The sequence below is a fragment of the Actinoplanes sp. 13 genome (assembly GCF_056134165.1).
In genome coordinates this window covers 1-56415 of the sequence record NZ_JBVYOQ010000042.1, presented here as the reverse complement: position 1 = coordinate 56415, position 56415 = coordinate 1, and the positions used below count along the sequence as shown (strand labels likewise).

The window sequence follows — 56415 nt, the reverse complement described above, 5'->3', positions numbered from 1 at the left end:
GACTACCTGCACCGGGCCGGTCGTACGGCTCGGGCCGGCGAGTCCGGTGCGGTCGTCACGCTGGTCCTGCCGAAGCAGCGGCGCAGCACGCAGGCGATGATGGCCAAGGCCGGGGTGCACCCGGGCGAGGTCCGCGTCCGTGTGGGCGACGAGAAGCTGGCCGAGGTCACCGGCGCCCGTGAGCCCAGTGGCATCCCGGTCGTCGAAGAGCCGGAGCCGCGCCGTGAGCGCGGGGACCGGTCGCGCCGGTTCGGTGACCGTCCGCAGCGTTCCTACGGTGACCGTCCGCAGCGTTCCTACGGCGACCGCAACAGCAGCGACCGCACCGGTGGCGGCGAGCGCGGCAGCTTCGGCGACCGCCCGCGCCGTCCGTACGGCGACCGGCCGACGGGTGACCGTCAGTTCGGGGACCGGCAGACCGGCGACCGGCCGCGCGGCAGCTTCGGTGACCGTCCGGCCCGGCCCGCCGCCGAGCGGACCGGCGGGGACCGGCACTTCGGTGACCGTCCGGCCGGTGGCGACCGCCACTTCGCCGACCGGCACGTCGGTGACCGCCCGGTGCGCAACGGCGACCGGCCGACCGGTCAGCGCCGGGACAGCCACCGCACGGACCGCCGCGAGGGCCCGTCGGGCCGTTTCGGCGCGGCCCGCCCGGCTCGCACCTACTGATCGAACAGTTCGGTGAAGGTCCCGGCACGTATCGCGTGCCGGGACCTTTCCGTCGGGTGACCACCCACTTCAGCCCGGCGGCCGCGCTGCGGCCGCGAGGTAGCCGACGGGACCGGTCGCCGATCGTACGAAACAAGGATGAAAGGCCGACCCGCGCCGGGGCGGGAGAAAGCCGCTCGCAGCGGGTAGGTTGACGGCATGCCGCTGCCTGACGCGCTGTTCTGGGAGCGCCGTGACGTCCCCGGCGCCGAACACGTCCTGCTGGAGTCCCGCACGGGGCTGTACGCGCAGGGCACCGCCGTGGCCGTCGACCCGGTCGCCTACACGTGTCACTACGAGCTGCAGACCGGGCCGGACTGGGTGACCAGCCGGTTCGACGTGCGGGCCGAGGGTGCAGGCTGGGCGCGGACCGTGCGGCTGGAGCTGGCGGCCGGGCGCTGGCGGATCACGACTTCCGAGCAGGGCGATCTGGACGCGGCGCTGGTGGCCGCCGGTCATGCCCGCGCCGGGCTGCCCGGCAGCGAGGACCCCGACCTGCTGTACGGGGCTTTCGACGTCGACCTGGGCGGCTCCCCGCTGACCAACACGCTGCCGGTCCGCCGGCTGGATCTGCTGAAGGCGGAGACCGGGGTCGCGCACCGCCTGAGCGTCGCGTGGGTGCTGCTGCCGAGCCTTGAGGTGATCCAGGCCGACCAGATCTACACATCGCTGGGCGACAACCAGGTGCGGTTCGCGAGCGAGACGTTCAGCACCGACATGACGCTCGACGACGAGGGTTTCGTGGTGGACTATCCCGGTCTGGCCCGGCGGGTCAGACCCGGCTCCTGATCCAGCTCAAGCACGCCTTGTCGACGGTCTTGAACGGCTTGCCGTAAGCGGCTCGCGAAGCCTCGTCCGGCTTCTTGCCCTGGCGCAGCACCAGGTCGGCGAACTTCATCAGGCCGGATTCGCCGAACTTCGTGGCCATGCAGGCCGAGGCGTAATGGCCCATGGCGTACAGGGTGCTGACCGTGAGGTCGTCGGACTTGGCGGTCAGTGAGGGCACCGCGATGCTCCTGGGCGTGCCGCGCTCACGGTAACGCTCGGCCAGCGCGTACCGGCTGTAGGTGTCCTGCGGCTTCTTCGGGTAGGCGCCGATGTACTCGGCGATGCCCTCCAGCAGCCACTGGTCGTCGTCGGTGTCCCGGTTGCTGATGCCGGCCAGGGTGACCACGTGCGCCAGCTCGTGCTGCACGATGGTCGAGACGTCCTGTTCCTCGAGGACCTTGCTCATCCGCAGCACCACATCGGTCCCAGCGGTGTTGAGCGGCAGCGCGTAACCGATCACCCAGTTCTGGGTGCCGCCGCCGTACCAGGACTTCCAGGCCTTGTCGTCGGCCAGGTAGATCCGGTAACGGGCACCCTGCTTGTTGCCGATCAGGGCGGCGTAACGGTCGACCACCCGGGCGGCCTTCTCGGCGACCGGGAGAAACCGTTTGAGGTGCTTCTTCTGGCTGCCCGAGGCGGCCAGCACGACCCGTTTGCCACGGGCGAAGGAGAGCTGCTGCTTCTCCCACGGCGGCTCGGAGAGGAAGCCGCGCCGGTCGGCCTTCAGCTTGGTGATGAGGTACTCACCGTCGCGCAGCGTGAAGGTGAGTTCCTGATCGAGTTTGGGCGGCCCGGCGTCGGCGGCGTTGCGCCAGGCCGGGCAGGTGCCGCCGGTGAAGCAGTAGCCGAGCGAGGCGTCGACCCGGACGGTCCCGTCGGGGGCTTTCTCGACGTGCGGGGTGGCGTGGTATTCCACGTGGCCGACGTCCAGGGCGCGAAGGTTGCGGTAGATCGTGCGGAAGGCGGCGACGAGCTTGGGCTGCTTCGGGTCCACCGCCGCCAGCCAGCCCTTCTCGTCGCCCTCGGTGAGCGCGGCCGCCTGCGCCTCCAGCCGGGCGAGGGAGGCCTCGAACGGGGTCGGCGGGCGGCTCGGTGCCGGTGCGGAGGTGGCCTCGGCGGCCTCCTCCGGGGCCGGCCAGAAGACGACTGCGCCCGCGCCGCCCGCGGCCAGGACGGCGGTCAGGGCGGCCGCGACGATGCCGGCCCTCGACCTGCGCGGCGCCTCGGCCGGCACACCGGCCCGCACCGCTTCGGCGGCGGCGAGCCGGTCCGCGCCCGAAGGCGAAGGATCTTCCACGATCGTGGATCTAATCACGCGCCGCCGACGGCGGCTATCCCGGCCAGCTCCCGTCGTGCAGGAACTGCTGAACCACCGCCGCGTGCGGCCTCAGGTCGAGTTTCTGGGCCGTCACCCAGTCGTCGGAGTAGTAGGTGTTCACGTAGCGCTCGCCACCGTCACAGATCAGCGTGACCACGGAGCCGGTCCGCCCGGCCGCCAGCATCTCGGCGATCACCCGGAACGCTCCCCACAGGTTCGTGCCGGTCGACCCGCCGAGCCGCCGGCCGAGCACCTCCGAGCCGGCCCGCATGGCGGCCAGCGAGGCGGCGTCCGGCACGTGCATCATCCGGTCCACCACCGAGGGCTGGAACGACGGCTCCACCCGCGGCCGGCCGATCCCTTCGATGCGCGAACCCGTGCCGGTCACGACGTTCCAGTCGCCGGCCAGGTAAGCCTGCCAGAACGCGGACCCCTCGGGGTCGACAACGCAGAGCTTGGTGGGGAAGCGGCAATACCTCGCGTACCGTCCGATGGTGGCGCTGGTGCCACCGGTGCCGGCGCCGACCACGATCCAGGCCGGTACGGGGTGCCGCTCCAGCTCCAGCTGGCTGTAGATCGACTCCGCGATGTTGTTGTTGCCCCGCCAGTCGGTGGCCCGCTCGGCGTACGTGAACTGGTCCATGAAGTGCCCGTCGAGCTCGGTGGCGAGCCGCTGCGCCTCGGCGACCACCTGCGTCGCGTCGGCCACCAGGTGGCACTTGCCGCCCTGGAACTCGATCAGCGAGATCTTCTCCGGGGACGTAGCGGCGGGCATCACCGCGATGAACGGCAGACCGAGCATTCGGGCGAAATAGGCCTCGCTGACCGCTGTCGATCCGGACGAGGCTTCCACGATCGTCGTTCGTGGACCGATCCAGCCATTGCAGAGCCCGTACAGGAATAGCGAACGTGCCAGGCGATGCTTGAGTGAACCGGTGGGGTGTGACGACTCGTCCTTGAGGTACAGATCGATGCCCCAGGACCGCGGCAGCGGGAACGGCAGCAGGTGGGTGTCGGCGGACCGGTTGGCGTCCGCCTCGACCATGCCGATGGCGTCGCGGGCCCAGTCGCGGGCGACGCTGTCGGAGCGGTCGAGCTTGGTGGACTCCATCTCAGCCCAGACCGGGCTGCGGCCGGTGCTCCCACTTCGTGGAGAGGGCGATCGCGGTCCTGGTCGATGCCACCCCGGGCGTCCGATTGATCCGCACGATCAGCTGCTCCAGTTCCGCGATCGTGCCGACCCGCACGATGAGCTGGTAAGACTCGACACCGGCCATGAAATAGCAGCTCTCCACCTCGGGCATGGCGCGCACCGCGGCGAGCACGTCGTCGGTGTCCGCGCCGGAGTCCTCGATGATGCCGATCAACGCGGTGACGCCGAGTCCGATCGCCTCGTGGTCGATGTCGGCCCGGTATCCCCGGATGGTCCCGGCGGTCTCGAGCTTACCGACTCGTTCGTGCACCGCGGGGGCGGAGAGCCCGACCTTGCGGGCAAGTTCGGCGTACGACGAGCGAGCGTTCTCTCGTAGCAGGTCGATCAGCCGGAGGTCGATGGAGTCCATGGTTCAAACCCTAATCGGGTGGCCCTCACCCCTTCACGCCCGGTAGCGGCGAATGGGCGGCAGGATAATGACCACTGTCGCAATCGGGGCTTTTTCCGCATTTCACGGACTTGCTTCAGGGGCGGTGCTCTAATGGCTTTACGTCCCGATCGAGCACGCCGACACTCACCGTGACCACGGCCGCTCCAGAACCAAAACCGAGGAGGGGGTTGTGGACACTGGAGATCGTCTGCTGACGCCGGGTGAGGTGGCCGCGTTGTTCCGCGTCGATCCCAAGACGGTGACGCGTTGGGCGGCCGCCGGGCGCATCGGCAGTATCCGTACTCCCGGTGGACACCGCCGATTCCGCGAATCCGAAGTACGCGCCCTTCTCGAGGGTGACGGCGTGATCGAGGAAATGCGCGAGGACGACGCCGCCAACAAGCCGCGAAACAACGGCCCCTCCAATCCGGGCGCGGGCTACGGTCCGCCGAACGGCCTGCGCTAGGCAAGTCATGAACCGGTGAGGGTCGCGCTAGGCGCGGCCCTCACCGAGTTCGCCGGTCCACCTGCGGAAAAGGCTGTGGGGTACGCCCAGAGCGTCCAGCACCTTGCCGGCCACGAAATCGATCAGCTGCTGCGCGCTCGCGTCCGCCCCGGATCCGTAGAAGCCGGGGCTGGCAGGCAGGACCACCGCCCCGGCGTCGTGCAGGGCGATCAGGTGCTCCAGGTGGCTGCGGGTCACCGGGGTCTCCCGGGGCACGACGACGGTGCGCCGGCGTTCCTTGAGGTTCACCTCGGCCGCCCGCTGCAACAGGTCCTTGGACAGCCCGATGGCGATGCCCGCACACGCCGCCGTGCTCGCCGGCACCACCGCCATGCCGCGCGCCGGGTAGGACCCGCTGCTCGGCCCGGCGGCCAGGTCACCGGCCGGCCAGTACGCCAGGTCCCCCAGGTCGCGGCCGAGCCAGGCCGCCACGTCGTCCTTCCAGTGCGCGTCGCGGATCGTCGCGCCCGTCTCGTCCAGCAGTGTCAGCCGGGCGGCCCGGGAGACGACCAGATCCACCGACTCACCGGCGTCCAGGAGGGTGGTGAGGACCGCCTTGGCGTACGGGGTGCCCGAGGCGCCCGAGACGCCGATGATCCAGGGTTCACGCATGCCTTCCAGTGTGCCCGCACGGTCGCCCGGACATCGCTCGGCCGGGCGTGCCCGCCCCCGTTGTGATCGGACACGACCGGCCGAGGTTCATCGGGTGAACCGCACCGACGGCGGCAGGGCCTGATCCACCGGGAACCAGGTGGCCGGGTCACGCGGGTCGGCCAGGGTGATCGACTCGAAGACCTTCCGGACCTCGGGCGCCGCCGCACCCTGGCTGTGCACCTCCAGCCGGTAGCCGTCCACGACCGCGGACTCACAGGCTGACCCGTCCTCGTCGGCGCACCGCGGCTCCTCGCCCTCCGGCGCGACCCGGATGCTGATCATCTCGACCGGGCCGGGGGCCGGTTGCCCGGCCGGGTCGGCCATCACCGTCGCCGCCGCCGCGACCGGCAGCAGGAGCGCGAGGCTCTCCGCCGGCGTGGCCGGTGCGCTCCGCACGCTGGTCAGGCGGTAGCCGTCCGGCACGTGACCGGCCCGGAAGGCGAGCCGCGCGGGCTGCCCGCCACCGAGGACGAACCGGCCGGCGATCAGGCGTGCGTCGCTCGCACCGGCGGCGGCGTCGAGGACGGCGATCCGGTTCCCGCCGGTCTCCCAGGCCAGTGTGCCGGAGCCGAAATCCCCGTCCACCAGGAAGGCCGGCCGCCCGTTGATCCGCTCGGTCGCGGTGGACCGATCGTAGAGGTCGCCGATCTCGACACCCGGCGGGTACAAGCTCAAGGTCCCCACCTGCCGGCCGTCCCGGGTGACGGCGGCCGTGCTCCGGTCCAGGCGCACCAATGTGTCCGGGTCCGCCACCCGGAAGTCACCGACGGTGTAGCCGCGGAACAGGAAGTCGAGCGGGCGCGGGGTAGGGCTTGCGGACGGCGGGGCCACCGGCAGCACCGGGCGGCCCGCGCCCGGCCGGGCCAGCACCTGCGGGGCCCCGATCACGAGAGCGACCGCTGCCGCGGCGGCGACAGCCCAGCCGGTGGTACGGCGGCGCACCCGGCGGCGGCCCGCGGCGACCATGTCGTCCACGCCGTACCGTGCCGGTGGCGCCCCGCCCTGGGCCTCCCGCAGCAGCTCAGACAGGTGCTTCATCGCGCGCCTCCAGTTCGGTGCCGAGAGTCCGGCGGAGCGCCTCGAGGCCGCGCGAGGTGTAGGCCTTCACCGTGCCCTCGGGGTAGCGCAGCGCGTCCGCGGTCTGCCGCACGCTGAGCCCCTCCAGGAAGCGCAGCACCACCACGGCACGCTGCGGGGCGGGCAGACCGGCCAGCGCCTGCCGGATCCGCAGCCGCTCGTCCACGGCCGGGGTGGCATCGGGCAGCGCCGGCTCCGGCATGGCGTGGCTGTGCGACTGCTCACGGCGCCACCACGGGCGCCGGGTCTCGTCGATCGCCGCCCGGACCACCGCGGTACGCGCGTACGCGTCATGGTTGTCGATGCGGTTCCATCGCGCGTAAAGCCTGGACAGGGCGGCAAGCACCGCGTCCTCGGCCAGCTGCCAGTCGCCGCAGGTGAGGTACGCCAGCCCGCGCAGCGAATCCATCCGGGCGCCGACGAACTCCCGGAACTGGGCCTCTCTGTCGCTCACGCGGGTTGGACGGACGTCGACCGGCGATCGGTTACAGGAGCATGAGATCGGAGAGCGCGAAGAGGAAGAGCGCGATCGCGATGAAACCGTTCGCGGTGAAGAACGCCCGGTTGACCTTGGACAGGTCGTCGGCGGTCACCACGACGTGCTGATAGACCAGCCCGGCCGCGGTGACCAGCAGGCCCAGCCACCACAGCCAGGCGAGACCGGCCAGTTCGCCGAACCAGACGAACAGCGCGAAGGCGGCGACGTGGGTGACGGTCGAGATGTGCAGGGCAGTGCGCACCCCGAAGCGGGCCGGCGTCGAATGCACCCCGATCCGGCGGTCCACCTCCACGTCCTGACAGGCGTAGATGATGTCGAAGCCGCCGATCCAGAGGCCGACCGCGACGCCGAGCACCCAGGCCGGCCCGGAGCCGGCGAAGGTGCCGGTGATGCCGAGCCAGGCGCCGACCGGGGCGACCGCCTGGGCCAGCGCGAGCACGTAGTGCGGGAAGTTGGTGAACCGCTTCGCGTACGGGTAGACCACCAGCGGGATCACCGCGAGCGGCGAGAGCAGCAGGCAGAGCGGGTTGAGCAGGCCGGCCGCCACCACCAGGACGACCAGCGAGACGAGTGCGCCGGTCCAGGCCGTACGCACGCTGACCGCTCCGGTGACCAGCTCCCGGTTCTGGGTGCGCGGGTTCAGCGCGTCTATCCGGCGGTCCAGGATCCGGTTGGCCGCCATCGCGAACGTCCGCCCGGAGACCATCGCGATCGTGATCAGCACCAGGTCGCCCCAGTGCCGGCCGGTCCCGTCCCGGTCGATCGCCACCAGCGCGGAGAGGTACGCGAACGGCAGCGCGAAGATCGAGTGCTCGATCATGACCAGCCGGAGGAAGGACTTGACCTTCCCCGGGCTCTCGGACACCGCTGTCACAGCCCGTATTCCTTCCACCGCTTGTCGACCAGCGACACCACCTCGGGCGACATGGCCATCGCCTCCGGCCAGCCCCGGGTGTAGCCCTCGGTCGGCAGCTTACGGGTGGCGTCGACACCCGCCTTGCCGCCCCAGAACTGCTGGTAGGAGGAGTGGTCGAGGTGATCCACCGGGCCCTCGGTGAGCAGCAGGTCCCGGCCGTAGTCGACGTTGCCGAAGGCCCGGAACGCGACCTCGGAGTAGTCGTGCACGTTGCAGTCCTCGTCGACCACCACGATGAGCTTCACCAGTGACATCAGGTGGGCGCCCCAGAGGGCGCTCATCACCTTCTGCGCGTGCTTCGGGTACCGCTTGCGGATCGACACGATCAGGCAGTTGTGGAAGACGCCCTCGGCCGGCATGTCGTAGTCGACGATGTCCGGGATCAGCATCTTCGCCAGCGGCAGGAAGATCCGCTCGGTGGCCTTGCCCAGGCCGTGATCCTCCTGCGGCGGCTGAGAGGTGATGATCGAGTGGTAGATCGGCTTCTTCCGCATCGTGATGCACTCGATGTGCAGCACCGGGAACGGCTCGACCGGGGTGTAATAGCCGGTGTGGTCGCCGAACGGCCCCTCCGGGTGCCGCTCGCCGGGCTCGAGGTACCCCTCCAGAATGATCTGCGACTCGGCAGGCACCTGCAGCGGCACGGTCAGGCAGTCGACCATTTCGACCCGCTCGCCCCGCAGATAGCCGGCGAACAGGTATTCGTCGATGTCGCCGGGCAGCGGCGCGCTGGCCGCGTAACAGACGACCGGGTCGGCACCGATCGCGATGGCGACCGGTAGCCGCTGGCCGAGCCGCTCGGCGACCGCGTGGTGCGCGGTGGAGTCCTTGTGGATCTGCCAGTGCATGCCGAGCGTGTTCTTCGAGTGCTGCTGCAACCTGTACAACCCGAGGTTGCGCTTGCCTGTCTCGGGGTGTTTGGTGTGGGTCAGCCCGAAGTTGTGGAAGATGCCGCCGTCGCCCGGCCAGACCTGCAGGCCGGGCAGCCGGTTCAGGTCCACCTCGTCGCCCTTCAGCACGACCTCCTGGCAGGGCGCGGTCTTCACCTTCCTCGGCGGCATCGACTTGAGCTGCAGCACCTTGCCGAGACCCTCCCGGATGCCGGACCAGCCGACCGGCAACTCCGGCTTGATCATCGCGCCGATCCGGTCACCGACCTCGTCCAGCGTCTCGACACCGAGCGCCATCGCCATCCGCTTCTCGGTGCCGAACAGGTTGATCGCCACGGGCATCTCGCCGCGGGTCGGGTTCTCGAAGAGCAGCGCCGGGCCACCGGCCCGCACGGTCCGGGTGACCACCTCGCTCATCTCCAGCGTCGGGTCCACCGGCACGGTGATGCGCCGCAGCTCGCCGGCCTTCTCCAAGGCGGCGATGAAGCTCTGCAGATCGGCATAGGGGAATCCACGAGGCGGCATGCCACCCAGTCTGGCACCGGAACGCCGTCCTGCCCCGCGCAGGCCCGTCACTCGTGATCGGTTTCTCGCGTTGGACTGGGATGTGAGACTCCGTAACGTGGCCCGATGGTTCGCCGCGACCGGACTCGCCGCCGGCCTCGCCATCGCCGCGCCCGCGAGCCCGGCCGCCCACGCCGCGCCCACGGGTCCGGCCGCCCACGCCGCGCCCACGGGTCCGGCCGCCCACGCCGCGCCCACGGGTCCGGCCGCCCACGCCGCGCCTGCGGGTCCGGCCGGGGCCGCGCCAGTGAGCGCTGGGACGTCGCGCCTGCCGGAGTGTGCGCCGGGGCCGAAATCCACACGGCCGCCGTCCCGGCCGGCCGGGACGAAGACCCCGGGAGCGTGCCGGGCCGCCGGGCGCATCCTGGAATCGGCCGTACGCGTGAAGCGTCCCGGCGCCTTCACCCCCAGCGGATACCACCACCTCGGTGCCGGCACCAGCGACGAGTGGTCCGGGGTGTCCGGCCGCTTCTCGATCGTGGACGGGTCGGTCCGCCCGCACACCTACGACTTCGTGGCCGGCCGGTTCATGGCCAAACGGGACATGGGCCGCGGGCGGATCTCCTGGCTGGAGGCCGGCTGGGCGGAGACGGGCTGGGCCACGCCGGGCCGGCAGCACATCTACACGTTCAACACCAACACCAACGTCTGGCAGTTCCACGACCAGTACACGATCCGCCCCGGCGACCAGATCTGGCTGGACCTCAACTCGGACGCCGAAGGCTTCTGGCGGGCCTGGCTGTGGTGGAACAACCGGTGGAACCTGCTGACCACGCAGCGCCTGCCGATCGGCGCCAGCGCGCACATCGAGCAGTACGTCGAGGTGCACGTCGACGCGAGCCGGCCGACCCAGATCGGCGTGCCGAAAGTGACCGTGGACAACGTGCGGCTGCGGCCGCCGGGCGGTGGGGCGCCCCGGTTCTGGCGTGAGGACGTGGCCACGCTGACCGGGATGGAGGCCGGCCAGCAGCAGCGCCGGGGCGGGTTCTGCCTGGACTGGGTGACGCGTTACGACACCTGGACGGCCGGCGACTGCTCCGACGGCCGTTAGGCCGGTGACCACCCGCTTCAGCCCGGCGGCCGCGCTGCGGCCCGGAGTTGCAGGTGGTCGCGGGGTAGCCCCGGGACTTTCGTAGGCGTACCAAAAGGGTTCGAGATCAGCCGGGCAGAAAGAGTGCCCTCAGCCGGCGTCGGCGTAGGAGTGCAGGCCCTCGAAGAACAGGTTCACGCCGAACAGGTTCATCAGCATCGTGACGAATCCGATCAGCGCGATCCACGTCGCGGTCGTCCGCTTGACGCTCGGCGTGGCCCGGGCGTGCAGATAGGCGGCGTAGACGATCCAGGAGATGAACGCCCAGACCTCCTTGGGGTCCCACCCCCAGTACCGTCCCCAGGACGCCTCGGCCCACAGCGGGCCGGCGATCAGCGCGCCGAAGGTGAACAGCGGGAAGGCGAAGGCGTGCAGGCGGAAGGTGAGCCGCTCCAGCGTCCCGGCGTCGCCGACCCGCTTGCCCAGCGTGTACGGGAAGGTGCGCCTGCCCTCGGCGTAACCGTTTTTGATCAGGAACATCGCGGCCGGGACCGCGCCGATCAGGAAGATGCCCGACGAGATGATGATCGTCGACACGTGGAAGATGAACCAGTACGAGTTGAGCGCCGGGACCAGCGGGCCGACCGGGGTGTACGCGATCAGGCTGGCCGCGCCGAGCAGCACCACCAGGCTCAGCGAGGCGAACAGGCCCAGGTGCCGGACGGCCGGCATGCGCAGCAGCACACCCACCCAGACCGCGGCGCCGATCAGCGTCGCGGAGAGGATGTACTCGTACATGTTGCCCCAGGGCATCCGGTCGGCGGCGATGCCGCGGGTGACCGTCGCGCCCAGGTGCAGGGCCAGGCCGAGGACCGTGAGCACCACCGCGATGCGGCCGGACAACTCGCCCTTGCCGGGTCTCGGCGGGCCCGGGACCTTGACGACCTGGTCGACCGGGGCGCCCGCTCCCACCAGCTGGCGGGACGCCGCCTTGCCGACGCGGCTGCGCTGACCGAACGCGTACTCCCCGGCGTAGCAGACCATGGCGGCCAGGTAGGCCAGCACGGTCAGCGCCATCAGCTGGTTCGACAACTCCGCCATCAGGGCGTCCCTTCCTCAACGGCTCGGGTCAGCGCCGCGAACTCGTCGCTGAAACCGGGGTAGTCGGTGCGGGGCAGGCCACCGGCTTCGATCACGCTACTCCCCGCGTCCGGGAGCACGCGGAACCACACCCTTCTCCGGTGCACGGAGAGCGACGACATCAGGCCGAGCAGGCCCAGCACCGAGCCGGCCAGCAGCACGCCCTGCGTCGGGTCGTACCGGATCGAGAGGGTGGCGAACTGCCGGGCGCCGACGAACTCCAGCTTGCTGCCGTCGTCCAGGGTCCACGTCTCGCCGGGGCGCAGCACGTACGGCCGCTCGCCGCCGATCTTCTTCAGCGCGCCGGTGGCGATCTGCCCGCGGTCGAGCGCGTAGACCGAACCCGGCAGACCCACGTCGAGCCCCAGGTCACCACGGTAGGCGGCCAGGTAGAGCACCGGGTTGTCGGCGGCCGGGAACGTCGACCGGGCGCTGCCGTCGGTCCCCCCGGTCGGCAGGAAGACGCCCTCGAACCCCATCTGCAGGCTGTTGTCCCGCTCATTGGTCTTCGGATCGATGTTGACGTCCGGGAACTGGACCACGCCCTCGCTGGTCAGCATCCCGTCAGTGGGCAGGAACGGCACCACCTTGGTCTGCTGGACGCCGTACCGGTCGGTGAAGCGCAGTACCGGCGCGTACCCCTGGCCGAGCAGATAGACGTTCGCCCCGTCCAGGCGCAGCGGGTCGTTGACCGTGAACGATCGGATCTGCTCGGGCCCGCCGTCCTCGCTGACCGACACCGTCGCCAGGAACGACTTCGGCTGCCCGGTGCTCTGGTAGGTCGTCTCGAACTCGGTGAGCTTGAAGCAGATGTTCGGCAGGTCGCTGGGCGCCACCCGGGGGCCGAGCGAGGAATCGTCGAACTGCGGGAGCGTGTTGCAGAAACCCTGGTCCTGACCGGTCACCAGCAGGCGGTTCGCGTGCCAGCCGTACCAGTGGCCGAAGCCGACCGCGATCAGCACCGCCAGCATGGCGAAGTGGAAGAGCAGGTTGCCGGTCTCCTTCAGGAAGCCCTTCTCCGCCGAGATGCTCCAGCCGCCGCCGTCGAGTTCCCGTCGCCGGGTCCGGAAACGCCGGCTGCGCAGCATCCGCGCGATGCGATCGGCCGCCACGGCCGGATCTTCGGAACTCGCGGTCGCCGGGGAATGCTGCGGCAGGCGGTCCATCCGCTTGGGTGCTTCCGGGGGTACGGTCCTGAGCGCCCGGACGTGGTCACGGAGCCGGGGCAGCACGCAGCCGACCAGTGATGTGAAGAGCAGCAGATAGATGGCGGCGAACCAGGGTGACGCGTACACGTCGAAGGCACCGAACCGGTCGATCACCGGGGCCAGGTCGGGATGCTCGGCGAAGTACTCCTGCACGTTCTCCCGGTTCACCGACCGCTGCGGGAACACCGAGCCGGGCACCGCGGCCACCGCGAGCAGGAAGAGCAGCACCAGCGCGGTCCGCATGCTGGTGAGCTGTCGCCAGGAGTTGCGCAGCAGCGCCAGCACCGGGTTGGGGCGCCGCGGCGGCGGCGCTGCCGGGGCGGCCGGCCGGTCCTCGACCACGGTCACAGCAGCAGCTCCCCACCGAAGTTGAAGGTGGTCATCAGCCACGCCAGGAAGTAGTTCCACTGCCCGGTGATCAGCGCCAGCCCGATGATGATCAGCAGGGCGCCGCCGGTCCGGGTCACCCACCGGCTGTTCCGGCGGATCGCCTTGATCACGCCGAGCATCCGGCGGAAGAAGAGGCCGAAGATGATGAACGGGACACCGAGCCCGAGACTGAACGCGAGCGCCAGGATCACCGCCCGGTCGGTGCGCCCGCTCGTGGTCGCCAGGGCGGTCACCGCGGCCAGCGTCGGGCCCACGCACGGGATCCAGGAGACCGCGAAGATCGCCCCGAAGACCGGCGCGCCGAGCAGGCCTGCGGCCGGCAGCTTGCTGATCCGGGCCTCCTGCTGGAAGCCCGGGATCCAGCCCAGGTAACCCAGACCGAGCACGATGATCAGGACGCCGAGGACGATGTTGAGGGTGTCCCGGTGGGTCAGCAGGGTGAAGCCGATGTTCGCGACCAGCGTGGTGAGCAGGGTGAAGACGACCGCGAAGCCGAGCACGAACAGGCTGCTGCCGAGCAGCACCCGGCCCTTGAGGGCCAGCGTCCGGGAGCGGGTCATGGTCGCGACCCCGCCGGTGGTCTCGGTGTCCCTACCCATGACGGCTTCCATGTCGGAGCCGGCCAGACCGGTGACGTACGACAGATAGCCGGGCACCAGCGGCAGCACGCACGGCGACAGGATGCTGACCAGGCCGGCGATCACCGCGGCGCCGATCGCCAGCAGCAGCGGCCCGTTCAGTGCGGTGTCCTGAAAGGCGTCGCCCATCAGCTGTTCTCCCTTGCCACCCGTTCCACCAGGGGTTGGAGCTCGCCGGCTGTGGTGGCGCGGCGCAGGGCGTACGCGATCCGGCTCTCCCGGTCCAGGATCAGCGTCGCCGGGGTGCTGGTCTGTGTCACATCGAACTGCAGCGCGACCTTGGCGTCGAAGTCGAAGATGCTCGGGTAGGTGACCCTGCCCCGCTCGAAGTTCTTCGCCGCGTCCCGATCGTCCCTCGAGTTGACCCCGATGAACGAGACGCCCTGCTCCTTGGTGGCCTGATAGGTCTTCTCCAGGTCGTCGGCCTCCGCCCGGCACGGCGCGCACCAGGAGCCCCAGAAGTTGACCACCACCACCTTGCCCTTGTCGGCGGCGAGGTCGTAGCTGCCACCGTCGAGCAGCTCCCCGGTCACGCCGGAGACCTGCGACCGAACCTCGGGCGCGCACTCCACCACCAGGTCCTTGGTGGTCTCGCACTTCTTCGCCCAGTTCTCCTCGCCGTCGGTGCACCCGGTCAGCACACCGGCGGCGGCGACCGCGGCGACGACGATGACCAGGCGGCGCACGGTCAGGCCCCCTTGGCGGTCTTGGCCGTCGCGGAGAGGGCGACCAGGTGCGCGGCGGGCTCGGAGTAGTCGATGCCGACCACCTTGGAGCCCTCGAAGCGGAACGAGGTGAGGCTGGCCAGCCCGCACTCACGGCGCCGCGGGTCGTGCCAGAGGCGCTTGCCCTCCACGTACCGGCGCAGTGTCCAGATCGGAAGCTGGTGCGAGACGCAGACCGCCTCGTGCCCCTCGGCGGCGACCCGGGCGGCCTGCACCGCGGCGAACATCCGCTGGGCGATCACCAGGTAGGCCTCGCCCCAGGACGGGGTGATCGGGTCGCGCAGCACCCACCAGTGGCGCGGGTTGCTGAACGCGCCGTCGCCGACCGAGACCTTCTTGCCCTCGAAGTAGTTCGCGCTCTCGATCAGCCGGACGTCGGTGGCGGTCTCCAGCTTGAACTCCGCGGAGATCGGTGCGGCCGTCTCCTGGGCACGCTCCAGCGGGCTCGCCACCACGTGCGTGATGTCGCGTCCCGCCAGCGTCTCGGCCGCGGCCTTGGCCATCTGGTGGCCCAGCTCGGAGAGGTGGAAGTCGGGCAACCGCCCGTAGAGGATCTGGTCCGGGTTGTAGACCTCACCGTGCCGGAACACGTGCACCGTGGTCTTGGTCGGCTCAGACAATTGTCACTCCCCCGCTGCGGCCCGAGCGGCGTGCGGCGCCGCTGCGGCGATCTGCTCCAGCGCCGCGTCGTCCAACGCGGTCGACACGAACCACGACTCGAAGGCGCTCGGCGGCAGGTACACCCCGTGCGACAGCATCGCGTGGAAGAAGGCCTTGAACGCCGCGGCGTCCTGCCCCTTGGCGGAGTCGTAGTCGACGACCTCCGCATCGGTGAAGAAGATCGAGAACATGTTGCCCGCGGACGACAGCCGATGCGGCACGCCGGCGCCCTTCAGCGCCTCCACGACGATCGAGCTCACTGTGCCGGCCATCTCGTCGAGCCGCTTGTAGACCGCGTCGTCGGCCAGCCGCAGCGAGGCCAGCCCGGCCGCGCAGGCCAGCGGGTTGCCGGAGAGGGTGCCGGCTTGATAGACCGGGCCGGCCGGGGCGAGCCGCGACATGATCTCGCGACGGCCGCCGAACGCCGCCGCGGGCAGGCCGCCGCCCATCACCTTGCCGAAGGTGAACAGGTCCGCGTCGACCGGGTCGAGCCCGGCCCAGCCACCGGCCGAAACCCGGAAACCGGTCATCACCTCGTCGACGATCAGCAGCGCGCCGTGCGCATGGGCGATCTCGGCGAGCTGCTGGTTGAACCCTTCCCGCGGCGCGATCACGCCCATGTTGCCGGGTGCGGCCTCGGTGATGATCGCCGCGATCTCGCCGCCGGCCTCGGCGAAGGCCTGCGCCACCGCGGCCACGTCGTTGTACGGCAGGACGATCGTGTCGGACGCGGCCGCACCCGTCACGCCGGGCGAGTCGGGCAGCCCGAGCGTGGCCACCCCGGACCCGGCCGCGACGAGCAGCGCGTCCACGTGACCGTGGTAACAGCCGGCGAACTTCACCACTTTCGAACGGCCGGTGTAGCCGCGGGCCAGCCGGATCGCCGTCATGGTCGCCTCGGTGCCCGAGTTGACCAGGCGGACCTCGTCGATCGGCGCCCGCCGGACGATCTCTTCGGCCAGGTCCACCTCGCCGGCCGTCGGCGTGCCGAAGCTGGTGCCGAGCGCCGCCGCCCGCTGCACCGCATCGACGATCTCCGGGTGGGCGTGGCCGTGGATCAGCGGGCCCCAGGAGCAGACCAGGTCGACGTAACGCCGCCCGTCCGCGTCGGTCAGCCACGGTCCGCTGCCGGAGGTCATGAATCGCGGCGTGCCGCCGACCGCGCGAAACGCACGCACAGGTGAATTGACCCCGCCGGGAACGATGGCCCGGGCGCGGTCGAACAGAGTCTGGGAGACCGGGGCGTCCTCCGGGTAAGGAAGATGCGCGGTGCGATATGTCGTGGTCACAGCGGTTCCCATTCTGTCAGCGGCCTATGACGAGTATTGCCGGAGGGTTCTTCACATCACCTTCGAGCGTCCGGCGTGACCGCGCCTGACAGGCCGATTCGTCCTGAAGAGGATAGGCTGAGCCGCGTGGAACGACCGGAGCTGTCCATAGCGGTTCAGCGCGCCCCCGACGAGGTCGTGATTCAGCTCGCCGGGGAGATCGACGTGCTCACGGTCACCGAGTTGTCCACGATCGTCAACGAGCTGCTGCCCGAGCCGCCGGCCCGGATCGTGCTGGACATGGCCGGTGTGACCTTCTGCGACTCGCAGGGCCTCGGCACCCTGGTGGTGCTCAGCCGCAAGGCACAGCACGCACAGTCCGTGCTGTCCCTGACCAACGTCGGCGATTTCCTGATGCGGGTGCTGGACATCACCGGCCTGCGCAGCGCGCTGATGATCAGCAGCACCGCCTGAGCGACCTGGCATAGCGCGATGCTGTCACACGCCGGCTGTCGAGTTCCTGTGAGCGGCGTCGGCTGTGGATCCGCACCCGTCCTAGCGGAAACCGCCGCTCGCGGTGAGCGACGCCGCACCGGCTGAGGTCCCCACGACGCGGTAACTGTCGGCGCCCGCGTCGCGCCCGCCCTCGGCGAAGAGGTACCGGGCGGAGAACGTGTAGGTCCCCGGTTCCACGGTGTCGCCCGACGAGAGCACGAACCGGTGGACCAGCGCGTCCGGCTCCTCGGTGACCGTGCTGGTCACGCTCGCGCCGGGTACCTGCTCACTGCCGCCGCGCGAGACCAGCCCGGGCGTGCGCGCGACCCGGATCGTCACTTCGAGCGCGGTCAGTCGCTCGGTGGTCCGGACGGTCACCACACTGCTGCCCTGAGTCCTGCCGTCCGGCACGACGGAGCCGTCCGACCAGATCGGCCCCTGCGCCGTGGCCGTGGGATCCGTGCTCCGCTGCGACCCGGACGCCGATGCCGGGGACGGCGGCACAGCCTTCGACGAGCGCCTGGTGGGTGAAGCCGAGGTGGTGGCCGGGCTCGACGACGGGGTGGTGGGGGTGGCGGACGGCGACGGGGTGGCCGGCGCGGTCACCGTCGGCGCGGGGGGTGCCGGCGGTGCGGGCCGGGGGTCGCCGTCACCGGCCAGCGCCCATTGGGCGAACCCGCCGCCTCCCAGCACCGCGGCCACGGTCACCGCCGCGCCGGCGATCCGGACGCGCGGCGCGGACCGGCCGGGGGCGAACCGGCTGCGCCCCGCGGTGCCGGTGATCCGGTCGAGCATGGCCTCCCGGTCCGGCACGTGCGCCGCTGCCTCCGCACGCAGTGCCGCGCGCAGCTCCGAGCCGAAGAGCGTCATCGCGCCGCCTCCCCACAGTTGACGCGTGCCACCGGGCGGCGTCGCGCAGGCACTTCGTCTTGCTTCGAGAACCGGGGCCGCCGGGTCCCGTCCCGGCGGCCCCGGTCGATCACTTGAAGGTGATGTCCGACTCGGTGTACTTGCAGTACGTGCCGTCCGGGCCGGAACCGACCTTGGTCGGCTCCTTGCCGCTGCTGTTGCCGGTGAACCGGACGCAGACGTCCAGGCTCCTCTTGCCCACCACGGTGATCTTGGACAGCGTGGCGGTGTCGCCGTAGTTCTGGTTGATGCCGACCAGGCTGCCGGCCGGGGCGGTGGCGACCACGTTCTGCACCACGACGGTGCGCTTGTGCTGCGTCGAGCAGTTGCCGCACGAGCGGTAGAGCTTGCCGAAGTCCTGGACCTGGAAGTTCTTGATGGTCAGCGTGCCGCCGCCGTTGTGCTGGAACACCTTGTCGTCCGCGCCCTTGGCACCGCCGCCGTCGACGGTGTAGGTCGCCGAGGCGCCGCCCTTGAAGGTGGCAGCGTCCTCACCGACGTTCTCCCACCACACGTTGATCAGGGTGCAGGAGCCGGAGCAGTGGATGCCGTCCGCGGCCGGGGCGCCGAGGATGACGTTCTTGAGCACCGCACCGTCGGCGAGCTTGAACAGCGGGTCCTGGCCCTCGTCCTGGCCGTCGCCGCCCAGGGCGCCGCTGCCGACGTAGCGGGCGTTGCCACCGTCCAGGGTGCCGGTGACCGGAATGGTCGCGCTGACCGGCTTGGTGCTGGTGGCGGCCGGCCAGGCAGCAGCCGGGGTGGTGGCGGTCGGCGCCGGCGAAGCGGTAGCGGTCTTCGTCGGGGAAGCGGTCGGCGAAGCGGTCGAGGTCTTCGTCGGGGAAGCCGTGGCCGTCTTCGTCGGGGCGGTGGTGGCGGTCGGTGCCGCCGTCGCGGTCTTCGAGACGGTCGGGGACACGGTCGGCGTGGAACCCGCGCCCAGCGCGGCCACCGAGACGTCGTCGAACGCGGCCGACGCATAGCTGGTGACGAGCCCGATCCGCCCGGTGCCGGCCAGCGTCCCGGTCCCGGAGGCGACCTTGGCCCCGTCGACGTAGCCGGTCACCGTGCTGCCGGAGACGTCGACCTTCAGCGTGTGCCACGCGGTGAGGTTGCTCACCGCGACCGACCCGAGCGCCGTGACCGCGCTGCCCTTGACCGTCTGCAGCTCGGCCTTGCCGCCCGCGACCAGGGCGAGCCGGTACATCGTGGAGGAGCCGCCGGCCCGGGCGGCGATCCCGGCCAGACCCGTGCCGAGGCTGAGCGGCTTGACCTTCGCCTCGACCGAGTAGTTCGTCCAGGACGTCTCGCCGGCGAAGACCCGGGCGAGCTCGCTGTCGGCCTTGGACTGCTGAAAGACCTTCGAGCCGTCGGAGACCACGGCCCAGTTCCCACCGGACTTGGACCAGCTGCCCGCGCCGCCCTCGAAGTCGTCGCTGAACAGGGTGCTCGCCGAGGCGGAGGGGACGAGGACGGCGACCAGCGCGGTGACGGCGCCGGCCGCGCCGGCCGCGCCGAAGCCGGTGACCAGGCGACGCCGCCGCCGGTTGGGGGCCGCGTCAGGCATTGCGTGCCGCATGTTGCTCCTACTCAGGGGATGAAGATCGCATGATCAAGCGATCACGCCCCGGTAGTGGCGTAGCTGCACGGCAAGGTTGTTCAGCGTGACCCACGTCACACTGACGGTCTCAGCTCCCCCAGCGGGCTTTCTCCAGCAGGTCCAGCGCCTCGGTGGCGGCGTTCTCGCCACCGGCCCGCAGCACGCGCGCCGCCTCGTCCACCGTCTCGGTGAGCCGCTGCCACTGCGCCTCGCGCTCACGGGACGCCTCGGCCTGCGCCCGCACCTGCTGGTTCTTCGTCCACAACTCGACGAAGATCGACACCTTGGCGCGCAGCACCCAGGGGTCGAACGGCTTGGTCAGGTAATCGACGGCGCCCACCGCGTAGCCCCGCAGGGCCAGCTGAGCATCACGATCGGCCGCGGTGAGGAACAGGATCGGCACGTGCCGGGTCCGTTCCCGCCGCTTGATGTGGCTGGCCGTCTCGAAGCCGTCCATGTTGGGCATGTGCGCGTCCAGCAGGATCACCGCGAAATCGTCGGTCAGCAGCTGCTTGAGCGCCGCCTCCCCGCTCTCCACGGCCACGGCGGTCACCGGCAGGCCCTGGAGGATCGCCTCCAGGGCCAGCAGATTGTCCCGCCGATCGTCGACCAGCAGCGCCTTGGCGCGCTCACCCACGCGTAGTCACCTCACTCACCGGCAGCTCCCTCCGCGTTCACCCAGCGCGCCATGAGCTCGATCAGCTCATCCAGATCGACCGGCTTCGTGATGTAGTCACTCGCACCGGCGGCGAGAGCCGACTCCCGGTCACCGGGCATCGCCTTCGCCGTCAGGAACACTACCGGTAGGTCTTGGAAACGCTGATTGCGACGGATTCCTCGGGTGGTCTCGTACCCGTCCTGGTCCGGCATCATCGCGTCCATCAGCACGATGTCCACCTCCGGATGCTCGGCCAGGATCCGCACGCCGTCCACCCCGTTGTCGGAATAGAGGACGTGCAGCCCGTGCATCTCCAGGGCGCTGGTCAGCGCGAAGACGTTCCGGACGTCGTCATCGATGATCAACACCGTGACGCCTTCCAGCTTCCGGCCGGCCGGTGTGACCGCGGGCTCCTCCGGTCGCGGCGTGACCAGCGGTGACATCTCCATCAACGGCATGTCGAGCGAGGCCGTCGGCCGCACCGACACCGCCTTGGCCGAGCCCGGCGGCAGCACCGGCATCGGGATCGCGTCCGGCGCCAGGGCCTCCGGCATGTAGAGCGTGAAGGTCGAGCCGCCGCCCGGCACCGACGCCACGGTGATCGTGCCGCCGAGCAGCGCGGCGAACTCCCGGCTGATCGACAGGCCCAGGCCGGTGCCGCCGTACTTACGGGTGGTGGTGCCGTCGGCCTGCTGGAACGGCTCGAAGATGATCGCGAGTTTCTCGTCCGAGATGCCGATGCCGGTGTCGGTCACCGCGAACCCGATCACCCGGCGGGCCGTGACCGGCGCCGGCATCTCCAGGTCCGGGTCGGGTGCGGCCGGGAAGATGCTCAGCGTCACCGACCCGCTGTCGGTGAACTTCACCGCGTTCGACAGCAGGTTGCGCAGGATCTGCTGGAGCCGCTGCGGGTCGGTGACGATCGAGTCCGGCAACTCGGGCGCCACGTCCACCCGGAACTCCAGGCCCTTGTCCTCGGCCTGCGGCGCGAACGCCTGCTCGACGTAACTGCGGATCCCGTCGAAGTCGACCACGTCCACCTCGACGTCCATCCGCCCGGCCTCGATCTTCGAAAGGTCCAGGATGTCGTCGATCAGCGAGAGCAGGTCCGAGCCGGCGCTGTGGATCGTACGAGCGAACTCGATCTGTTTTCCGGTCAGGTTCTGCTCGGTGTTGTCCGCCAGCAGCCGCGCCAGCAGAAGCAGCGAGTTGAGCGGGGTCCGCAGCTCGTGGCTCATGTTCGCGAGGAACTCGGACTTGTACGTGTTCGCCCGCGACAGCTGCTGCGCCTTCTCCTCCAGCCCCAGCCGGGCCAGCTCGATCTCCCGGTTCTTCAGCTCGATGTTGGCCTTCTGATCGCTCAGCAGCTTGGCCTTGTCCTCCAGCTCGGCGTTGGTGCGCTGCAGCTCCGCCGACTGGTCCTGCATCTCCCGGGCCAGCCGTTGCGACTGTGCCAGCAGTTCCTCGGTGCGCCGGTTCGCCTGGATGGTGTTGAGCGCGACCCCGATCGTGGCGACCAGCCGCTCCAGGAACGTCAGATGCAGCCCGGAGAAGGCCGCCACCGACGCGAACTCGATCACGCCGAGCATCTCGCCCTCGAACAACACGGGCAGCACGACCAGGTCGTTCGGCGGCATCGCGAGCATGCCGGAACGCATGGTCAGTATCCCGTCGTGGGTGGCCCGGACACGGATCGTCCGGCGCGACACCGCCGCCTGCCCGACCAGGCCCTCGCCCGGGCCGAAGGTGACCTCGAAGTCGCGGGCCACGTACCCGTACGCCGCGGCCAGCCGCAGCCGGGTGACCGCCTCCTCGTTGTCGACCAGGAAGAACGCGCCGAGCTGCGCGTCCACCAGCGGCGTCACCTCGGTCATGATCATGCGGCAGACCTCGCCGACGTCCCGCTGGCCCTGCAGCAGGCCACCGATGCGGGCCAGGTTGGAGTCCAGCCAGCCCTGCTCCGCGTTCGCCTTCGTGGTGTCGCGGAGCGTGACGATCATCCGGTTGATGTTGTCCTTGAGCTCCGCCACCTCGCCCATCGCCTCGACAGCGACGCTCTGCGTCAGGTCACCGCGGGTCACGGCGGTGGACACCTCGGCGATGGCGCGCAGCTGGATGGTCAGCGTCGAGGCGAGCTGGTTCACGTTGTCGGTGAGGTCCCGCCACGTTCCGGACACGCCCTTGACCTGGGCCTGACCGCCCAGCTTGCCTTCCCGGCCCACCTCGCGGGCGACCCGGGTCACCTCGTCGGCGAACGACGACAGCTGGTCGACCATGGTGTTGACGGTGTTCTTCAGCTCCAGGATCTCGCCGCGGGCGTCAACCGTGATCTTCTGCCCCAGATCGCCCTTGGCCACGGCCGTGGTGACCGAGGCGATGTTGCGCACCTGGGCGGTGAGGTTCGACGCCATGTAGTTCACGTTGTCGGTCAGGTCGCGCCAGGTGCCGGCCACCCCGCGCACCTGCGCCTGGCCGCCGAGCTTGCCTTCCGAGCCCACCTCGCGGGCGACCCGGGTCACCTCGTCGGCGAACGACGACAGCTGATCCACCATCGTGTTCACGGTGTTCTTCAGCTCCAGGATCTCGCCCTGCGCGTCAACCGTGATCTTCTGCGACAGGTCACCCTTGGCCACCGCCGTCGAGACCTGGGCGATGTTGCGGACCTGGCTGGTCAGGTTCGACGCCATCGAGTTGACGTTGTCGGTCAGGTCGCGCCAGGTGCCCGCGACACCGCGGACCTGGGCCTGACCGCCGAGCTTGCCCTCGGTGCCCACCTCACGGGCCACCCGGGTCACCTCGTCGGCGAACGACGACAGCTGATCCACCATCGTGTTCACGGTCGACTTCAGCTCCAGGATCTCGCCCCGGGCGTCGACCGTGATCTTCTGCGACAGGTCACCCTTCGCCACCGCGGTCGTGACCGAGGCGATGTTGCGCACCTGACTCGTCAGGTTGGAGGCCATGTAGTTCACGTTGTCGGTGAGGTCCCGCCACGTACCAGAAACGCCCTTGACCTGCGCCTGACCGCCCAGCTTGCCCTCCGAGCCGACCTCGCGGGCCACCCGGGTCACCTCGTCGGCGAACGACGACAGCTGATCCACCATCGTGTTCACGGTGTTCTTCAGCTCCAGGATCTCGCCCCGGGCGTCGACCGTGATCTTCTGCGACAGGTCACCCTTCGCCACTGCCGTCGAGACCTGGGAGATGTTGCGTACCTGGGCGGTGAGGTTCGCGGCGAGCTGGTTCACGTTCTCGGTGAGGTCCCGCCACGTGCCCGACACCCCGCGAACCTGGGCCTGGCCGCCCAGCCGGCCCTCGGTGCCCACTTCACGGGCCACCCGGGTCACCTCGTCGGCGAACGACGACAGCTGATCCACCATCGTGTTCACGGTGTCCTTGAGCTCCAGGATCTCACCCTGCGCGGCCACCGTGATCTTCTGCGACAGGTCACCCTTCGCCACCGCGGTGGAGACCTGGGCGATGTTGCGGACCTGACTGGTCAGGTTCGACGCCATCGAGTTCACCGAGTCGGTGAGGTCCTTCCAGGTGCCGGCCACGTTCGGCACCTCGGCCTGACCGCCCAGCTTGCCCTCGGTGCCCACCTCACGGGCCACCCGGGTCACCTGCTCGGCGAAGAGCCGCAGCGTGTCGGTGAGGCCGTTCATGGTGTCCGCCAGCTCGGCGACCTCGCCGCGTGCCGAGACGGTGATCTTCTGGGACAGGTCGCCGCGGGCCATCGCGGTCGCCACCTGCGAGATCGAGCGAACCTGATGCGTCAGGTTCGACGCCATCGTGTTAACCGAGTCGGTGAGGTCCTTCCAGGTGCCGGCGACGCCCCGCACGTCGGCCTGGCCGCCCAGCTCACCCTCGGTGCCCACCTCACGGGCCACCCGGGTCACCTCGTCGGCGAACGACGACAGCTGATCCACCATCGTGTTCACGGTCCGGCCGATCCGCAGGAATTCACCTCGCAGTGGCCGGCCGTCCATCTCCAGCGCCATGTGCTGCGAAAGATCACCCTCGGCGACCGCATCGAGCACCCGGGAGATCTCCGTGGTCGGCCGGGCCAGGTCGTCGATCAGCGAGTTCACCGATCGGACGCTGTCCGCCCAGGCGCCGTCCAGGCCCTCCTCGTCGAGCCGCTCGGTGAGCCGGCCGTCGCGGCCCACGATCCGGCTGATCCGGCGCAGGTCCAGGTTCTGCCGCTCCTGCAGGGAGATGACCTCGTTGAACGCCTCCGCCACCGCCCCGGCCGTACCGCTCCGCCGAGGCAGCCGGACCTTGAGGTCGCCACGCCGCACACGCCGCAGTGCGTCGGCGAGCTCACCGAGCAGAACCGTCTCGTCGGGCACGCCGACGCTGGCCTCTTTAGCCACTGTCATGCTGTCCTCACTCGCTGTCCAACTGCCGGGGGTTCCCTATCCTCTCTCGCCCGACCGGGTCAATGCGAGAGACGACTTTGTGCATACACCCGTCCACGGGAGAGGATGCATGGGTGCCAGCCGAGGTCGGAACGAGGACGAGCATCCCCAGCGGGGCGCCGTCCGAAGCTCTGGTGCGCCGGACCAGGCTCCCCAACGACCGGCGGACCCCGGCAGCCGCCCGCGCCCTGGTCCGCTCCGTGCTCGAGGAGACCGGCCTGGTCGGCCTGCTCAACGAGGCTCTGCTGCTCACCACCGAGCTCTCCACGAACGCCGTGGTGCACGCCAACACCGACCTGGAGATCGAGGTCACCGCCGACCCCGGCGGGCTCACCGTCACCGTCACCGACTTCGCCCCCGGCCCGGTCGAACAACTCGCCGTCGGGCCGCGCAACGAGAGCGCGGACCTCGGTGAGGTCGCCGAACGCGGCCGCGGCCTGCTGCTGGTCGACCATTTCGCCAGCCGGTGGGGCACCGTGCACGAGGGCGACGGCAAAGGCGTGTGGTTCCGCCTCGACCAGCGCGAGGCCGGGCCCGACGGCACCCCGGTCCGGATGCCCTCACAGGCCGAGACGCCCAGCCTCGGCGCGCTCACCGGCCTGCTGCGCAGCGGCTCCGACCGGCACACCGACGAGGGGCTGGCCGAACTCGCCACCGACCTGCTGTCCCGGCTCGCCCGGCTGACCGGCGCGGCCGGCGGCGTGATCCGGGTCGACCGCGGCGACGGCACGGGCCGGCAACTGCTGGCCCGGTACGGCCGGGCGCCCCGGGACAACGCGGACACCATCCGGGTCCCCCTGACCACCCAGCGCCCCTACGCGGGCGAACTCGAGCTGGACGCGTCCCCCGTCGGTTACGCCCAGGCCCTCGCCACCATGGTCGCCGAACGGTTCTCGCTGCACCTGGAGAACGACCGTCTGCGCCGCGCCGACATCCGCCGGCAGACCTGGATCACCTTCCTCGCCGAAGCCAGCGAACTGCTCGCCCAGTCCCTCGACGTCAACCTGACGATGGCGCTGATCCCGCAGCTGGTGGTGCCCCGGCTCGGCCAGTGGTGCGCGGTGCACACCACCGACGCGTGGGGCCGGCTCCAACTGGCCGCCGCCACCCACGCCGAGGAGTCCTCGCTGGCCCAGCTGCACGGCGCCCTCGCCGAGTCCGGGCCGGAATCGGTCCTGGCCCGGCTGGAGGAGGCGTCCCGGCTCGGCACCCAGGTGATGTTCGGCGCGCCGCTGGAAGGCTATGCGGTGCCGCTGGTCGCCCGCGGCGCCCGGCTCGGCACGCTCGCGGTCGGCCGGCACGCCACACACCGGCACGACGCCGACGAGGTGGCCGTGCTGGAGGACGTCGCCCGCCGGGCCGCGCTCGCCATCGACAACGCCCGCATCCACGACGAGCGGCACCGGGTCGCACGCACCCTCCAGGCCTCCCTGCTCCCGCCGGCCCTGCCGCACGTCGACGGCATCGGCTTCGCCGCCGAATACGTCCCGACCGGTTCCGAGGTGGGCGGCGACTTCTACGACGTCGTCCCGTTCGGCGAGGACCAGTGGCTCGTCGTGGTCGGCGACGTCTCCGGCAAAGGCGTCCAGGCCGCCACCGTGACCGGCCTGGTCCGCGACGTGATCCGCATCCTCGTCGACGACGGCAAGGCGCTCAGCGAGATCCTCTGGCGGGTCAACCGCACACTCGTCCAGCGCGGCGGCGGCAGGTACTGCACGCTCGCCATGGCCTCGGTCACCCGCAAGGGCAACAACCAGCTCAGCGTCTGCCTGCACCTGGCCGGCCACGACCGCGCCGTCCTGGTCCGCGGCGACGGCAAGACCGGCTTCGTCGGCGAGGGCGGCACCGCACTCGGCCTGCTCGAGACGATCAGCTCCCCGGACGTCGTGATCACCCTCGGCCCCGGCGACTCGCTCATCTTCTACACCGACGGGGTCACCGAACGCCGGCGCGGCCGCGAGCTCTTCGGCTCCAGCCGGCTCCGCGACGCCGCAGCTCCGCTGGCCGGCTATCCGGCGGACGTCATGGCGGCCCGCCTGCGGTCCACCACCATCAACTTCTCGGTCGAGGAACCCCGCGACGACATCGCCATCCTGGTCCTGCGCAACGACGCTTGAGAACCCTTCCCGGGTACGACCTCTTGCGGCCCTCCCGCGCTGCTCCGGGGGAGTTGATCGATCCGCCCTTTTTGTCGCCTCTCGCATGGCATCGTATTGGTCATGGCGAAGACGCAGTACTACACCGCCACCAGCATCGACGGCTTCACCGCCGACCGGAACAACTCGCTGGACTGGCTCTTCGAGGTCGACGAGGGCACCGAGAACCCTTTCGGTGAGTTCTTCGAGGGTGTCGGCGCGTTCGCCATGGGCGCGAGGACCTACGAGTGGGTTCTGGAGAACGACAACCTCCTCGAGGAACCCCAGAACTGGCACGACATGTACGGCGACGTGCCCTGCTGGGTCTTCACCCACCGCGACCTGCCCCCGGTCGAGGACGCCAACGTCTTCATGATCAGTGGCGACGTCCGCCGGGTGCACGAGGCCATGATGGTCGCCGCCCAGGGCAAGAACGTCTGGCTGGCCGGCGGAGGCGAGCTGGTCAGCCAGTTCGTGGCCCACGGCCTCCTCGACGAGATCATCCTCGGCATCGCGCCGGCCATCCTGGGCGACGGCATCCCGCTGCTCCGCCGCCGCGTCCCGGTCGACGACCTGATCCTCACCGGCGTGCGCGAGGTGGGCCAGTTCGCATACCTCACCTACGCGGTCGGCGACGTAGCACGCCTCGGCCGCCACCTGGCCGCCGAATCCGTAACCCGGATCCCGTCGCTGCGCTGAGCCCGCACCCGCGAAGCCCGGCTGGCGCCCACGCACCTTTCCGAGCCAAGGATCATGCGCCACCGCCAGCCACCCGCCCCAGCCGGCAGCCACCCGGGGCCGGGCCGGAGCCGGGGCCGGCCGAGCCGGGGCCGGGCGGAGCCGGGGCCGGGCGGAGCCGGGGCCGGGCGGAGCCGGGGCCGGGCGGAGCCGGGGCCGGACTGTGCCCGGAGGCCGGGCCGAGCCGAAGTGAGCCGGGGCCGGCCGCAGGCCGGTTGGCCGTCAGAACAAGTCGCGGCGCTCCGCCATCTCGATCTCCGCAGCCAGCGGCGCCGGCGCCGAAACCACCGCCAACCTCCCCCGCCGCGCCAGCAGGACCTGCCGCACGGCCTCGACGATCTCGGTCACCCGGCCGGCGGACAGCCCGCGCGGCAGCACCGCGTGCACCGTGCCCACTCCCGCCGAGCCCCGCAGCGGCACCACCGTCCCCGCGCTGTCGCTCAGCGCATAGCCCACCGCCTGCAGGTCACGCGGCCGCACCGCGATCCGCAGGACCACGTCTTCCCGCCCGAACGCATATCGCCCCCACCACGGCGGCGCGACCGGCGCGATGACCGCCGAGTCGCCCCACGCCCGGGCGATCTTCTCGGCGCTGTCGCTGGCCGAGCCGGGTGAGCCTTCCACGAGCAGCGCCACCATCCCGCCGCCGGTCGCCGGCAGGTCCACCTCGATCGCGCTCGGCTCCTGCTCCTGGAGGACCACCTGGGCGACCAGCTCGCTGACGTCGGCCGGCGTGGTGACCGCCCGGCCGACCCACAGGCGCGCCGACGGCAGCGGTTCCAGCCGCAGCACCGCCGAGGTGATCACCCCGTCGATCTCGGCGAGGCCGGGCCGGCCGTCTTCCCCGTCCGACTCCGCGGGCTCTCCGGCCGGTGAGACGTAGGAGACGCTCACCGTCTGGGCGGCCGGACTCCCGAACCGGTGCCGCAGCGGACCTGACTCGTTGACCGCGAGCATCCCGCCGATCGTGGCGGACGGTGACGGCGGATCGACGGCGAGGCGCCGGCCGCGCAGGGCGAGGGCGGCCCGCACCGCGGAGACCGGGGTCCCGGCGGCGACGACAGCGGTCGTGCCGTGGTGGTCCCACATCCCGTTCAGCCGGCCGGTGTCCACGATGAGGTCGAGGCTTTCGGGCGGCGTACCCCAATCGATTTTGCTTCCGGAGCCTCGTGGCCGGAATCGGAGGCCGCGCTCCGCCGCGAGTCGCAGGCTCTCGGCCACTGCGCCGGTGGTCGCCGGGACCGCGACCAGGCCGGCTCGCCGGCCGGCCACCTGGTCCGTCGTGCGGCCGGGACGCGCGAGTCCGGGACCACAGATGTCCACGAACGCGTCGAGAAGGGATTCACCCACGCCCGAAGCCTCCCCACAGATCGGAGCCGAATCACTGAATCGGAGCGAGTCACTTTGACAGGAGGGAGTCACCCGGATCGGAGATCGAGACCCCTGAAGATCGTCCACTCTGGCACATCGTACACATGTTCGAATGACCGAGGTGGACCGTGTAAGGAACTCTTCGTGGACCGATCGGCCGGTAACGTGTTCCCGGTGACGATCGACGGCCCACCCACCGCGCGCCAGACGCCCTCCGAGCGCACCTTCCACGGCGACACGGTCACCGATGAGTACGCCTGGCTGATGAACAAGGACGACCCGGCGACAATCGCCCATCTCGAGGCGGAGAACGCCTGGACCGAGCAGGCGACCGCCCACCTGGAGAGCCTGCGGGAGACCGCGTTCCAGGAGATCAAACGCCGGACTCAGGAGACCGACCTGTCGGTGCCGAGCCGCAAGGGTGGGTATTGGTATTACACGCGCACCGTCGAGGGCAAGCAGTACGGCATTCATTGCCGGGTTCCGGTGCGCCCGGGTGAGACCACCCCGCCGATGGCCGACGACAAGCCGGGTGAGCAGGTGCTGCTCGACGGCAACGAGCTGGCCGAGGGCAAGGACTTCTTCGCGCTGGGCACGTTCGACGTGAGCCCGGACGGCAACTGGCTCGCCTACTCGACCGATTTCGACGGCGACGAGCGCTTCACGCTGCGGGTGAAGGATCTGCGCACCGGCGAGGTGCTTCCCGACGAGGTGACCGACACCTTCTACGGCAGCGCCTGGTCGGCCGACGGCACTGCGCTCTTCTACATCACCGTGGACGAGGCCTGGCGGCCGTACCGGGTGTGGCGGCACACGATCGGGACGACCGAGGACACTCTGGTCTACGAGGAGCTGGACGAGCGCTTCTGGGTGGGCGTCGAGCTGACCCGCAGCGAGAAGTTCATCGTGATCGACGCCCAGAGCAAGATCACCTCCGAGGTGCGGATCGTCCCGGCCGATCAGCCGACCGCCGAGCCGCTCGTGCTCGCCGAGCGCCGCCAGGGCGTGGAGTACTCGATCGAGCATCACGGCCACCGGTTCCTGATCCTGCACAACCACGAGGCCGAGGATTTCGCGCTGGCCTGCACCTCGGTGGACGCCCCGGGCGAGTGGGTGGAGCTGATCCCGCATCAGCCGGGCGTCCGGCTGGAGTCGGTCGACGCGTTCGCCCGGCACATCGTGGTGTCGCTGCGGCAGAACGGGCTGACCGGCCTGCGGGTGATGACCGACGGCAGCACCGACGCGTACGACATGGACTTCCCCGAGCCGATCTACAGCGTGGGGCTGGCCGGCAACCCGGAGTACGACACCGCCTCGGTCCGGATCGCCTACACGTCGCTGGTCACGCCCGATTCGATCTACGACGTGGACCTGGTCAGCCGGGTCATGACGCTGCGCAAGCAGAAGCCGGTGCTGGGTGGTTACGACCCGGCCGACTACGAGCAGTTCCGCGAGTGGGCGACCGCCGCCGACGGGACGAAGGTGCCGATCTCGATCGTGGCCCGCAAGGGCGTCACGCGGGACGGTTCGGCTCCGGCGCTCCTCTACGGCTACGGGTCCTACGAGCACTCGATCGACCCGTACTTCTCGATCGCCCGTCTCACCCTGCTGGACCGCGGTGTGGTCTTCGCGATCGCGCATGTCCGCGGCGGCGGCGAACTCGGCCGCGGGTGGTACGAGAACGGCAAGATGCTGGCCAAGAAGAACACCTTCACCGATTTCGTGGCGTGCGCCGAGGCGCTGGTCCGCAACCGGTGGACCACGCCGTCGCGGCTGGTCGCGCGGGGCGGTTCGGCCGGTGGCCTGTTGATGGGCGCGGTCGCCAACCTGGCGCCGCAGGCGTTCGCCGGGATCGTCGCCGAGGTGCCGTTCGTGGACCCGCTCACCTCGATCCTCGACCCGAGCCTGCCGCTCACGGTCACCGAGTGGGAGGAGTGGGGCAACCCGCTCGAATCCGCTGAGGTCTACGCGTACATGAAGTCCTACAGCCCGTACGAGAACGTCGCGAACCTGCCGTACCCCAAGATTCTCGCGGTGACCAGCCTGAACGACACCCGCGTGCTCTATCACGAGCCGACCAAGTGGGTGGCTCGCCTGCGTGCCACCGCGCCGCAGGGCGAGTTCCTGCTGAAGACCGAGATGGGGGCCGGCCACGGCGGCCCGAGCGGCCGCTACGACTCCTGGAAGGAAGAGGCCTTCGTGCTGGCCTGGATCCTGGACGTGGTCAAGGCCGCCTGAAGATCCAACAGCGGTTGTACGAGTGATCGCACGGCTCCCAGGAGTCGAGGCGACCCAGCTGCCGCACCGGGCCGTTGCGCCCGCATCCGGCCGGATGCGGGCGCCGGCCGCGGCGCCCCTGACACCCGGCGCGCTCAGCCCACCCGGATCTCCTCGAGGTCGGTGCTGGACCGCAGCACCAGCAGCCCGATGCCGGCCACCCCGAGCATGAGCAGCACAGCACCGCCGCCGAGCAGGGCCAGCTCGCCCACCGGCACCGGGATCGGCAGCACCACCAGCGGATCCGTCACCGTCGCCTTGACGCAGGTCGCGAAGTCGGTGGCCTGCGGGTCGGCGCAGCCCTCCGAGGTCCCGCCGCCCGCCCGCGACTCGGTGCTCACCGACCGGACCAGCGCGACACCGGCGCCGATCGCGAGCAGCAGAGCCGGGATGAGCGGTGCGAGCGTCTGGGTCAGCACCGCCGCGGACAGCGTGCGGCGCGGGACACCGGCCGCGGTCAGCGCGGCGTAGGTGCGCCGGCGCGCGACGATGCCCTCGACCAGCGCCACCAGCATGCCGGCCGCCGCGATGACCACCGCCACGGCGACCGCCACCATGATCAGATCGATCGTGCCGAGGTAGAAGTCCGGTTCTTCGGCAATGCCGTAGCCCGGCCGCCCGACCAGCTCGTTGTACCGCCGGCTCACCTCGAAGTCCGTCACGAACATCGCGCGTACGCCCAGGGCCAGCGTCCCGGCGATCACCGCGGCCAGCAACGCGCCCAACGTTCGGCTGCCGTTCCACGGGTCGGCCATCAGCCGCCGGCCGGCCAGCAGCACCGACGGGTGCCGGCCGGCCCGCACCAGGGCACGGCCCGCCGTGTGCGAGATCCAGCCGGTCCCGAGCACGACGCCGGCCATGGTCAGCAGCACCCCACCGATCAGGCACGGGAAGACCACTGCCGCCGGCGGCTCGACGTTGTCCGGCAGCAGCCAGGGCAGCGCGAACAGCAGCAGCCCGGCCGCGATCGCCAGACCAGGCCATGGCCGGGGTCCGTGCTCGCGGAGCCGCCGGACCACTCCGAGCGGGGTGACCACGACCTGGCGCATCAGCAGCGCCCCGATCGCCCCGGCCAGGGCAGGCACGAGCGCCAGCAGGACCACGATGGTGACCGGGTGCGGCAGCACGTCGGTGGGGAGGAGCAGCAGGCCACCCACGTCGCGGATCTCCAGCAGGGGACGGAGCAGCAGATAGATCCCGAATCCGGCCAGCGAGCCCAGCACGCTCGCCACCGCGGTCTCCGCACCGGCGATCAGGATCGCCTGCCGCGGGGTGGCGCCGTTGAGGCGCAGCGCGGCCAGCCGCCGGTCCCGTGCCGGGGCGCCGAGCCGGATGCACTGCCCGGTCAGGGCGAGCACCGGCAGGGCCAGGACCGCCAGGGCGAACACCACGCCCGGCCGCAGGCCCGCCTCGACGAGGAGCGGACTCGCGTACCGCTGGGTGCTCGCGTCGCGGAGGAGCCCGCCGTCCGGCATGATGATCATGTCCCCGCCGTGGATCGCGGCCACCGTGGCCGCCGCGAGCAGCGCCAGCGAGGCCAGGGCCGCGCTGATCGCGGTGAGCACTGTCCGCAGCCGGTCGGTCCGGTTCCCGGCCAGGCTGAGCCGCAGCAGCGTCCCCGGTCTCACGGCGTCACCCCGAGCCCGGTCGGGTCCACGACGCCGTCCCGGAGCACGATCTCGCGGTCCGCGTACGCCGCGATCGGCGCCTCGTGGGTGACCAGCACGACCGCCGTGCCGTGCTCCCGCACCGCCTGGACCATCACGCTCAGCACCTGTTCCCCGTTGATCTGGTCCAGCGCGCCGGTCGGCTCGTCGGCGAAGACCACCTGCGGCTCGGTGACCAGGGCCCGGGCCACCGCGCAGCGCTGCTGCTGCCCGCCGGACATCGCACCCGGCCGTTTGTCGGCCAGGTCCGCCACCCCGAAACGGTCCAGCCAGGCCAGCGCCGCCGTCCGTGCTTCTCGCCGCCCCGAACCGGCGAGAAGCAACGGAAGACCGACGTTCTCGGCCACGGTCAGCTCGGGCACCAACTGGCCGAACTGGAACAGCACCCCGAAGTCGGTGCGCCGCAACCGGGACCGGGCCGCCTCGGACCACAGCCCGATGTCCTGGTCCCGGAAGCGGATCTCGCCGGAGTCGGCCCGCAGGATGCCGGCCAGGCAGTGCAGCAGCGTGGACTTGCCGCAGCCGCTGGGCCCGGTGACGGCGACGATCTCCCCCGCGCCGACGGTGAGGTCGATGCCGCGCAGGGCGGGGGTGACCCCGTAGCTCTTGGTGATGCCCCTGGCGGTCAGAACCGGAGCGCTCATGGAGTCACTTCCTTCTGTAGCTCGGCGACCCGGGCCAGGGTGGTCTGCAGCCAGCGCAGGTCGGCGTCGAGGTGCGCGATGGACCAGTCGGCGGCGATCACGTCCGCCGCCGTCGCCCCGGGCCGGGACTTGACCGCGGTGAGCTCCCGCAGCCGGGCCATGTGCGCGGCCCGCTGGGCGGTGAGGTAGTCGCGGGCGCGGTCCGCGTCGGCGGCGAGCAGCGCCACCACGACGCGGGCGAAGAGGGCGCTGCTGACGAACGGCGCCGGTGGTTCGATCTCGGACAGCCAGGCGTTGAGCCGGGCCCGGCCGGTGTCGGTCAGCGCGAACGACGTCCGTTCCGGGCCGCCCTGCTGGTCCTGGCCGACCTGCTCGACGAGCCCGTCTCGCTCCAGCCGGCCCAGCGTGGCGTAGACCTGCCCGTACGCCAGCGGTTTCGCCTGTGGCAGGCGCTCGTCGTGCGCTCGTTTGAGGTCGTATCCATGCCGTGGCCCGCCGGCGAGGAGACCGAGCAGCACGTGCGGTGTGGACATGCCGCCACTATTCACTCAGTTAATAGCTGCCGTCAAGTGCGGCTCAGGATCCCTCGAACGACTGATACGAACCGGTCGCAGCGGTGTGGCTGTGGTCCGTCAGGAACCGATGTAGCGAGGGCCGGTCTCTGACGAGGACTTCCGTGAGGAGCAGCGCGGTGACGCCAACAGCTGAGGGCTTCGACGAATTCGGCAACCCGGAGGGCCGGGCATTCGATCTCGGCGGTGGGGACGAGGACCGCATCCGGGGCGAGCGGATCCTCCTCTACCACTGCCCGATCGTCGACGGACCGGTCGCCGAGAAGCAGCTCCGGCGGCTGCTCGCCGACCGTGGCCTGACGTGCGACGTGCGGCATGCGCCGCGGCACGGTGGCTGTGACCTGACCGAGGAGCTGCTGTCCCGGTACACCCAGCTCTGGTACCTCTCGGGCTCGCAGCCGACGCTGCACGGCCGGCAGGTCCAGATGATCAGCGAGTACGTCGCCGCGGGCAACGGGCTGGCGATCTGGGCCGACAACGAGCCGTTCTACGCGGACGCGAACCTGCTCACCGAGGCGTTGATCGGGACGAGGTTCAGCGGCAACAGAACCGCTGACCGGATCATGGTGCCGGGCCCGGAGCACTCGCGCGGATGCTTCGTCGAGCACCCGCTGACCCAGGGGGTGAACACCCTCTACGAGGGGATCACCATCTGCACGATCCACCCCGCTCCCGGGGTGACGATCCTGGGTCGAAGTCACGACGGCCAGCTGTGCCTGGGCTGTTACGAGGACGAGAACCGGCGGATCGTGCTCGACACCGGTTTCACGAAGCTCTACCCCGATCGGGTCAACCGCAGCGCCGGACTGGGCCGATACCTGTCCAACATCGCGTTCTGGCTCGCCAGGGGCAGCCGGGACGTCGAGTACCTCCTGCTGACCACCGGTCGTACGGAGATCGCGGCGATCCGGCAGGGTGAGACCTCCGCGCCGTACCCGTTCGACGCGGACGAACCCGCCGCGACGATGTGCGTCCTGCAGTGGGACGGGCCCGGCACGATGGAGCTGACGCTGCGCGCGCCGGACGGGACCAGGGCGGGTCACCGGTCGGCACAGAGCCCTATCCGGGTGGGCGTGCAGGCATATGTGCCGGGCACCTGGTCGGCCGAGGTCACCGGGGTGGAGGTGCGTACCGCTCCGGAGCGGTACGTCCTCACCGCGAACTTCGCGAAGAACGTGCGCGCGGCCGAGACGGTCCACCGCCCGGTGCTGCCGGCCGGCGAGGCGGGGCAGATCGTCATGCCTTTCTACATCCTCTGCGACGTCTCCGGGTCGATGGCCGCGGACCTGCCCGAGTTGACCGCCGGCCTGGGCGCGCTGCACCGCGGCCTGCTGGCCGAACCCGTCATCAATGACCTGGTGATGATGAGTGTGATCACCTTCAACGACAGCGCGCGCACCGTCGTGCCGCTGGCCGCACCGGAGGACCTGACGCTGCCGGAGTTGCCGGCGCCGGCCGGCCTGACCAATTACAGCGCCGCGTTCCGCGAGTACCACCAGGCGTTCGAGGCCGACCGGGCCCGGCTCAAGAGCGAGGGCAAACGGGTCTACCGGCCCTGCGTGTACTTCCTCACCGACGGCGAGCCGACCGACCAGAACTTCCTTCAGACGTACCAGGCGCTGCTGACGCACACCGCCAACGCCGCGTACCCGTACCTCTGCGCCTTCGGCTTCCGCGACGCCCGGCCGGCCACCCTGGAGGCGATGGCCCACGCCGACGCCGGCGGACCGCACAAGCGGGGCCGCTGGTTCGTCGCCGAACGTGGCCAATCGGTGAGCCAGACCCTCACCGCGCTGGTCGGGGTGATCGGGAAGTCGATTCTTCAGTCCGCCCAGAGCGCCTCGAACGGCGTACCGGAAGTGGCCTTACCGCTGAACGTGCCGGGCATGACCGGCGAACGATCGATGTGGATTCAGGAGCTGAAATGACGGAATACAGCGAGGAGCGGCAGAGCGGCGGCGAGGGCCAGATCATCATGCCCTTCTACATCCTCTGTGACGTGTCGTGGTCGATGACGCCCGACGCCGGCGAGCTGAACAGGGCGCTGAAGGAGCTGCACCAGCAGCTGCTCAACGAACCGATCATCAACGACCTGGTCATGCTGAGCGTGATCACCTTCAACCACCAGGCGCAGACGGTCGTACCGCTGGCCGCACCGGAGGAGTTGACGCTGCCGACGCTGTCGGCCTCCGGCGGCACCGACTACAGCCCGCCGCTGCGCGAGTTCCACGACCGGTTCACCGCGGACCGGGCCCGGCTCAAGAGTGAGGGCAAGCGGGTCTACCGGCCGTGTGTCTACTTCCTTACCGACGGTGAGCCGAACAACACCAGTTACCAGCAGACCAAGGCGTCGTTGATCGCCAAGGAGAACAACCCGGCGTACCCGTACGTCTGCGCGTTCGGCTTCCGGGACGCGACCGCGGCCACGCTGCAGACGCTGGCCTACCCGGATTTCGGCGCGGAGGACAAGCGCGGCCGGTACTTCATCGCGAAGGACGGTGCCTCGATCACCCAGGTGCTCTCGGCGATGGTCGGCGTGCTGGCCCGGTCGATCCTCCAGTCCGCCAACAGCGCCTCGGCGGGCACCCCGATGGTCGCCATGCCGGCGCCGGACGCCGTGCCCGGGATGGGTGGCAGCTTTGTCTGAGACCGACCTGGTCGTGATCGGCGACCCGGGCCGGACGGCCGCCGCGATCGGACCGTGCGCCCCGACGTACCACCCGGACTCGGCCGACCACGAGCTGAGCGAGTGCGCGGTCCCCGGCGCGGAGATCCGCGCGGCCAGCGTCCGCGGGCTCATGCACCGCTACAAGCGGGAGCCGCGGCAGGACCGCTTCTCGGTCGTCTACGACGACGCCACCGCGATCCTGGTGATCGTCGTGTGTGACGGGGTGGGCCAGTTCGCCCTCTCCCACGAGGCGGCGGCGTTCGTCGCGGCGGACGCACCCCGCGCCTATCTGGTGCACCGCGATTGGCAGACGGCCGTCGACGAGGTCAACCAGCGGCTCACCGACCTGGTCGAGGGCGCGCCCCAGCACACCCGCCTGATCTCCCCGGCCGATCACGGGATGGCGACCACCCTCGCCGCCGTGGCGATCCGGTTCGAGGAGACCGGCCGGCGGACCGCCTCGATCGCCTGGGCCGGTGACACCTCGGTGTGGTTCCTCGACGCCGGCGTGTGGGAGGCCCTGACGAACGAAGGTCCCGAGACCAACCAAACCGCGCCCGACTCGGGCCGGGTGCACGCCCTGCCCCGCGCCGATCTGAAGCTGACGGTCACCGACCTGGAACTGCCGGACGGGGCGCTGTTCGTCACCACGGACGGCGTCGGCAATCCGCTGCGGGACGCGGAGCAGGTGCAGAAGACGCTGGCCGGCTGGTGGGCGGCGCCGCCGGACGTGTTCACCTTCGCCCGGCAGGTGGGTTTCGCGCGCAAGAGCCATCTCGACGACCGCACCGCGGTCGGCGTCTGGCTGGACCGGCCGTGATCGTCGTCGACCTCGCCTCGCTGGGGATCCCCGCGGGGACGAAGCCGTTCGCCGAGGGCGCGGTCGGCGCGCTGTTCCGGGTCCCGAACCCGGTGCCGGGCCTGGACGGCCGGACGCTGGTCTTCAAGAAGGCCAAGTCGCAGGCCGAGCTCCCGCCGGGGTTCGACCGGAAACTGGTGCTGTCGCAGATGCGCGCCGTGGTCGCGATGCGCGACGCGATGCCGGCCGCGGACGCGGCCGATCTGGACGACGTCGCGGTGTGGCCGCTGGCGATGGTGCAGGACGGCGGTGGCGACGACGGCATCCTGATCGACCTCATCGCGCCGGAGTTCTTCGTCGACACCCGGCCGGCCGGGGGCACGGCCGGCAAGGCCCTCTTCGAACTGCAATTCCTCTGTACGACCGGCGGCTACCTCGACAGGATGGGCATCGACCGGTCGGTGACCGGCGACGACGTCATGCGGCTGGCGCTGGCCGCCCGGCTGGCCTACGCGATCGAGATCGTGCACCGGCACCCGGTGGTCTTCGGCGACCTGCACGCGAAGAACGCGGTCGCCGCCACGAAGCCGTTCGCCCGGGTCCTGCTGATGGACTGCGACAGCGTCGCCGAGCTCAGTGACACCGGGCGGGTCCAGCTGCACGGTCCTTCCTTCATGCCGCCGGAGATCGCCGGCAAGCAGCAGAGACTCCAGGACCAGAAGACCGACGTCTACAAGCTGGGCCTGTGCGTCATCCGGATCCTGTCCCCGGGCAAGGGCGCCACCCAGCAGACCGATCCGGTCAACGCCACGGCCATCCCCGGACTGTTGGATGCCGAGGGCATCGCGCTGCTCCGGCGGGCGGTGGGCCGGGACCGGGCGGCCCGGCCCACCGCGGAGGCGCTCCGGGAATACCTCGTGCGCCGGGTGACCAGCCTGGTCCAGTTGCCGGAGCTGACCGCCGCCGAGCTCAGCCACCGGGTCGCGTTGCGGGGCTCGGACGTCTTCGTCCGCTGGGACCAGCGGCACGGCACCGAGGTGCGGATCTTCGGAGCCGGCGGCTTCGTGCTGGACGGGATCGACCCGGTCCGGCACGCCGGCGGCTGTCCCATCCGGCCGCCGACCTCGGGCCCGATCGACGTCGAGGTGTGGAACAAGCACGGTCCCTCGGTCCGGCTGCGAGCCGGCTACCTGGACTACTACGAGTTGCCGGCCCTGGACCTCGCCGGGCAACTGAGCGGCGTCATCCCCCGCCCCGAGATCCGTGACCTGCCGGCTCTCGACGCCACCGTGTTCCAGGCGCTGCGGCCCTACCCGGTCGCGACCGGACCGGACCTGCACCTCGCTTCCCCCGGGCCGGCCGTCGCTTCCGGCGCCGGCGGCCCGGCGGCGGACCTCGACCGCGTCCGGCGGACCGGGACCGAGGCCGTCGACCACACCGTCAGCGCCGCGATGAGACGCCTGACCAGGGTGCTCCGCGGACGCCTCGACAAGGCCTGAACAGAGGAATCCGACATGCCTGATCTCGACCGACACGCCACCGGCACGCTGCTGTGCCGGCTCGGCGGCGCGGATACCGAAGTGCTGCGCCTGGCGCCCAAAGCGCGCCGTGAATACATCGCGATGGCGCTCGTCCTGCTCGCCACCGCCTCCCTCGCGGTGGCCTCGATGACGTTCGCCATGACCGACGGGCTGAAGGCGCATCCCGCGATCGCGTTGCTCGTCGGCCTGTTCTGGGGCATCGTCATCATCACCATCGACCGGGCGCTCATCATCAACCTGAAGCCCAAGGGCAGCAGGTGGCGGATGTTCCTGATGATCGTGCCCCGGCTCCTGATGGCGGCGCTGCTCGGCGCGGTGATCTCCACCCCACTCACCCTGCGGATCTTCAGTGACGAGATCGCGACGCAGATGACCCAGGACCAGATCGTGGCCGCCAACGCCGCCGCGCAGGAGCTGGCGTCCGGCGACCTCAAGGGCCTGCTCGACAGCAAAGAGGCCGAGGTCAAGCGGTACGAGGAGATCGTCGCGGGCAACTACTCGTACACCGCGCCGGCCCTCACGCAGACACAGCAGGAGCACGCCACGGCCAAGGCCGCGTACGACGCCAAGCAGAAGGAGACCGAAACCGCGTACCGCAAGTGGCAGTGCGAGCTCTACGGCGTCGGCTGCGAGGGCACCAGCAAGAAGAACGGCAACGGGCCGCTCGCCCAGGCCCTGCAGAAGGAGTACCAGACCCGCAAGGCCGAGGCGCAGCGAGCGCTGCGGCTGGTCAACTCCAAGCAGCGGGCGCTGTCCGGGGCCGAACGGCAGAACACCGAGGACGCCGAGGAGGCGCTGGCTACCGCGCAGACCGACGCCGAGAAGCAACTCGCCCTCCTGCGGCCGCAGCGGGACGCGCTGCAGCAGCAGTTGCAGGCGCTCAACGACGCGGCGCAGGCGAAGCGCTCGGACGGCCTGCTGGCCCAGCTCGTGGCCCTCGGCCACCTGGGTGACCAGAGCGAGATGGCGCGGTTGGCGCACCTGCTCCTGGCGGCGCTGTTGTTCATGGTCGAGCTGCTGCCGGTCGCGATCAAGACGCTCAGCGCCGCCGGTCCCACCACGGTGTACGAACGGGCCGAGAAACTCGACGACGATCGTGTGCTGAAGCTGGCCGCGGCGAAGGCCGGCCGGGAACAGGCCAAACAGGCGGAGCTCGACCAGCAGGCGATCGACTCCGAGATGAGGGTGGCGAAAAAGGTCCAGGCAAGGGTGGAGGAGGTGGTCACCGAGATCGCCATGGTGGCGGTCGACCAGTGGGGCGCGGAGGTACGGCGATCCACGGCCGCCTTCGCCCAGCAGCAGCAACCGCTGCCGGGCCGGCCGGTCGGGACCCCGCACCCGCCGCAGGTCACCGGGCAGCCCGGTCCCTACAACCTGCCGCAGGCCAGAAGCCCGCAGAATCCGCCCGGTGTCGGCCATCCCCAGGTCGGCGGCAACGTCCAGCCCGGTGGGGGTTCGCAGCCATGAGCGCGGCACCCGACTTCGCGCCCTCCTGGGGCGACGACGCCGACTGGGCCGGGCTGCTGCTTCTCATCGTGCCCGCCGCACCGCTGCCGGCACCGGCCGAGGACCTGGCCCGGTCGGTCCGCGACCGGATCGAGAGCGACGCGGCACTCTACGACGTGGTGACGGTCGCCCACGGCCCGTCGCCCGTCCGGTTCCCGTCCGTGGCCGACTGGCGGCGCGCCCTGCTGACCTCGCTGATCCGGGCCGCCACGCCGGACGGGCATTTCCTCGCGCCGCGCGGCATCCTCGTCACGGTCACCGTCGGGGAGGCCGAGGAGGACGTCCGGTGGGTGCTGGACCGGCTGAGCGCCGATGAGGCGCTGGGCCGCTTCAACTCGCTGAACTACGGCCGCCGGGTCCGCCGGGACCCGCGCCACGGCGGCATCGACCTGGTCACCGTCGAGGCGATCGCCGACGTAGCGGCGAAGGGCATGGCCTATCACGAGCAGCGCCCGGACCGGGCCGTCGGTGAGTCGGTCTTCCACGCCGAGGTCGACCGGCTCGTCCGGGAGGGTCTGATCAGCAGGGAAGAAATCACTGTCGTACGGCCGGAACCGCCGGCCGCGGCTCAGCCAAGTCCGCCTGCTCCACCGACTCCGCCTGCTCCGCAGCCCTCGCCGCCGCAGGGCCGGGCGACCGCGCCGGCACCACCGCCGACTTCCGCGCTCCCGGTGGCACCGCCCCCTCCGCGGCCGCGGACACCCGTCTTCCACCCGGGGGACGACATGGTCCTGGTCGACAGCCGGCCGGCGCTGACTCGCCTCCGCGGTCCGGCGCCCACGGACGCCGACGCGGTCGACCGGCTCAGCAGGAGCACCGATGCGGTGGCGCTGGTGTACTTCGTGGTGGTTCCCGACGAGGAGCCCGGCGCCCGCAAGGTCGGCCGGGACCATCGGGCACTGGCCTCGAGCCTGGACCGGCTGCTGGCCACGGTCTCCGCCGACGCCCTGACCGGGCGGCCGGTGCGTGCGGTCGTCGAGGTGGTCACGGCGACCGATCCGTTGCACCGGCACGGCGTGCTGCGGCCCGCCGGCGAGCTGGCCGAGAACCACCTGCCCAAGATCCCCGCCGAACTCTTCGATCACGCCCGGACGGTCGAGGGACTGCTGAACGCGGGCGAGCGCACGGCAATCGCGCTCCAGGCCCGGGGCGTCGACGTCCTCAGCCTGCACTGCATATTTCTGTCGAGCGTCGCACTGCACGAGGCGACCACCTCCGGCGCCGAGTGGGAGAGGCTCCTCGACCGGGCCCGGGTCACCTGGATCGAATGCGGCCCGCACCGGCCGGCCGGCGATCAGGAACCGCTCCAGATCCCGGCCTCGCCGTACGGCTTCCATCTCGTGTCCGATCGGCACGACGTCGCCACCCTGGTCCGCGAGGAGTCGGCGGTCCTCTACCGGTACCGGCTGCCGGCGCATCCGGTCGACGCCGCCGTGGCGCGCGGCGGGACGGCAGCCGAACCGGCAGGCCGCCGCCCGGGGTGGCTGAAGGGCTGGCGCAAGCGTGCCGATTGACCCGGGACGCGTGAGCGGTCAGGCGGTGCGGCGCAGGGCGACCACGGCGATGTCGTCGGCCTGCTCGCCCGGGCCGGCCAGCTGGGTGAGCAGGCGGCGGCAGAACACGTCGAGGTCCGCCTCGACCTCGCCGGCGCAGACCGCGAGCGCGGCCAGACCCTCGTCGATGTCCGCGTCGCGGCGCTCGATCAGGCCGTCGGTGTAGAGCACCAGCGTGGCGCCCGGGGGCAGGGTGTACTCCAGCTCCTTGCGGCGCGGCGCGTCGATGCCGAGCAGCGGGCCGCGCGGATCCAGGAAATGCACCTCGCCGTCGATGTGCACCAGCGGCGGCAGGTGCCCGGCGCCGGCCATCCGGATGTGCCCGGTGGCCGGGTCGAGGGTGAGCAGGCAGAGGGTGGCGGAGTCGGCCGGCAGGACGGTCCGCATGAAGCGGTTGACCAGCTCCAGCACGGCGCCGGGCGGGTGGCCCTCGACCGCGTACGCCCGGACCGCGTGCCGCAGCTCGGCCATCACCGTGGCGGCGTGCAGGGAGTGCCCCGCCACGTCCCCGATGGCCACCAGCAGCTGCCCGTCGAGCACGGTCAACTCGTAGAAGTCGCCGCCCACCTCGGTCTGCGAGCCGGCCGGCTCGTACAGCACGGCCCGCTCGACGCCGGGCACGTCGGGCAGCCGGGACTGCAGCAGGCTGCGCTGGAGCGTGACCGCGATCCGGTGCTCCTCGTCGAACGACCGCTGCGCCTCCACCGCGGCGGCGACCGCCTGGGAGAGCTGTCGCAGCACCGGGAACCCGGGGGTCTGGGAGCTGCCGGGCACGGCCACATAAACCGGGGGCCGGTCGGCCCGGAGCCGGGCAGCCGCGACCGCGGCCGTCTCGCCCTCCGGCCACTCGACGACGTCCCAGTCCGCGGCGTCGTCGGTGCGCACCAGGGAGCCGACCGCCACCCGGTGGCTCGGGACCGCCCATCGGCGTACCGAAGCGGGTTTGCCGACCGCGGCCAGGCTCTCCCCCTCGGAGGTCTCCGCCACCACCACGACTGGACCGCCGAAGATGTCCTGAGCGCCTTCGGCGGCCACACCGAGCAGCGCGGGCAGGGTGGACGCCGAGTTGATCGCCAGCGTGGTCTCGGCCAGCCGGATCATCCGCTCGGCGAACAGCTCGGCCCGCTGCCGGGCCCGGTAATAACGCAGCACCGCCTGGGCGGTCGCGATCAGCTCGTCCGGCTCGATCGGCTCGACCAGATAGGCGTCGGCGCCGCGGTTCAGTCCCTGGGCCCGGTCGTTCACGTCCACGGCGTGCGCGGAGACGTGGATGACCGGTAGCACGCCGTACCGCGGATCGGTCTTGATCCGTTCGCAGACCTCGAAGCCGCTCATGTCCGGCAGCTTCACGTCCAGCACGACCAGGTCGGCGTCGGCCTCCAGCAGGCGGCTCAGCGCCTCGCCGCCGGTCTCCGCCTCCAGGACCGTGAAACCGGCCCGGGTCAGCCAGCTGACCAGCAGGTAACGTTTGGTGGCGCTGTCGTCGACGATCAGGATGGTGGCTTTCGCCGGCGCTTCGACGAGCTTCCCGCTCCGGGAAGGCTCGGTCATGACGCTGAGACCGGGATCTGCACGGTGAAGGTACTGCCCACGCCCGGGGCGGAGTCGACCCGCAGGCCACCGCCGAGGATGCCGGCCAGACGACGCGCGTAGGGCAGGCCCAGGCCGGTGCCCTTGCCGCTCACCGGCTTGCTCCCGGGAACCTGGTAGAACTCCTCGAAGATCCGCTCGTGCAGCTCCGGCGGGATGCCCGTGCCGGTGTCGGTGACCACGAACGCCACCTCGTCGCCGATGGGGCGCGCGCTCAGGCGCACCGCTCCGGTCTCGGTGAACTTGAGCGCGTTGGTCAGCAGGTTGCGCAGCACCTGGGCGAGCAGCACCTCGTCGGACCGGATCACGGCGACGGCCGGCTCATCGATGATGAAGTCGACCTCCGGCCGGGTCGCCAGCGGCCGCAGCGTGCCGCGCAGCTGACCGAACATCGCCTTCAGGTCCACATCGGACCAGTTCGGCTCGATCCGTCCGGCCTCCGCCTTGGCCAGGTCGAGCAGGCCGTTCACCAGGGTCAGCAGGTCGGTCGCCGAGCTGCGGATCAGCTCCACCTGCCGGCTCTGCTCGTCGGTGAGCGCCTCCGAGCCGGGGTCGGTCAGCAACCGCCCCAACCCGATGATCGCGGTGACCGGCGCCCGCAGCTCGTGGCTGACGTTGGCCAGGAACCGGCTCTTCGCCTCGCTGGCGGCGCGCAGCTGCACCGACTTCTCGTCGAGCTCGGCGTAGAGCGCGACCACGCCGCGGTTGGTCTCCTCCAGCTCTTCGGAGAGCTGGTGGTAGAGCGCCATCACGCCGCGGTTGGTCTCCTCCAGCTCGGCGTTGAGCCGGGCGAGGTCGTCGCGCTGCGCACGCACCTCGTCGAGCGCCGCGATGAGCTGCTGGTTCTGCACTGCCAACTCGTCCAGGGGACTACCGGGCACATGGCCGGCCAGTCCGGCACGGATCTCGTCCATACGGCCCGGAGTCAGAGCGGGCGAGCCCGGCGGCAACCGCCGAGCAATCCGGACGACCGTTCCGGAACCACCATCGTCGACCTCCATCGTGTCGACCAGACGGCCGACCTGCTGCAACTGCTCAGCCAGCCGGGACGCCTCGCCGGGCGCGGGATGCGCCATCGCCACCTGCAGACTTGGTACCCCGTAGGACACGACGGTGAACGCTACGTCGGCATCCGGGCCCGCGGCGAGCAGCACGCGCCCCACCTCACTGAGCGCGGTGGCCATCCGGGTCTGATCCTGGATCTCCAGGCCGACGGCACGGGCCACCTCCCGGCCGAGCTGCCGGACCACGAAGATGTCCTGCTCCACGCGCAGGCGCATGCGCATCAGCGGCTCGGGCTTCGGCGTCATGACCACCGGGCCACCAGAACGCCGGCGTCGTCCCGGCGGGTACCCGCGTCCCGCAGAACTGTGGCCGCGATCACTTCGAGCGAGTGGCTGAACAGGCCGGGGTAGTCCGCCGGGCGCCAGCGGTCCACCACACCGTCGGTGTGCATCATCACGACCGAGTCGTGGGTGAGCGGGTAGTCGTACTCGCGGATCTGCCGTCGCTGGTGGCCGGCGATGCCGGGCATCGAGACCATGCCGCGCCGGTTGCCGTCCGGCCCGAACACCGTTCCGCTGATGTTGCCGAGGCCGGCGTAGCGGACCAGGCCGGCGGCCCGGTCCAGTTCGGCGACCGCGAGCGCGGCGCCACGGGTGTGCCCGAGCGCGCGGTGCAGCGCCTCCACCACCACGGCGGGTGGGGCGGCCGGTGTCTTCCGGAACGCGCGCACCGCCTCGATCGAGGCGGCGGCGGCCAGGCCGCCGTGCCCCAGGCCGTCACAGACCAGGACCTGCCGGCGGTCGTCGACGTCGCGGATCGCGTACGCGTCGCCGCTCGCGGTCTCACCGGGCATCGGCCGGGTCACTCCGGCCGCCCAGGAGCGCTCCGGTGCTTCCGACGGCCACATCTGCACGGCCAGGACGGTGCCCTTGCCCGGGATCGAGTGCAGGTCCCACCGGCTGGCCTGGCGCAGGATCGCGCCCAGGCCGATGCCCAGGGTCCCGGCGGTGGAGTGCCCGTCACCGATCGCCCGGGAGACGTCTTCCATGCCGGGCCCGCTGTCGATCGCGATCAGCTCGACCCCGGCCTGCTCCGCGGTGCGGACCGTGCGGACCAGCATGACGCCCTGCTCGGCGTGCTTGACGAGGTTCCCGGCCGCCTCGGCCGTCACTATCGACAGATCCGCGACGACCTTCTCCGGCATTCCGAGCTCGGTCGCGAGGCGCTCGGCGGCGCGGCGGACGGTGGCCGCCGTCCCGGCGGCCTCCACCCGGAACCAGGCCCCTCCGTCCAGGAGCCCTTCGGGTAGCGACGCCACCGTGCCTCCGCTCATCGGCACCACTTGACAACGGTAATCGTGGTGCCCTTACCGGACTCGGTCTCGATCTGGAACTCGTCGACCAGACGGCGTGCACCGCTGAGACCCAGACCGAGTCCGCCGCCGGTGGTATAGCCGTCGGTGAGAGCCAGTTCAAGATCGGCGATACCCGGACCCTGGTCGGCGAAAACGATCCGGATGCCGTTTCTGCGCTCGTTCTGCACCCGGGTCACCTCGACGGTGCCACCCCCGCCGTAGACCAGCGTGTTGCGAGCCAGCTCGCTCGCCGCGGTGACCAGCTTGGTCTGGTCGACCAGCGACAGCTTCACCGCCACCGAGACGGTACGCACCAGCTGCCGCACCCGGACGACGTCCTGGTCGGTGACCACCGGAATCTGCTGGCTCTCCCCGCTCACGGCGTGGTTACCGCTGCCGAGTCGGCATCGTCCTCGTCCTCGTCCAGCTCCAGGTCGTCCTCGCGGCTGCGGGCGAGCAGCTCGATGCCGAGCTCGACGTTGAGGGCCGTACGAATGCCGGGCAGGGACAGCCCCAGCTCGACCAGGGTGATCGCCACTGCCGGGCGCATCCCGACCACGACGGTCTCAGCGTCCAGCACCCGGGAGACCGAGGCGATGGTGGCCAGCGTGCGGCCGACGAACGAGTCGACGATGTCCAACGCGCTGATGTCGATGATCACACCGTGGCAGCCGGTCGCCACGATGCGGTCGGCCAGGTCCTCCTGCAGTTGGAGGGCGACCTGGTCCTCCATGTCGATCTGGATCGACACCAGGAGGATGCCACCGATCTTCAGGACCGGGACCCGCTCCACCTCAGCGCTCCGCGCGCTTCGTCGTGCCCGCCCGCTGCTGTTGCCGGGTCTTGCCGATGACGTGCCGCAGCGCGTCGGCCAGCGACGACTTCGTAGCGATGTCGCCGAACTCGATGCCGAGGGCGACGATGGTCTGCGCGATCTGCGGGCGGATGCCGGAGATGATGCAGTCGGCGCCCATCAGCCGGGCGGCCACCACGGTCTTCAGGATGTGCTGGGCCACCTGGGTGTCGACCGCCGGCACGCCGGTGATGTCGATGATCGCGTACGGCGAGCCGGTGTCCACCAGCGTCTGCAGGAGCCGCTCCATCACCACCTGGGCCCGGGCCGAGTCCAGCGTCCCCACCAGCGGCACGGCCACCACGCCGTCCCACAGCTTCACCACCGGGGTGGAGAGCTCGAGCAACTGCTCCGCCTGGTCGACGATGAGCGACTCGCGCACCTGCACATAGGCCTCGAAGGTGAACAGTGCCGCCCGGTCCACGAACGCCGAGAACGCCACGTAGTCCCGCAGGGCCGCGGCGTCGGTCTGGTCACCGACCAACTCCAGCATCGCGTCCTTGAGCGTGTAGACGCTGATCGCCGTCTCGGTCGCCGAGAAACCCTGCCGGGCCCGGTTGCTGGACAACTCGGTCAGCTGGGCGCGTAACTCGGCCGCCGACTCGTCGGTCAGCTCCACCGCACCGGCGGCGAGCGCCTGCTGGAAACTCTTCTGCAGGTCGGCCGTCTGCCGCTGAAGCTCGGCGCCGCTGAGCCGGCCCTTCAGGCCGCTCGCGACCAGCTCCGCCCACCGGGCCGTTAGTGGCTCCGCATGACGCTTCAACAGGTCGGCGAAGCGACTCGCCTCGTCCGAACTCAGCGCCATCGCTGCCTCCCCCACCACACGCTCCGTGCGCAACGGCCGGACTTTACCATCAGGGGGTTCGTTACTTGCTGTAGACCAACTAACGGACACAGGTCAAGCTTCGTCCTGTTCTGCGCATCCCCCGGTACTTGGAGTACCGTTCAGCAATAACTGGAGGTCGGTCGAATGTCCCTGACGGTACAAACGGAACAACGTGGCGACGTGGTGGTCGTGTCGGTCGCCGGCGAGCTCGACATGGCGACCGCACCTCAGCTGCAGGACCAGATCAGCGACCTGCTGGAGAAGGGTCGCACGCAGCTGGTCTTCGACCTCGCCGAGGTGTCGTTCTGCGACTCGACCGGCCTGTCGGTCTTCGTCCGCGCGAAGAACAGCACCGACGACGCCGGCGGGACCGTGCGGCTGGCCGCCCCACAGCGTGGCGTGCTCCGCATCCTCGAGGTGAGCGGTCTGGTCGAGGTGCTCCACACGTACCCGACGGTGGACGAGGCGGTCGCGGCCGACGAGCCCGCGCTCGACTGATCTTCCAACACGCCCAGTCTCGATATCTTTCGGTCCGACCGGTCGGCGTAGTTTGTCGCCGACCGGCGGCGGGCACCCGTTGCCGGACGACAATCGGCCCCCGGGAGTGCCCGTGAGCAAGATGCTCCAAGGATTCAAAGACTTCATCATGCGCGGCAACGTCGTCGACCTCGCGGTCGGCGTCGTCATCGGTGCCGCGTTCACCACCGTGGTGACCAGCTTCACCAACGCCTTCCTGAAGCCGCTGATCCAGCTGATCAGCGGCGGCACCGGCCTCAAGAAGGGCATCTTCACCGTCGACGGGGTGGAGTTCGACTACGCCTCGTTCATCAACGCGCTCATCACCTTCGCGTTGACCGCCGCGGTCCTCTACTTCCTGGTGGTCTTCCCGCTGAACAGGCTGGCCGAGCGCCGCCGCAGCGGCGAGGAGCCGCCGCCGAAGGCCCCCAGCGAGGAGGTCAAGCTGCTCACCGAGATCCGCGACGCGATGCTGCGCGGCCAGGGTCACCAGGTCTCCAACAGCGCCCTCGACGAGGTGCTCGGCCGCGACCCGCAGCAACCGCGCTGACACGTACCGAAAAAGATCCGCCCTCCCGGCGCTGTTCGAACATTTGTTCGATACAGTGCCGGGATGGAGCAGCGAAAGCACTGGTGGAACGGCAAGTGGGGACGCCTCGCCCGGAAGGATGTCTACCTTCGGACAAGCGGCGACCAGTGGTATGTGGAGCAGCGCGCCGGAGGCTCCGACGGCGTTTCGCACTTCTTCGAGTACGACAGTGAGGACGCCGCCCTCGACATGGTCCGCGCCCTGCTGGCCGGCTCCGACGAGTGGCGCGAGCTCTCGGTCCGACCACCGGCCCGCTGATCAGCCCGCCCTGCTTCGGTCCGCCCTGGTCCACCCGCTCGGGCCGCTGATCAAGCCGCTGCTCCTAGGCCGCGCGACGGCCGTCCTCCGAAGCGGTCAGCGCACCTGAAGCGGTCAGCGGTCCGGACGGCGGCGGCAGCAACCGCAGTCCCGGCCGGGGGGCAGCCGCCACCTCCTCCTCGGCTCCCTCGGGTGCCGTGTCGAAGCGGGCCCGCCATCCGGTCCCGATCCGGTCACCCGGTGGCCGGGCGGCTCCGCCGGCCCCCCGCGACAACGCCAGCACCAGCACGTACCCGGCGATCACGAAACCGTGGCCGACCAGCCGGGCGACATCCACCCGGCCCCCGGTGAGGTCGTTCACCGAGAGCAGCAGCAGCATCGCGACGAAAGCGGTGAGCATCGGCACCAGACCGGTCGGCCGGGTCCGGCGCAGCGCGATGAAGAGGTAACCGGCGCCCACCGCCACGTTCCAGGCGGCCGACTCGTGCCAGAGGTGCCCGGGCGTCGCGTTCAGCCCACCGTGCTCGTGCCCGGCGCTCACCCCGCCGCCCACCTGGGTCAGGCCCAGAATGAGCTGGACCGTGCCGACCACTGCCAGCGCGACGTACAGCACCGTCGCCACCGGGATCCGCCACCGCCGCGGCTGCCCCACCAGCGGTGTGACCGGGGCCGGCGGCACCTCCATCGGGGGCAGCGCGGCCAGGATCGCCGCGCTCAGGTCCGGCACCATCGCGGCCGGCCCGGTGCGCGTCAGCCGGTTGACCGTCGCCGCCCGGTCCAGCCAGTCCCGGCAGCCGGCGCACCCGGCCAGGTGCTCGTCGACCAACGGCCGCAAGCCCGGGTCGTCCTCGCCGTCCAACTGCGCGGAGAGCATCTCGCGCCACCGCTCACATGCCATGTCCCCATAGTCGTCCGGGGAGGCCGTCCAGTTCCAGCCGGGTGGCCATCCAACCAGGTGAACGCTCGGCAGAGCCGAAATCCGGCCGGATCAGCGCCGCTCGGGCGACGGAGCCGGTGCCGCCCCGCCGGCCTGCTGCTCGCCGGTGTGGCCGAGCAACCGCCGGCGCTCCCGGAACGCCCGCAGGTTCGCCGTGTTCCCGCAGGTGCTGACGTCGTGCCAGACACCGCTGTTGTTCCGCGAGGTGTCGAAGAAGGCCGCCCGGCAGGCGGTGTTGTGACACAGCTTGAGCCGCGGCCAGAGCCCCGCCTGCTGGGCGAGCAGCGCCTCGGCCCACAGCGCGGAGGCCAGCCAGCGGGTACCCCGCCCGGTCGGCACCACCCGGACCCAGCCGTCCGCGTCCGGCACCAGACTCACCTGCACGTCGGCGGGCGGCAGAGTGCCGTCCGGCTCCGGTCTCGCCCCGGCAAGCACCACGTTCTCGAAGGCGGCACGCAGCCGGCGCATCGAGCGCAGATCGGTCGCGGAGAGCAGCAGCGTCGGCCCGGGCAGCCCGGAGACCCGGGACCAGGTCCCGAGGGTCTCGGTCACCCACCACTGGGCGTCCTCGGCGGTGCCGAGCAGGTCCGGCCCGTACGACATCGTGGCGCGCGTGTTCAGCAGCTCCTGAACGAGCGCGAACCCGCCGGGCGCCTCCCGCACGCCGTGCCGTGCGCTGGCCCTCCATGACATAGCCAAAGGGTACTCGGCTCTTTATGCGCAATGGCCCCGGCAGGCCACCACCGGCGAGTGATTGATCAACAAAGGCGCCGGGGCCATTGTGAAGGGGTCTCTACAATGACCCGACCACCAGCGAGGGGAGGATCCGTGCGGAGAGTCGTGGCGATGACCGTCACCGCAGTGACGGCACTGACGCTGGCCGCCGGGTGCGACTCCGGTGAGCCGACTGCGAACGGCCCCGCGCCACCCGTACCCCCCTCGCCGTCGCCGAGCGCGCCCAGCGCACCGGCCGAACCGTCGTCGCCCGGCGCGACCCCCTCCGCGCCGCCCACCGCGACCGCCGCGCCGAGGCCGAAAAAGCTGAAGTCCGGCGCCAAGGGCGCCGCCGTCGTGGAGCTGCAGAACAGGCTCACCGAGCTCGGGTACTGGAACGGCAAGGCCGACGGCAAGTTCGGTTCGACCACGCAGCAGGCCGTGTTCGCCCTGCAGAAAGCCGCCGGTCTGGGCCGCGACGGCACGGTCGGGTCGAAGACGTGGAAAGCGCTGGACGCCGGCGTGCGCCCGAAAGCGAGATCCACCAGCGGCCGCATCGTCGAGATCGACCTGAAACGCCAGTTGCTGCTCCTGGTCGATGACGGCCGGATCAGTCAGATCTTCAACACGTCGACCGGCTCGATGGAGTACTACGAGCAGGAGGGCGAGACCTACCTGGCGGACACGCCCCGCGGCAAGTTCCGGGTGAGCCGCCAGATCGACGGCTGGCGCAACGCCCCGCTCGGCCTGCTCTGGCGCCCGAAATACTTCAACGGCGGCATCGCGGTGCACGGCGCGCCCAGCGTGCCGCCCTACCCGGCGTCGCACGGCTGCGCGCGGGTCTCGATCTCCGCGATGAATTGGATGTGGAAGAACGACGCGCTCCCGGTCAAGACCCGCGTCTGGGTCTACTGAAGCGTCAGTTCCCGGGTCCTCCGCCGCGGTGCCGGGATGGCGCCGGCAGTCATGCTCGACGGCCAGGCCGCGCCGTAAAGTTCCGCGCAGATCACCACACCGAGCCACGGCACCCACGGCCCGCGCATCGTCACCGACTCGGTGCCGTGCACGTCCAGGACCAGCGTCCACTCCTCCGGCCGGGGCCACAGCGCCACCACCGACCGCAGCGCGTACTCGGCGTCACCGAGGACCAGCCGCCGGCTGGTGATCACCGCAAGCCGCCGCCCGACCCCGGCCACGTACACCGGAAACCACCCGTACTGCCTCTCGCCGGCCTGCAGCGGAATCGTCGGGCTGACCGCCGCCGGCCGCCCACCGCGTTCCACCAGGCCCGCGAGCAAGCTCATCGAGCGGTATCCCGCCGCCAGCTGCTCAGGGTCGTAAACGGACACCAACAAACTCCGATCTGGACCGGCCGCCCCGTGCGACCCCTTAGACCCTGGCACGTCAGGCTGCCCATGACCAGCGAATACACCCGCCGGGTGAGTGATTCGCCTTCTGGTACGAGTAATCGCACGGCTCTCGAGAGTCACCGCGAGCCCCCGCCACGCCCGGGGCCGCAGCGCGCCCGCCGGGCGTGGCGATACCATCCGCCGATGCCCGAGTGGACGGACGACCTCGCCATCCCGCTGCCGCCGCCGGTCACCGTCGAGCAGCTGGTCGAAGCAGTGTTGCTAGCCACACTCGACGGCATGCCGGAACAACGGATCCTGGGCCGGCTGGCCCGCGATTTCGGCCTCTCCCGGGACGACGCCGCGCTGGCACACGATCGGGTGCACGGCGGGCTGGTCCGGGCCGCCACCGGCAACCCACGGAACCGGCCCGACCCGCTGAAGGATCCGGTGGCCGCCGAGGCCTTCGACCGCGGCACCCGGGACCCGGCGCTGATCACCCGGATCCACCCCGGCTTCAGCTCCGGCGACTGACCCGGCGCCGCCACCTGCCGCGTCTCCGGTCCGCCGGCATGACCTGCACGGACTCGGCCTGGGCAACCGCCTGGGACCACCGCGGCGACTGGCGCGCGCTTGACCCCACACCCGACCTGAGACAGAGTCGTCCGGTGCGGGACGGGTAATGATCTTTCCGAGTCTCTGTCCGATTGGCTGCGGGCCCACCTGAGCAGTCGAGTGGTGATCCATGCCGTCCGCGCTCTGCACGGCGGCGAAAGCCCGTGGTGGATCGATCTGACAACGCCCGGCGGATCGACGTTCGCCGTGATCCTCAGGTCGCCGAGCAGCCGGGTCTCAGCAGAACAGATCTCGACGAACGCGGCGGCGCTCACCGTCGCAGACAAGCACTGTCTGCCGGCCCCGCGCCTGCTCGCATCCGGCTTTCCTGCCGAGATGCCGGTAAGCCTGGAGACAGTCATACCCGGCACGAGCACCTGGCCGGCCGCACCGTCCTACGAGCTGCTGCTGGCGGCAGGTGCGGCGATCGCCAGGGTGCACACCGTCCGCCTCGAACCGCAGCGGCACCTCCCGATCCGCCCACGGCCCATTGCCGTCGACGACTTCGCCGGCGACCGCCGGGCCGGCCGGATGCCCACCACCGCCCTGCTGGAGCAGGCCGACGAACGCATCCAGGCGACGGAGGCGCCGAACACCCCGGCGATCTTCGTGCACGGTGACGTGTGGCCCGGCAACACGGTGGTCGCCGCCGGCCGGGTCCGCGCCCTGATCGACTGGAAGACCGCCGGTGTCGGCAATCCCGGGGTGGATCTGGGTGAGCTGCGCAAACAGGTGGCCATCTGTTACGGCGACGACGCACCGGCACACGTCCTGGACGGTTGGGAGCGTGCCGCCGGCACCCGAGCCGACGACGTCCCCTACTGGGATGCCGTGGCCGCGCTGAACACGCCGACCCAGTTGTACAGCGACCACGCGACACTTCGGCGTGACCGTTTCCTTCGAGCCGCGATGGGCCGGCTATGACCATTCATGTCGGGCGTGCGACAGGGATCTGCGCGCGCTATCGGCACATGTCGCCGAGGTGGCGGGTCACCCGGCCGGCACCGCGATCCACGCACAGCTCACTGGTCCCGCGATCGATCCAATACGTCTGGCCGGCCTCGATGAAGACGGGCTCCCGCAAATGGAACCAGCGGTCCACGACGTCCACCAGGAGGAGCCGGTCAGCGGTCACCAGCTTCGCCACGCCGCCTCCCGAGCGATTGCTGTGAGGAATCCTGGCCCGGACACAGAAAAGCGCCGGCGAACCGGCGCTGACCTGGAGGTTGAGTGGGCCGCCAGGGACTCGAACCCTGAACCTAAGGATTAAAAGTCCTCAGCTCTGCCATTGAGCTAGCAGCCCGCAACAGACAGAGTACCGGTGCGCGACCTTGGAGCCCACCGGGATACCTCAGCAGTGAGGTTTGTACAGCTCACGGGCAGTTCTGTGTGTTCCGGGCGGCGCCGGGTGCCTGGCCGTTCCAGCGTTCGGCAGACTCGCATCGGCATCCTCCCCCACCGACCGTGACCGAATGCGGGGGTAAGCCAAGCAGGCCGCAGCAGCGCGTAAAGGCGCGAGCTTCACAAATCGCACAGCGGGTCACGCCCGGTCGCACCCGCGCCTAGACTGCCGTTACATCGATGCCTTTGGTTCCGCGGGGGAAGCATGAAATGGCTCGCGTCAGTTGTGATCAGCTGCCTGATCGCGGTCGGGGTTGCGGTGGTCACGGGTGCCACGCCCGCTGCCGCGGCCGACCAGACCATCACGCCGATATCCGGGCGGGCGTACCTGATCTACAACGTGTTCACCCGGAAATGCCTGGACGTCGACGGCGCCGGCACGGCCAGCGGCACCTGGGTTCAGCAATGGACCTGTGACCTGGCCTGGAACAAACAATGGTTGATCGATCCGGCGACGGTCAACGGCAAGGCCGCGTACCGGATCCGGCCCCGGCATGCGGCAGGCCTGTGCCTTGCCACCAACGGTTCCCACGACAGCGGGACCGACTATCAGGTCCGGACATGCGGGCCGGGCTGGGACCAGTTCTACCTGATCTCCAAGGCGACGTTCACCAACAACCGGAACATCATGCCGTACTACACGAGCAAAGAGTTCAAGGGCGAGCTTGGATGGCTGGGCCTGTCCATCTGGCCCGGCCCCAACGAATTCAACCAGGGCGAACACGTCAAGAACGTGGCCCGCTTGCCGTACGGGTCGCAGCAGGGCCAGGAGTGGCGGTTCTACGAGGCTCGCGCCGGGAACGTGCCGTACACATCGTGAGTGGAGCGCCGGCGCGCGCGGTGTTAAAGCCTCGGCCACCCGGCTGTTCGCTATGCCGGGCTAGCTTCGATCTATGCACCGTACTGCCGGCCTAGCCGCCTTAGTCGCCCTGACCACGCTTGCCACTTCGCCCGCGCATGCGGCGGAGCGTCCCGCCCGTGAGATCGCCGCTACCGCGGAGACGCCGTCGCTCTTCGACGACCAGGCCGGGGGTGACGCGGACGCGGACGATCCAGCTATCTGGATCAACACGGCTGACAAGGCACGGAGCCTGGTCATCGGGACCGCCAAGAACGGCGGACTGCGGGTGTACGACCTGGCGGGCCGCGAGATCCAGTCGATCGCCACGCCGGAGGGTGGGCGGTTCAACAACGTCGACATCCTGGCCGGCTTCAAGTTGGGCAAGCGCGAGGTCGACATCGCGGTGGTGACCGATCGCGGACTGGACAAGCTCCGGATCTACAAGATCGAGGCGCGCGGCCTGACCGACATCACGGCCGCCGACGTTCCGCTGCTCTTCTCGAAGGACCAGGCGGAGGTCGAGGCGCAGGCAACCGGTTACGGTCTGGCCCTTTATGACAGGTACGCGGTGGTCAGCCGCCGCCACACCACGCGTCTCGGCATCTTCCGGCTGGAAGAACGACACGGCAAGGTCGGCTATCGTACGTCGGACGTGCTCGATCTCCCGCGGGAGTTCCGGCTTCCGGACGGCACGAGCTGGACGCCCTGCCTGGAGCCGGGTGAGGATCCGCAGGTCGAGGGCATGGTCGTGGACGCCGCGGCCGGGGTGCTCTACGCCGCCCAGGAGGACGTGGCGCTCTGGCGTATCAATCTGCGGGGTGGCGCGTTCGCCGGCGTCCCGCGGATCGTCGAGAAGGTCGCTGAGTTCGGCGTCGCCGGCAGGTACGACCCGGAGACCGAGGAGTGTGTGCTCGACACGGCCAACGACCCGGGTTTCGGCGGGCGGATCCGTGCTGACGTCGAGGGCGCCACGATCTATCCGACCGGTAAGCGGGACGGATACCTGATCGTTTCCAGCCAGGGTGACGGCCGCTTCCTCGTCTACGACCGTCGGACCAACCGCCCGCTGACCATCTTCTCCGTGGTGGACGGCCGGCGCACCGATGGTGTCCAGCACTCCGACGGTGCTGCGGTCACCGCTGTGGCGCTACCCGGTTACCCGAAGGGTCTCCTGGTCCTCCACGACGGCGAGAACGTGCCGGACGAGGGTCGCACCAGCACGAACTTCAAGTACGTCGACTGGCGGCAGCTGAACCTGCCCTCCTGACAAATCAGCCCCCAGTCCAGTGTGTGAAGTTGTGGTCGGATTCGCACCTCAACTTCACACACTGGGTTGGGGCCTGGGGAATGCAGAAAGGCCCACCCGAATGTTCGGGTGGGCCTTTCTGTTCACGTTGAGTCCGGCGGCGTCCTAC

Annotated in this window: 54 protein-coding genes and 1 tRNA gene (1 of these 55 only partly in view); 22 read left to right on the top strand and 33 right to left on the bottom strand. The window is 70.6% G+C overall.

The features are described from left to right. Positions 1-669, top strand: the 3' portion of a protein-coding gene (locus AC0NH5_RS40470) for a DEAD/DEAH box helicase (RefSeq protein WP_474413301.1). 1074 nt of this gene lie to the left of the window's left edge; only the last 669 of its 1743 coding nucleotides appear in the window; its start codon lies beyond the left edge, outside the window; it ends in the stop codon at positions 667-669. Between the two features lie 198 nt (positions 670-867). Next, positions 868-1497, top strand: coding sequence for a putative glycolipid-binding domain-containing protein (locus AC0NH5_RS40465; RefSeq protein ID WP_474413299.1), 630 nt, complete (start codon positions 868-870; stop codon positions 1495-1497). On the opposite strand, the gene AC0NH5_RS40460 is transcribed toward AC0NH5_RS40465, so the two are convergent. From AC0NH5_RS40460 to AC0NH5_RS40450, 3 genes are read right to left on the bottom strand one after another with little or no spacing between them, the layout of a single operon-like run. After that, complete coding sequence (locus AC0NH5_RS40460; RefSeq protein ID WP_474413297.1) at positions 1481-2833, bottom strand: hypothetical protein; 1353 nt, start codon at positions 2831-2833, stop codon at positions 1481-1483. The genes AC0NH5_RS40465 and AC0NH5_RS40460 overlap by 17 nt on opposite strands. 34 nt (positions 2834-2867) lie before the next feature. Further along, positions 2868-3965 (bottom strand): L-cysteine desulfhydrase Cds1, encoded by a 1098-nt coding sequence (gene cds1, locus AC0NH5_RS40455; protein WP_474413295.1) that lies wholly within the window; start codon positions 3963-3965, stop codon positions 2868-2870. A 1-nt stretch (position 3966) separates the two neighbouring features. Then, complete coding sequence (locus tag AC0NH5_RS40450) at positions 3967-4416, bottom strand: Lrp/AsnC family transcriptional regulator (protein ID WP_196417080.1); 450 nt, start codon at positions 4414-4416, stop codon at positions 3967-3969. Between the two features lie 211 nt (positions 4417-4627). Between AC0NH5_RS40450 and AC0NH5_RS40445 the strand changes: the two genes are divergently transcribed. Beyond that, positions 4628-4903, top strand: a complete 276-nt coding sequence (locus AC0NH5_RS40445) for a BldC family transcriptional regulator (RefSeq protein WP_045740459.1) — start codon at positions 4628-4630, stop codon at positions 4901-4903. A gap of 27 nt (positions 4904-4930) precedes the next feature. Here AC0NH5_RS40445 and AC0NH5_RS40440 read toward each other — a convergent pair whose 3' ends face one another. From AC0NH5_RS40440 to AC0NH5_RS40420, 5 genes are all read right to left on the bottom strand, one after another. Next, positions 4931-5554: a UbiX family flavin prenyltransferase gene (locus AC0NH5_RS40440; protein WP_474413292.1), complete on the bottom strand. Its 624-nt coding sequence runs from the start codon at positions 5552-5554 to the stop codon at positions 4931-4933. 87 nt (positions 5555-5641) lie between these two features. Continuing rightward, entirely contained in the window at positions 5642-6634 is a 993-nt protein-coding gene (locus AC0NH5_RS40435) for a hypothetical protein (RefSeq protein WP_474413290.1), read from the bottom strand. After that, positions 6618-7127: a SigE family RNA polymerase sigma factor gene (locus AC0NH5_RS40430; protein ID WP_474413288.1), complete on the bottom strand. Its 510-nt coding sequence runs from the start codon at positions 7125-7127 to the stop codon at positions 6618-6620. Before AC0NH5_RS40430 ends, AC0NH5_RS40435 begins: the two co-directional genes overlap by 17 nt. A gap of 31 nt (positions 7128-7158) precedes the next feature. After that, positions 7159-8046, bottom strand: coding sequence for a menaquinone biosynthesis prenyltransferase MqnP (mqnP, locus tag AC0NH5_RS40425; protein ID WP_474413286.1), 888 nt, complete (start codon positions 8044-8046; stop codon positions 7159-7161). After that, the gene (locus tag AC0NH5_RS40420; RefSeq protein ID WP_474413284.1) at positions 8043-9503 is read right to left on the bottom strand and encodes a menaquinone biosynthesis decarboxylase; all 1461 of its coding nucleotides are present in this window, start codon (positions 9501-9503) and stop codon (positions 8043-8045) included. Before AC0NH5_RS40420 ends, mqnP begins: the two co-directional genes overlap by 4 nt. Positions 9504-9600: 97 nt before the next feature. On the opposite strand from AC0NH5_RS40420, the gene AC0NH5_RS40415 reads away from it, so the two are divergent. Then, complete coding sequence (locus tag AC0NH5_RS40415; protein ID WP_474413282.1) at positions 9601-10593, top strand: hypothetical protein; 993 nt, start codon at positions 9601-9603, stop codon at positions 10591-10593. Between the two features lie 129 nt (positions 10594-10722). Here AC0NH5_RS40415 and ccsB read toward each other — a convergent pair whose 3' ends face one another. From ccsB to hemL, 6 genes are read right to left on the bottom strand one after another with little or no spacing between them, the layout of a single operon-like run. Next, positions 10723-11673: a c-type cytochrome biogenesis protein CcsB gene (ccsB, locus tag AC0NH5_RS40410; protein WP_474413280.1), complete on the bottom strand. Its 951-nt coding sequence runs from the start codon at positions 11671-11673 to the stop codon at positions 10723-10725. Next, positions 11673-13268: a cytochrome c biogenesis protein ResB gene (locus AC0NH5_RS40405; protein WP_474413278.1), complete on the bottom strand. Its 1596-nt coding sequence runs from the start codon at positions 13266-13268 to the stop codon at positions 11673-11675. Before AC0NH5_RS40405 ends, ccsB begins: the two co-directional genes overlap by 1 nt. Continuing rightward, positions 13265-14077, bottom strand: coding sequence for a cytochrome c biogenesis CcdA family protein (locus AC0NH5_RS40400; protein ID WP_474413276.1), 813 nt, complete (start codon positions 14075-14077; stop codon positions 13265-13267). The genes AC0NH5_RS40405 and AC0NH5_RS40400 overlap by 4 nt, the downstream gene beginning before the upstream one ends. Continuing rightward, entirely contained in the window at positions 14077-14640 is a 564-nt protein-coding gene (locus tag AC0NH5_RS40395; protein ID WP_474413310.1) for a TlpA family protein disulfide reductase, read from the bottom strand. Before AC0NH5_RS40395 ends, AC0NH5_RS40400 begins: the two co-directional genes overlap by 1 nt. After that, positions 14637-15293, bottom strand: coding sequence for a histidine phosphatase family protein (locus AC0NH5_RS40390; RefSeq protein ID WP_474413274.1), 657 nt, complete (start codon positions 15291-15293; stop codon positions 14637-14639). Before AC0NH5_RS40390 ends, AC0NH5_RS40395 begins: the two co-directional genes overlap by 4 nt. Before the next feature lie 3 nt (positions 15294-15296). Then, positions 15297-16634 (bottom strand): glutamate-1-semialdehyde 2,1-aminomutase, encoded by a 1338-nt coding sequence (hemL, locus tag AC0NH5_RS40385; RefSeq protein ID WP_474413272.1) that lies wholly within the window; start codon positions 16632-16634, stop codon positions 15297-15299. A gap of 114 nt (positions 16635-16748) precedes the next feature. Here hemL and AC0NH5_RS40380 point away from each other — a divergent pair, with 114 nt between their 5' ends. Next, positions 16749-17075 (top strand): STAS domain-containing protein, encoded by a 327-nt coding sequence (locus tag AC0NH5_RS40380; protein WP_474413270.1) that lies wholly within the window; start codon positions 16749-16751, stop codon positions 17073-17075. Between the two features lie 81 nt (positions 17076-17156). On the opposite strand, the gene AC0NH5_RS40375 is transcribed toward AC0NH5_RS40380, so the two are convergent. The 4 genes from AC0NH5_RS40375 to AC0NH5_RS40360 form a co-directional block, all read right to left on the bottom strand. Beyond that, on the bottom strand, positions 17157-17966 hold the full coding sequence (locus AC0NH5_RS40375) for a hypothetical protein (protein WP_474413268.1): 810 nt from the start codon (positions 17964-17966) through the stop codon (positions 17157-17159). Between the two features lie 109 nt (positions 17967-18075). Beyond that, positions 18076-19581 (bottom strand): pectate lyase, encoded by a 1506-nt coding sequence (locus AC0NH5_RS40370; RefSeq protein ID WP_474413266.1) that lies wholly within the window; start codon positions 19579-19581, stop codon positions 18076-18078. A gap of 109 nt (positions 19582-19690) precedes the next feature. After that, positions 19691-20239, bottom strand: coding sequence for a response regulator (locus AC0NH5_RS40365; RefSeq protein WP_474413264.1), 549 nt, complete (start codon positions 20237-20239; stop codon positions 19691-19693). Positions 20240-20250: 11 nt separating this feature from the next. Further along, positions 20251-24642: a HAMP domain-containing protein gene (locus AC0NH5_RS40360; protein ID WP_474413262.1), complete on the bottom strand. Its 4392-nt coding sequence runs from the start codon at positions 24640-24642 to the stop codon at positions 20251-20253. Between the two features lie 113 nt (positions 24643-24755). On the opposite strand from AC0NH5_RS40360, the gene AC0NH5_RS40355 reads away from it, so the two are divergent. Then, positions 24756-26798 carry a SpoIIE family protein phosphatase gene (locus tag AC0NH5_RS40355; protein WP_474413260.1) on the top strand — a complete coding sequence of 681 codons (2043 nt, stop codon included), beginning with the start codon at positions 24756-24758 and terminating at the stop codon, positions 26796-26798. Positions 26799-26900: 102 nt separating this feature from the next. Further along, positions 26901-27515, top strand: coding sequence for a dihydrofolate reductase family protein (locus AC0NH5_RS40350; RefSeq protein WP_474413258.1), 615 nt, complete (start codon positions 26901-26903; stop codon positions 27513-27515). 261 nt (positions 27516-27776) lie between these two features. Here the strand turns inward: AC0NH5_RS40350 and AC0NH5_RS40345 are convergent, their stop codons facing one another. Beyond that, positions 27777-28904, bottom strand: a complete 1128-nt coding sequence (locus tag AC0NH5_RS40345) for an FAD-binding oxidoreductase (protein ID WP_474413256.1) — start codon at positions 28902-28904, stop codon at positions 27777-27779. 195 nt (positions 28905-29099) lie between these two features. On the opposite strand from AC0NH5_RS40345, the gene AC0NH5_RS40340 reads away from it, so the two are divergent. Further along, the gene (locus AC0NH5_RS40340) at positions 29100-31163 is read left to right on the top strand and encodes a S9 family peptidase (RefSeq protein ID WP_474413309.1); all 2064 of its coding nucleotides are present in this window, start codon (positions 29100-29102) and stop codon (positions 31161-31163) included. A gap of 134 nt (positions 31164-31297) precedes the next feature. Here the strand turns inward: AC0NH5_RS40340 and AC0NH5_RS40335 are convergent, their stop codons facing one another. From AC0NH5_RS40335 to AC0NH5_RS40325, 3 genes are read right to left on the bottom strand one after another with little or no spacing between them, the layout of a single operon-like run. Further along, on the bottom strand, positions 31298-32830 hold the full coding sequence (locus AC0NH5_RS40335; protein WP_474413254.1) for an ABC transporter permease: 1533 nt from the start codon (positions 32828-32830) through the stop codon (positions 31298-31300). Further along, positions 32827-33513 (bottom strand): ABC transporter ATP-binding protein, encoded by a 687-nt coding sequence (locus tag AC0NH5_RS40330; RefSeq protein WP_474413252.1) that lies wholly within the window; start codon positions 33511-33513, stop codon positions 32827-32829. The genes AC0NH5_RS40335 and AC0NH5_RS40330 overlap by 4 nt, the downstream gene beginning before the upstream one ends. Beyond that, positions 33510-34046 carry a PadR family transcriptional regulator gene (locus AC0NH5_RS40325; RefSeq protein ID WP_474413250.1) on the bottom strand — a complete coding sequence of 179 codons (537 nt, stop codon included), beginning with the start codon at positions 34044-34046 and terminating at the stop codon, positions 33510-33512. The genes AC0NH5_RS40330 and AC0NH5_RS40325 overlap by 4 nt, the downstream gene beginning before the upstream one ends. 158 nt (positions 34047-34204) lie before the next feature. Between AC0NH5_RS40325 and AC0NH5_RS40320 the strand changes: the two genes are divergently transcribed. From AC0NH5_RS40320 to AC0NH5_RS40295, 6 genes are read left to right on the top strand one after another with little or no spacing between them, the layout of a single operon-like run. Next, entirely contained in the window at positions 34205-36013 is a 1809-nt protein-coding gene (locus AC0NH5_RS40320) for a hypothetical protein (protein ID WP_474413248.1), read from the top strand. Then, entirely contained in the window at positions 36010-36732 is a 723-nt protein-coding gene (locus AC0NH5_RS40315; protein ID WP_474413246.1) for a vWA domain-containing protein, read from the top strand. Before AC0NH5_RS40320 ends, AC0NH5_RS40315 begins: the two co-directional genes overlap by 4 nt. Then, on the top strand, positions 36725-37573 hold the full coding sequence (locus AC0NH5_RS40310) for a protein phosphatase 2C domain-containing protein (protein ID WP_474413244.1): 849 nt from the start codon (positions 36725-36727) through the stop codon (positions 37571-37573). The genes AC0NH5_RS40315 and AC0NH5_RS40310 overlap by 8 nt, the downstream gene beginning before the upstream one ends. Then, positions 37570-39051 carry a hypothetical protein gene (locus tag AC0NH5_RS40305; RefSeq protein ID WP_474413242.1) on the top strand — a complete coding sequence of 494 codons (1482 nt, stop codon included), beginning with the start codon at positions 37570-37572 and terminating at the stop codon, positions 39049-39051. Before AC0NH5_RS40310 ends, AC0NH5_RS40305 begins: the two co-directional genes overlap by 4 nt. Positions 39052-39066: 15 nt before the next feature. Beyond that, positions 39067-40560 carry a DUF4407 domain-containing protein gene (locus AC0NH5_RS40300; RefSeq protein ID WP_474413241.1) on the top strand — a complete coding sequence of 498 codons (1494 nt, stop codon included), beginning with the start codon at positions 39067-39069 and terminating at the stop codon, positions 40558-40560. Continuing rightward, positions 40557-42113 (top strand): hypothetical protein, encoded by a 1557-nt coding sequence (locus tag AC0NH5_RS40295; protein ID WP_474413239.1) that lies wholly within the window; start codon positions 40557-40559, stop codon positions 42111-42113. The genes AC0NH5_RS40300 and AC0NH5_RS40295 overlap by 4 nt, the downstream gene beginning before the upstream one ends. Positions 42114-42131: 18 nt before the next feature. Here the strand turns inward: AC0NH5_RS40295 and AC0NH5_RS40290 are convergent, their stop codons facing one another. From AC0NH5_RS40290 to AC0NH5_RS40265, 6 genes are read right to left on the bottom strand one after another with little or no spacing between them, the layout of a single operon-like run. Next, a complete protein-coding gene (locus tag AC0NH5_RS40290; protein WP_474413237.1) occupies positions 42132-43703 on the bottom strand; it encodes a SpoIIE family protein phosphatase in 1572 nt (523 codons plus the stop codon). After that, positions 43700-45052, bottom strand: coding sequence for an ATP-binding protein (locus tag AC0NH5_RS40285; protein WP_474413235.1), 1353 nt, complete (start codon positions 45050-45052; stop codon positions 43700-43702). Before AC0NH5_RS40285 ends, AC0NH5_RS40290 begins: the two co-directional genes overlap by 4 nt. Next, positions 45049-46080, bottom strand: coding sequence for a SpoIIE family protein phosphatase (locus AC0NH5_RS40280; RefSeq protein WP_474413233.1), 1032 nt, complete (start codon positions 46078-46080; stop codon positions 45049-45051). The genes AC0NH5_RS40285 and AC0NH5_RS40280 overlap by 4 nt, the downstream gene beginning before the upstream one ends. Continuing rightward, positions 46077-46481: an ATP-binding protein gene (locus AC0NH5_RS40275; protein WP_474413231.1), complete on the bottom strand. Its 405-nt coding sequence runs from the start codon at positions 46479-46481 to the stop codon at positions 46077-46079. The genes AC0NH5_RS40280 and AC0NH5_RS40275 overlap by 4 nt, the downstream gene beginning before the upstream one ends. Continuing rightward, the gene (locus tag AC0NH5_RS40270) at positions 46478-46894 is read right to left on the bottom strand and encodes an STAS domain-containing protein (protein ID WP_474413229.1); all 417 of its coding nucleotides are present in this window, start codon (positions 46892-46894) and stop codon (positions 46478-46480) included. The genes AC0NH5_RS40275 and AC0NH5_RS40270 overlap by 4 nt, the downstream gene beginning before the upstream one ends. Position 46895: 1 nt before the next feature. Beyond that, positions 46896-47759 (bottom strand): STAS domain-containing protein, encoded by an 864-nt coding sequence (locus tag AC0NH5_RS40265; RefSeq protein WP_474413307.1) that lies wholly within the window; start codon positions 47757-47759, stop codon positions 46896-46898. A gap of 165 nt (positions 47760-47924) precedes the next feature. On the opposite strand from AC0NH5_RS40265, the gene AC0NH5_RS40260 reads away from it, so the two are divergent. The 3 genes from AC0NH5_RS40260 (at position 47925) to AC0NH5_RS40250 (ending at position 49143) form a co-directional block, all read left to right on the top strand. Next, entirely contained in the window at positions 47925-48278 is a 354-nt protein-coding gene (locus AC0NH5_RS40260; protein WP_474413227.1) for an STAS domain-containing protein, read from the top strand. 121 nt (positions 48279-48399) lie between these two features. Continuing rightward, entirely contained in the window at positions 48400-48846 is a 447-nt protein-coding gene (gene mscL, locus AC0NH5_RS40255) for a large conductance mechanosensitive channel protein MscL (protein ID WP_474413305.1), read from the top strand. A 63-nt stretch (positions 48847-48909) separates the two neighbouring features. Beyond that, positions 48910-49143 carry a hypothetical protein gene (locus AC0NH5_RS40250; protein ID WP_474413225.1) on the top strand — a complete coding sequence of 78 codons (234 nt, stop codon included), beginning with the start codon at positions 48910-48912 and terminating at the stop codon, positions 49141-49143. Positions 49144-49207: 64 nt separating this feature from the next. Here the strand turns inward: AC0NH5_RS40250 and AC0NH5_RS40245 are convergent, their stop codons facing one another. After that, complete coding sequence (locus tag AC0NH5_RS40245; protein WP_474413223.1) at positions 49208-50041, bottom strand: zf-HC2 domain-containing protein; 834 nt, start codon at positions 50039-50041, stop codon at positions 49208-49210. A gap of 90 nt (positions 50042-50131) precedes the next feature. After that, positions 50132-50773 carry a CGNR zinc finger domain-containing protein gene (locus AC0NH5_RS40240; RefSeq protein WP_474413221.1) on the bottom strand — a complete coding sequence of 214 codons (642 nt, stop codon included), beginning with the start codon at positions 50771-50773 and terminating at the stop codon, positions 50132-50134. Between the two features lie 153 nt (positions 50774-50926). Here AC0NH5_RS40240 and AC0NH5_RS40235 point away from each other — a divergent pair, with 153 nt between their 5' ends. Further along, a complete protein-coding gene (locus AC0NH5_RS40235; protein ID WP_474413219.1) occupies positions 50927-51709 on the top strand; it encodes a L,D-transpeptidase family protein in 783 nt (260 codons plus the stop codon). On the opposite strand, the gene AC0NH5_RS40230 is transcribed toward AC0NH5_RS40235, so the two are convergent. Then, entirely contained in the window at positions 51703-52098 is a 396-nt protein-coding gene (locus tag AC0NH5_RS40230) for a hypothetical protein (RefSeq protein WP_474413217.1), read from the bottom strand. The two genes, AC0NH5_RS40235 and AC0NH5_RS40230, sit on opposite strands and share 7 nt — an antisense overlap. A gap of 249 nt (positions 52099-52347) precedes the next feature. Between AC0NH5_RS40230 and AC0NH5_RS40225 the strand changes: the two genes are divergently transcribed. Together AC0NH5_RS40225 and AC0NH5_RS40220 are read left to right on the top strand one after the other, a co-directional pair. Next, on the top strand, positions 52348-52677 hold the full coding sequence (locus AC0NH5_RS40225) for a hypothetical protein (RefSeq protein ID WP_474413215.1): 330 nt from the start codon (positions 52348-52350) through the stop codon (positions 52675-52677). Between the two features lie 204 nt (positions 52678-52881). Then, positions 52882-53682 (top strand): phosphotransferase family protein, encoded by an 801-nt coding sequence (locus tag AC0NH5_RS40220; protein WP_474413213.1) that lies wholly within the window; start codon positions 52882-52884, stop codon positions 53680-53682. Positions 53683-53719: 37 nt separating this feature from the next. Here the strand turns inward: AC0NH5_RS40220 and AC0NH5_RS40215 are convergent, their stop codons facing one another. After that, complete coding sequence (locus AC0NH5_RS40215; protein WP_474413211.1) at positions 53720-53905, bottom strand: hypothetical protein; 186 nt, start codon at positions 53903-53905, stop codon at positions 53720-53722. An 84-nt stretch (positions 53906-53989) separates the two neighbouring features. Beyond that, a tRNA-Lys gene (locus tag AC0NH5_RS40210) sits at positions 53990-54061 on the bottom strand. A gap of 303 nt (positions 54062-54364) precedes the next feature. Between AC0NH5_RS40210 and AC0NH5_RS40205 the strand changes: the two genes are divergently transcribed. Further along, on the top strand, positions 54365-54979 hold the full coding sequence (locus tag AC0NH5_RS40205) for an RICIN domain-containing protein (RefSeq protein WP_474413209.1): 615 nt from the start codon (positions 54365-54367) through the stop codon (positions 54977-54979). 73 nt (positions 54980-55052) lie between these two features. After that, positions 55053-56267, top strand: coding sequence for a phytase (locus AC0NH5_RS40200; RefSeq protein ID WP_474413207.1), 1215 nt, complete (start codon positions 55053-55055; stop codon positions 56265-56267). The last annotated feature ends 148 nt before the right edge of the window (positions 56268-56415 follow it).

Bases quoted from the DNA above. Each gene is read 5' to 3' on its own strand.
- AC0NH5_RS40465 (WP_474413299.1), top strand. From the start codon at position 868: ATGCCGCTGCCTGACGCGCTGTTCTGGGAGCGCCGTGACGTCCCCGGC.
- cds1 (WP_474413295.1), bottom strand. From the start codon at position 3,965: ATGGAGTCCACCAAGCTCGACCGCTCCGACAGCGTCGCCCGCGACTGG.
- AC0NH5_RS40450 (WP_196417080.1), bottom strand. From the start codon at position 4,416: ATGGACTCCATCGACCTCCGGCTGATCGACCTGCTACGAGAGAACGCT.
- AC0NH5_RS40440 (WP_474413292.1), bottom strand. From the start codon at position 5,554: ATGCGTGAACCCTGGATCATCGGCGTCTCGGGCGCCTCGGGCACCCCG.
- AC0NH5_RS40435 (WP_474413290.1), bottom strand. From the start codon at position 6,634: ATGAAGCACCTGTCTGAGCTGCTGCGGGAGGCCCAGGGCGGGGCGCCA.
- AC0NH5_RS40420 (WP_474413284.1), bottom strand. From the start codon at position 9,503: ATGCCGCCTCGTGGATTCCCCTATGCCGATCTGCAGAGCTTCATCGCC.
- ccsB (WP_474413280.1), bottom strand. From the start codon at position 11,673: ATGGCGGAGTTGTCGAACCAGCTGATGGCGCTGACCGTGCTGGCCTAC.
- AC0NH5_RS40400 (WP_474413276.1), bottom strand. From the start codon at position 14,077: ATGGGCGACGCCTTTCAGGACACCGCACTGAACGGGCCGCTGCTGCTG.
- hemL (WP_474413272.1), bottom strand. From the start codon at position 16,634: ATGGGAACCGCTGTGACCACGACATATCGCACCGCGCATCTTCCTTAC.
- AC0NH5_RS40375 (WP_474413268.1), bottom strand. From the start codon at position 17,966: ATGACGCTCTTCGGCTCGGAGCTGCGCGCGGCACTGCGTGCGGAGGCA.
- AC0NH5_RS40370 (WP_474413266.1), bottom strand. From the start codon at position 19,581: ATGCGGCACGCAATGCCTGACGCGGCCCCCAACCGGCGGCGGCGTCGC.
- AC0NH5_RS40360 (WP_474413262.1), bottom strand. From the start codon at position 24,642: ATGACAGTGGCTAAAGAGGCCAGCGTCGGCGTGCCCGACGAGACGGTT.
- AC0NH5_RS40350 (WP_474413258.1), top strand. From the start codon at position 26,901: ATGGCGAAGACGCAGTACTACACCGCCACCAGCATCGACGGCTTCACC.
- AC0NH5_RS40330 (WP_474413252.1), bottom strand. From the start codon at position 33,513: ATGAGCGCTCCGGTTCTGACCGCCAGGGGCATCACCAAGAGCTACGGG.
- AC0NH5_RS40325 (WP_474413250.1), bottom strand. From the start codon at position 34,046: ATGTCCACACCGCACGTGCTGCTCGGTCTCCTCGCCGGCGGGCCACGG.
- AC0NH5_RS40315 (WP_474413246.1), top strand. From the start codon at position 36,010: ATGACGGAATACAGCGAGGAGCGGCAGAGCGGCGGCGAGGGCCAGATC.
- AC0NH5_RS40300 (WP_474413241.1), top strand. From the start codon at position 39,067: ATGCCTGATCTCGACCGACACGCCACCGGCACGCTGCTGTGCCGGCTC.
- AC0NH5_RS40295 (WP_474413239.1), top strand. From the start codon at position 40,557: ATGAGCGCGGCACCCGACTTCGCGCCCTCCTGGGGCGACGACGCCGAC.
- AC0NH5_RS40290 (WP_474413237.1), bottom strand. From the start codon at position 43,703: ATGACCGAGCCTTCCCGGAGCGGGAAGCTCGTCGAAGCGCCGGCGAAA.
- AC0NH5_RS40285 (WP_474413235.1), bottom strand. From the start codon at position 45,052: ATGACGCCGAAGCCCGAGCCGCTGATGCGCATGCGCCTGCGCGTGGAG.
- AC0NH5_RS40280 (WP_474413233.1), bottom strand. From the start codon at position 46,080: ATGAGCGGAGGCACGGTGGCGTCGCTACCCGAAGGGCTCCTGGACGGA.
- AC0NH5_RS40265 (WP_474413307.1), bottom strand. From the start codon at position 47,759: ATGGCGCTGAGTTCGGACGAGGCGAGTCGCTTCGCCGACCTGTTGAAG.
- AC0NH5_RS40260 (WP_474413227.1), top strand. From the start codon at position 47,925: ATGTCCCTGACGGTACAAACGGAACAACGTGGCGACGTGGTGGTCGTG.
- mscL (WP_474413305.1), top strand. From the start codon at position 48,400: ATGCTCCAAGGATTCAAAGACTTCATCATGCGCGGCAACGTCGTCGAC.
- AC0NH5_RS40250 (WP_474413225.1), top strand. From the start codon at position 48,910: ATGGAGCAGCGAAAGCACTGGTGGAACGGCAAGTGGGGACGCCTCGCC.
- AC0NH5_RS40245 (WP_474413223.1), bottom strand. From the start codon at position 50,041: ATGGCATGTGAGCGGTGGCGCGAGATGCTCTCCGCGCAGTTGGACGGC.
- AC0NH5_RS40240 (WP_474413221.1), bottom strand. From the start codon at position 50,773: ATGTCATGGAGGGCCAGCGCACGGCACGGCGTGCGGGAGGCGCCCGGC.
- AC0NH5_RS40235 (WP_474413219.1), top strand. From the start codon at position 50,927: ATGACCGTCACCGCAGTGACGGCACTGACGCTGGCCGCCGGGTGCGAC.
- AC0NH5_RS40230 (WP_474413217.1), bottom strand. From the start codon at position 52,098: ATGAGCTTGCTCGCGGGCCTGGTGGAACGCGGTGGGCGGCCGGCGGCG.
- AC0NH5_RS40225 (WP_474413215.1), top strand. From the start codon at position 52,348: ATGCCCGAGTGGACGGACGACCTCGCCATCCCGCTGCCGCCGCCGGTC.
- AC0NH5_RS40205 (WP_474413209.1), top strand. From the start codon at position 54,365: ATGAAATGGCTCGCGTCAGTTGTGATCAGCTGCCTGATCGCGGTCGGG.
- AC0NH5_RS40200 (WP_474413207.1), top strand. From the start codon at position 55,053: ATGCACCGTACTGCCGGCCTAGCCGCCTTAGTCGCCCTGACCACGCTT.